Origin of the sequence: Kitasatospora phosalacinea (genome assembly GCF_030268885.1) — a bacterium.
Taxonomy (GTDB): domain Bacteria; phylum Actinomycetota; class Actinomycetes; order Streptomycetales; family Streptomycetaceae; genus Kitasatospora; species Kitasatospora phosalacinea_C.
Genome location: NZ_BSSA01000009.1, coordinates 230,686 through 274,563 on the forward strand (window position 1 = coordinate 230,686; position 43,878 = coordinate 274,563).

45 protein-coding genes and 1 tRNA gene (1 of these 46 only partly in view) are annotated in these 43,878 nt (G+C 75.5%); 17 read left to right on the forward strand and 29 right to left on the reverse strand.

Features of this window, described 5'->3' with window-relative positions; all coding sequences use genetic code 11:
• The 5 genes from QSK52_RS16090 to QSK52_RS16110 all read right to left on the reverse strand — a co-directional run.
• Positions 1-332, reverse strand: partial view of a DUF5685 family protein gene (locus QSK52_RS16090; protein ID WP_285736740.1) — the start only. The gene continues 871 nt to the left of window position 1, outside the view; only the first 332 of its 1,203 coding nucleotides appear in the window; its start codon is at positions 330-332; its stop codon lies beyond the left edge, outside the window.
• A gap of 86 nt (positions 333-418) precedes the next feature.
• A complete protein-coding gene (locus QSK52_RS16095) occupies positions 419-874 on the reverse strand; it encodes a GNAT family N-acetyltransferase (RefSeq protein WP_285736741.1) in 456 nt (151 codons plus the stop codon).
• A gap of 67 nt (positions 875-941) precedes the next feature.
• Positions 942-1,322, reverse strand: coding sequence for a DUF6188 family protein (locus QSK52_RS16100; protein ID WP_285736742.1), 381 nt, complete (start codon positions 1,320-1,322; stop codon positions 942-944).
• 140 nt (positions 1,323-1,462) lie between these two features.
• Positions 1,463-2,536 (reverse strand): NUDIX hydrolase, encoded by a 1,074-nt coding sequence (locus QSK52_RS16105; protein WP_285736743.1) that lies wholly within the window; start codon positions 2,534-2,536, stop codon positions 1,463-1,465.
• A gap of 195 nt (positions 2,537-2,731) precedes the next feature.
• On the reverse strand, positions 2,732-2,920 hold the full coding sequence (locus tag QSK52_RS16110) for a YegP family protein (RefSeq protein WP_033218853.1): 189 nt from the start codon (positions 2,918-2,920) through the stop codon (positions 2,732-2,734).
• Positions 2,921-3,300: 380 nt separating this feature from the next.
• Here QSK52_RS16110 and QSK52_RS16115 point away from each other — a divergent pair, with 380 nt between their 5' ends.
• Both QSK52_RS16115 and QSK52_RS16120 read left to right on the forward strand, forming a co-directional pair.
• Positions 3,301-5,418, forward strand: a complete 2,118-nt coding sequence (locus tag QSK52_RS16115; RefSeq protein WP_435053265.1) for a HelD family protein — start codon at positions 3,301-3,303, stop codon at positions 5,416-5,418.
• 45 nt (positions 5,419-5,463) lie between these two features.
• Positions 5,464-5,811, forward strand: a complete 348-nt coding sequence (locus QSK52_RS16120) for a hypothetical protein (protein WP_285736744.1) — start codon at positions 5,464-5,466, stop codon at positions 5,809-5,811.
• Between the two features lie 10 nt (positions 5,812-5,821).
• On the opposite strand, the gene QSK52_RS16125 is transcribed toward QSK52_RS16120, so the two are convergent.
• On the reverse strand, positions 5,822-6,589 hold the full coding sequence (locus tag QSK52_RS16125) for a transposase (protein ID WP_285736745.1): 768 nt from the start codon (positions 6,587-6,589) through the stop codon (positions 5,822-5,824).
• 88 nt (positions 6,590-6,677) lie between these two features.
• Between QSK52_RS16125 and QSK52_RS16130 the strand changes: the two genes are divergently transcribed.
• Positions 6,678-7,448: a transposase gene (locus QSK52_RS16130; protein ID WP_285736746.1), complete on the forward strand. Its 771-nt coding sequence runs from the start codon at positions 6,678-6,680 to the stop codon at positions 7,446-7,448.
• A 56-nt stretch (positions 7,449-7,504) separates the two neighbouring features.
• On the opposite strand, the gene QSK52_RS16135 is transcribed toward QSK52_RS16130, so the two are convergent.
• A complete protein-coding gene (locus QSK52_RS16135; protein ID WP_435053266.1) occupies positions 7,505-8,953 on the reverse strand; it encodes an alpha/beta hydrolase family protein in 1,449 nt (482 codons plus the stop codon).
• 276 nt (positions 8,954-9,229) lie between these two features.
• On the opposite strand from QSK52_RS16135, the gene QSK52_RS16140 reads away from it, so the two are divergent.
• From QSK52_RS16140 to QSK52_RS16155, 4 genes are all read left to right on the forward strand, one after another.
• On the forward strand, positions 9,230-10,558 hold the full coding sequence (locus QSK52_RS16140) for a sensor histidine kinase (RefSeq protein WP_352230286.1): 1,329 nt from the start codon (positions 9,230-9,232) through the stop codon (positions 10,556-10,558).
• The gene (locus QSK52_RS16145) at positions 10,555-11,220 is read left to right on the forward strand and encodes a response regulator (RefSeq protein WP_285736748.1); all 666 of its coding nucleotides are present in this window, start codon (positions 10,555-10,557) and stop codon (positions 11,218-11,220) included. The genes QSK52_RS16140 and QSK52_RS16145 overlap by 4 nt, the downstream gene beginning before the upstream one ends.
• 76 nt (positions 11,221-11,296) lie before the next feature.
• Complete coding sequence (locus tag QSK52_RS16150; RefSeq protein ID WP_285736749.1) at positions 11,297-12,643, forward strand: M20 metallopeptidase family protein; 1,347 nt, start codon at positions 11,297-11,299, stop codon at positions 12,641-12,643.
• A gap of 73 nt (positions 12,644-12,716) precedes the next feature.
• Positions 12,717-13,205 carry a GNAT family N-acetyltransferase gene (locus QSK52_RS16155; RefSeq protein WP_285736750.1) on the forward strand — a complete coding sequence of 163 codons (489 nt, stop codon included), beginning with the start codon at positions 12,717-12,719 and terminating at the stop codon, positions 13,203-13,205.
• 51 nt (positions 13,206-13,256) lie between these two features.
• Here the strand turns inward: QSK52_RS16155 and QSK52_RS16160 are convergent, their stop codons facing one another.
• The 7 genes from QSK52_RS16160 to QSK52_RS16190 form a co-directional block, all read right to left on the reverse strand.
• Positions 13,257-14,054, reverse strand: a complete 798-nt coding sequence (locus QSK52_RS16160; RefSeq protein ID WP_285736751.1) for a phosphotransferase — start codon at positions 14,052-14,054, stop codon at positions 13,257-13,259.
• A 31-nt stretch (positions 14,055-14,085) separates the two neighbouring features.
• The gene (locus QSK52_RS16165) at positions 14,086-15,408 is read right to left on the reverse strand and encodes an aldehyde dehydrogenase family protein (RefSeq protein ID WP_285736752.1); all 1,323 of its coding nucleotides are present in this window, start codon (positions 15,406-15,408) and stop codon (positions 14,086-14,088) included.
• Between the two features lie 13 nt (positions 15,409-15,421).
• The gene (locus QSK52_RS16170) at positions 15,422-17,230 is read right to left on the reverse strand and encodes an asparagine synthase (RefSeq protein ID WP_285736753.1); all 1,809 of its coding nucleotides are present in this window, start codon (positions 17,228-17,230) and stop codon (positions 15,422-15,424) included.
• Complete coding sequence (locus QSK52_RS16175) at positions 17,223-17,822, reverse strand: hypothetical protein (RefSeq protein ID WP_285736754.1); 600 nt, start codon at positions 17,820-17,822, stop codon at positions 17,223-17,225. Before QSK52_RS16175 ends, QSK52_RS16170 begins: the two co-directional genes overlap by 8 nt.
• Before the next feature lie 19 nt (positions 17,823-17,841).
• Entirely contained in the window at positions 17,842-18,657 is an 816-nt protein-coding gene (locus QSK52_RS16180; protein ID WP_285736755.1) for a hypothetical protein, read from the reverse strand.
• On the reverse strand, positions 18,654-19,826 hold the full coding sequence (locus tag QSK52_RS16185; RefSeq protein ID WP_285736756.1) for a hypothetical protein: 1,173 nt from the start codon (positions 19,824-19,826) through the stop codon (positions 18,654-18,656). The genes QSK52_RS16180 and QSK52_RS16185 overlap by 4 nt, the downstream gene beginning before the upstream one ends.
• 187 nt (positions 19,827-20,013) lie before the next feature.
• Positions 20,014-20,673, reverse strand: a complete 660-nt coding sequence (locus tag QSK52_RS16190) for a cupin domain-containing protein (protein WP_285736757.1) — start codon at positions 20,671-20,673, stop codon at positions 20,014-20,016.
• A gap of 104 nt (positions 20,674-20,777) precedes the next feature.
• On the opposite strand from QSK52_RS16190, the gene QSK52_RS16195 reads away from it, so the two are divergent.
• A complete protein-coding gene (locus QSK52_RS16195; protein WP_285736758.1) occupies positions 20,778-21,044 on the forward strand; it encodes a hypothetical protein in 267 nt (88 codons plus the stop codon).
• 75 nt (positions 21,045-21,119) lie between these two features.
• On the opposite strand, the gene QSK52_RS16200 is transcribed toward QSK52_RS16195, so the two are convergent.
• Both QSK52_RS16200 and QSK52_RS16205 read right to left on the reverse strand, forming a co-directional pair.
• On the reverse strand, positions 21,120-22,517 hold the full coding sequence (locus QSK52_RS16200) for an NADP-dependent succinic semialdehyde dehydrogenase (protein ID WP_285736759.1): 1,398 nt from the start codon (positions 22,515-22,517) through the stop codon (positions 21,120-21,122).
• A 69-nt stretch (positions 22,518-22,586) separates the two neighbouring features.
• Positions 22,587-22,657 (reverse strand) — tRNA-Cys (locus QSK52_RS16205).
• Positions 22,658-22,872: 215 nt separating this feature from the next.
• Here QSK52_RS16205 and QSK52_RS16210 point away from each other — a divergent pair.
• Both QSK52_RS16210 and QSK52_RS16215 read left to right on the forward strand, forming a co-directional pair.
• A complete protein-coding gene (locus QSK52_RS16210; RefSeq protein ID WP_285736792.1) occupies positions 22,873-23,307 on the forward strand; it encodes a helix-turn-helix transcriptional regulator in 435 nt (144 codons plus the stop codon).
• A gap of 10 nt (positions 23,308-23,317) precedes the next feature.
• Entirely contained in the window at positions 23,318-23,731 is a 414-nt protein-coding gene (locus tag QSK52_RS16215) for a VOC family protein (protein WP_285736760.1), read from the forward strand.
• A 102-nt stretch (positions 23,732-23,833) separates the two neighbouring features.
• On the opposite strand, the gene QSK52_RS16220 is transcribed toward QSK52_RS16215, so the two are convergent.
• The 3 genes from QSK52_RS16220 to sph form a co-directional block, all read right to left on the reverse strand.
• Positions 23,834-25,057, reverse strand: a complete 1,224-nt coding sequence (locus QSK52_RS16220; RefSeq protein ID WP_285736761.1) for a glycosyltransferase — start codon at positions 25,055-25,057, stop codon at positions 23,834-23,836.
• Complete coding sequence (locus QSK52_RS16225) at positions 25,054-25,938, reverse strand: MerR family transcriptional regulator (protein ID WP_285736762.1); 885 nt, start codon at positions 25,936-25,938, stop codon at positions 25,054-25,056. The genes QSK52_RS16220 and QSK52_RS16225 overlap by 4 nt, the downstream gene beginning before the upstream one ends.
• 114 nt (positions 25,939-26,052) lie before the next feature.
• Positions 26,053-27,093 (reverse strand): sphingomyelin phosphodiesterase, encoded by a 1,041-nt coding sequence (sph, locus tag QSK52_RS16230; RefSeq protein ID WP_435053268.1) that lies wholly within the window; start codon positions 27,091-27,093, stop codon positions 26,053-26,055.
• 152 nt (positions 27,094-27,245) lie between these two features.
• On the opposite strand from sph, the gene QSK52_RS16235 reads away from it, so the two are divergent.
• The 3 genes from QSK52_RS16235 to QSK52_RS16245 all read left to right on the forward strand — a co-directional run bounded on the left by QSK52_RS16235 (position 27,246) and on the right by QSK52_RS16245 (position 29,335).
• Positions 27,246-27,977, forward strand: coding sequence for a Clp protease N-terminal domain-containing protein (locus QSK52_RS16235; protein ID WP_285736763.1), 732 nt, complete (start codon positions 27,246-27,248; stop codon positions 27,975-27,977).
• A 307-nt stretch (positions 27,978-28,284) separates the two neighbouring features.
• Positions 28,285-28,512 (forward strand): hypothetical protein, encoded by a 228-nt coding sequence (locus tag QSK52_RS16240; protein WP_285736764.1) that lies wholly within the window; start codon positions 28,285-28,287, stop codon positions 28,510-28,512.
• Between the two features lie 199 nt (positions 28,513-28,711).
• Entirely contained in the window at positions 28,712-29,335 is a 624-nt protein-coding gene (locus QSK52_RS16245; protein WP_285736765.1) for a GNAT family N-acetyltransferase, read from the forward strand.
• Positions 29,336-29,666: 331 nt separating this feature from the next.
• Here QSK52_RS16245 and QSK52_RS16250 read toward each other — a convergent pair whose 3' ends face one another.
• A complete protein-coding gene (locus QSK52_RS16250) occupies positions 29,667-30,902 on the reverse strand; it encodes an FAD-dependent monooxygenase (protein ID WP_285736766.1) in 1,236 nt (411 codons plus the stop codon).
• 153 nt (positions 30,903-31,055) lie between these two features.
• Here QSK52_RS16250 and QSK52_RS16255 point away from each other — a divergent pair, with 153 nt between their 5' ends.
• A complete protein-coding gene (locus QSK52_RS16255) occupies positions 31,056-31,622 on the forward strand; it encodes a TetR/AcrR family transcriptional regulator (RefSeq protein ID WP_285736767.1) in 567 nt (188 codons plus the stop codon).
• 7 nt (positions 31,623-31,629) lie between these two features.
• On the opposite strand, the gene QSK52_RS16260 is transcribed toward QSK52_RS16255, so the two are convergent.
• The gene (locus tag QSK52_RS16260; protein ID WP_285736768.1) at positions 31,630-32,823 is read right to left on the reverse strand and encodes a hypothetical protein; all 1,194 of its coding nucleotides are present in this window, start codon (positions 32,821-32,823) and stop codon (positions 31,630-31,632) included.
• A gap of 317 nt (positions 32,824-33,140) precedes the next feature.
• Here QSK52_RS16260 and QSK52_RS16265 point away from each other — a divergent pair, with 317 nt between their 5' ends.
• Complete coding sequence (locus QSK52_RS16265; RefSeq protein ID WP_285736769.1) at positions 33,141-33,794, forward strand: class I SAM-dependent methyltransferase; 654 nt, start codon at positions 33,141-33,143, stop codon at positions 33,792-33,794.
• 91 nt (positions 33,795-33,885) lie between these two features.
• Here the strand turns inward: QSK52_RS16265 and QSK52_RS16270 are convergent, their stop codons facing one another.
• From QSK52_RS16270 to QSK52_RS16285, 4 genes are all read right to left on the reverse strand, one after another.
• Entirely contained in the window at positions 33,886-34,965 is a 1,080-nt protein-coding gene (locus tag QSK52_RS16270) for a hypothetical protein (protein ID WP_285736770.1), read from the reverse strand.
• Positions 34,966-35,004: 39 nt separating this feature from the next.
• A complete protein-coding gene (locus QSK52_RS16275) occupies positions 35,005-35,736 on the reverse strand; it encodes a hypothetical protein (RefSeq protein ID WP_285736771.1) in 732 nt (243 codons plus the stop codon).
• A gap of 189 nt (positions 35,737-35,925) precedes the next feature.
• Positions 35,926-36,528 carry a helix-turn-helix domain-containing protein gene (locus tag QSK52_RS16280; protein ID WP_285736772.1) on the reverse strand — a complete coding sequence of 201 codons (603 nt, stop codon included), beginning with the start codon at positions 36,526-36,528 and terminating at the stop codon, positions 35,926-35,928.
• Between the two features lie 70 nt (positions 36,529-36,598).
• Positions 36,599-37,153: a MarR family winged helix-turn-helix transcriptional regulator gene (locus QSK52_RS16285; protein WP_285736773.1), complete on the reverse strand. Its 555-nt coding sequence runs from the start codon at positions 37,151-37,153 to the stop codon at positions 36,599-36,601.
• 71 nt (positions 37,154-37,224) lie between these two features.
• Between QSK52_RS16285 and QSK52_RS16290 the strand changes: the two genes are divergently transcribed.
• Entirely contained in the window at positions 37,225-37,938 is a 714-nt protein-coding gene (locus QSK52_RS16290; protein ID WP_285736774.1) for an SDR family NAD(P)-dependent oxidoreductase, read from the forward strand.
• Positions 37,939-37,954: 16 nt separating this feature from the next.
• On the opposite strand, the gene QSK52_RS16295 is transcribed toward QSK52_RS16290, so the two are convergent.
• Positions 37,955-38,242, reverse strand: a complete 288-nt coding sequence (locus QSK52_RS16295) for a hypothetical protein (RefSeq protein ID WP_285736775.1) — start codon at positions 38,240-38,242, stop codon at positions 37,955-37,957.
• 146 nt (positions 38,243-38,388) lie between these two features.
• On the opposite strand from QSK52_RS16295, the gene QSK52_RS16300 reads away from it, so the two are divergent.
• On the forward strand, positions 38,389-39,795 hold the full coding sequence (locus QSK52_RS16300; RefSeq protein WP_285736776.1) for a DUF2254 domain-containing protein: 1,407 nt from the start codon (positions 38,389-38,391) through the stop codon (positions 39,793-39,795).
• Between the two features lie 71 nt (positions 39,796-39,866).
• Here QSK52_RS16300 and QSK52_RS16305 read toward each other — a convergent pair whose 3' ends face one another.
• The 3 genes from QSK52_RS16305 to QSK52_RS16315 all read right to left on the reverse strand — a co-directional run bounded on the left by QSK52_RS16305 (position 39,867) and on the right by QSK52_RS16315 (position 42,892).
• The gene (locus QSK52_RS16305; RefSeq protein ID WP_285736777.1) at positions 39,867-40,835 is read right to left on the reverse strand and encodes a cytochrome c oxidase assembly protein; all 969 of its coding nucleotides are present in this window, start codon (positions 40,833-40,835) and stop codon (positions 39,867-39,869) included.
• 241 nt (positions 40,836-41,076) lie between these two features.
• Positions 41,077-42,105 (reverse strand): aspartate-semialdehyde dehydrogenase, encoded by a 1,029-nt coding sequence (locus QSK52_RS16310; protein ID WP_285736778.1) that lies wholly within the window; start codon positions 42,103-42,105, stop codon positions 41,077-41,079.
• A gap of 112 nt (positions 42,106-42,217) precedes the next feature.
• Positions 42,218-42,892 carry an LmbU family transcriptional regulator gene (locus tag QSK52_RS16315; RefSeq protein ID WP_285736779.1) on the reverse strand — a complete coding sequence of 225 codons (675 nt, stop codon included), beginning with the start codon at positions 42,890-42,892 and terminating at the stop codon, positions 42,218-42,220.
• Between the last annotated feature and the right edge of the window lie 986 nt (positions 42,893-43,878).

A 43,878-nucleotide genomic window follows, 5' to 3' on the forward strand; every position in this document is an offset into this window, starting at 1 on the left:
AGGCCGTCGCCGTCCTGGACGTGGTCGCGGACCTTCACGGAGGCGAGCGCCAGTGACACGGCCGCGGCCAGCCGGGCGCCCTCGCCGCGGGCCACCGGGGCGGTGCGCATGCCGCGCAGCGGGCAGGGCCCGGCGGTGCGCCGGTCCGCGGACTCCGACGACTGGGCCTCGACCAGGACGGAGATCACCAGGCCGTCGTAGTTGGTGGCCGTCCGCGCCAACTGCCCGTGGTCGTCCCGCAGGGCGAGGCAGAGACCGCACAGGTGGGCCGTCCAGGAGGCGTGCAGGCGCTCCGAGAGCCGATGCCGACACGGCCTGATGATTCCGAACACGCCCGCCCCTTCCGTCCCCGCCCACCCGCTGTGACCGGCGGCCATCCTAGTGACGCGGTGCCCGCGCCGGAGGTTCCCGGCCGGGTTCAGCGGTGCTGCGGCACGTCCAGGGCGAAGTGGAAGGCCACCACCGACATCCGCCGCGCGTGGTAGAAGCGGTGCGCACCCTGGTTGACCACGCCGGAGTCCAACTCCACCCGGGCGCAGCCGGACCGGGCCGCCCGCTGCTCCAGCTCGGCCATCAGCCAGGCGCCGACGCCGTGCGAGCGGAGCGCGGGATCGGTCACCAGGTCGTCGACGAACAGCACCCGGCCCCGGCTGGTCGCCAGCGTCCGGTGGGTCGCCACGCCCACGCAACGGCCCTTCCCGGCCGCGGAGTTGTCGTAGGCCGCGGTGAACACCAGCCCCTGGCCCGCCGCTTCGGTGGCGAACGCGGTGAAACCGGGCCCGGTCAGGGCGGGGCGCAGGGAGCGGATCAGGGGCTCAACGTCCCGGGCCAGTACCGGACTTGGCACGTCCACGTCCTTCGCGATCAGTTCCATCCGGCCATTGTTCACCGCGCCGGACGGCTTCCGCACCCGGGTACCGCATCCTGGTGGGCGGCCGCCCTCAGGGGGCGAAGGAGCCGTCCGGGCCGCCGGTGCACAGCAGGCCGGCGGGGGAGGAGAGCTGCCAGGGGTGGGCCGGGCCGCCGGGGGCCGGGTCGGGGGCGACGGCGAGGACGTGGCCGGTGTCGAAGGCGAGGTGCAGGCCGCCGGCCGGGGTGACGGCGGTCGCGGTGATGACCGCGTCCGCGAGCCGCCCGAGCGCACCGGAGGGGGAGAGGCCGAGCGCGGGGTAGAAGTGCTCGACCTCCGTGCCGTGCCGCAGCCGGAAGTCGTTCTCGACCGTCAGCAGCAACTCGCCGTCCAGGTGCAGCAGCAGCCGGTTGCCGCCGCCGAGCGACCGCACCGCACGACCGTCCAGTTCGGACCCGATCGACCGAGCCACCCCGTACCTCCCGATCCTCGCGCCGCACCGGCGGACACCGTCCCGACCTGCCCATTCATACCCGGCGCGACCCCCGGTACCCGCCGCGAACCGCCGACCGGACCGGAGCGGGACCGGAGCGCCGCCCGGACGGGAGGGGCTCAGGCCGGGTTCGCCGCGGGCGCGCCGTCCACCAGTTCCGCCGGTCCGGCGGTCGGCGGCAGGGCGCGCACCGCCAGGCAGGCCGCCAGCCGCCGGGCCGCGGGCGGGGTCAGGACCCGGGCGGCGTCCTGCGGGGCGAACAGCCGCCACTCGGCGATCTCCTCCTCCTGGACGCGGACCGCCGCCAGCAGGTCCGGCCCGGCCGTCCCGCCGTCGTACACCAGCGTCAGGTGCGGCTGTTCCCCCGCGCGGCCGGTCACCCAGTCGACGCCGAGCAGCCGCCCCGGCCCGCGCCGCCAGCCCAGCTCCTCCAGGGCCTCGCGCCGGGCGCCCTCCCGGGGCAGCTCCCGGTCCGCCTCGACCGACCCGCCGGGCAGCACCCAGGGCGACTCGCCCCGCCACGGCTGCAACCGCACCAGCAGCACCCGCCCGTCCGGGTCGGTGAACAGCATCCTGGCCTTGGCCCGGAGCCGCGGGCGGCTGGCGTAGTACGTCGGCCTGTCCATCGGCGGTGGCGGCGCGTCCCGCCCGGCGGCGGGCGGCAGCAGCCCGGCCAGCGCGGCCGCGCCGAGGTACGCGGGGGCGAGGCGCGGCGGCAGGTGCAGGGCCGAGTGGCCGACGGGGAGGCCGTCCGCGAGCTCCAGCGGCGCGGCCGAGCGCGGGGCCCGCAGGCAGGCGCCCATCCGGCGCGACAGCAGCGGCGGCACGGCCGACAGCAGCAGGTCGGTCGGCAGGTGGACGATCGCGTCCAGCTCCGCGGTCTCCAGCCGGACGGCGGCCCGCTGCTCGGCGGTCAGCGGTTCGGCCCAGTACAGGAAGGCCGCGATCGGCGGCCGGTGGTGGTCCCGCGACCAGTCCAGGCAGGCGAGTTCGCGCAGGACGGGCGTGACGCCAAGCTCCTCGCGGATCTCCCGGACGGCGGTGTGCCGGGGCGAGGGGTCCGCCGCATCCCAGCCGCCGCCGGGCACCGCGATCGGGTGCTTGCTCCGGTACGAGGTCCGCACCACGAGCACCCGGCCGTCCTCGTCGGGGAACAGCACCCCCGCCGCCGCCATGATCTCCCGCCCGCTCAACCCGACCCCCTCGCCCGTCTCCGCCCGCTCCCGCCCAGCATGCCCCACCCCGCCCCCGCGCCACCGCACCCCGTACGAACCGGTGGCGGAACGGCGACGGGCCCGTGACGGACCGGGAAGGTCGCCACGGGCCCGCGGCCCGGCGCGTCACGGCCCGTCGCGGGCCCGCCGCGGCCGGTGGCGGCCGACGCGCCGTCAGGCGTTCGCCGGAGCCTCCAGTAGCTGCGCGTACGGCGCGAGCTTGCGGATCGACTCGATGTTCTTCAGGCACTGCTCGCGGGACTCCTCCGGCTCGCCGGTCACCACGACCGAACCGTTGCTCGCCTTGAGGCGGAAGCGGTGGTTGCCCGACTCGTCCACGTACAGCTCGAACTTCCCAGCCATCGAAATGCACACCTCTCACTCGGGTAGCCCCCCGACGGCCAACGTAGGGTCAACTCCCGCTCCGCGCCTCCCGGATGTGCCGTTCGAGTGCGCCCGTGGCGCGGCCTGGACCGGGCGGGAGGCGTGGCGGCCCGCGAGGGGACACGCATTCCGCCCGGCCGCAACCCCCCGAAAGGGTCGTTCTTCTCCGGTGAATCCGGCGGAGACACGGAAGTGCCGTTTTCTGCAAATCCGCCGCGGGCACAACTCCCGCCCGCCTGCAACGGTTTCGGCGAAGAAAATCGATTCTTGACAGCCTTGCGGCGCCTTCCTATATTTCGTTCGGCGAATTCCCGGTGCCGAAAAACATTCCCGTAGTGCCGCTGATCTGGAGAAGCCTGGTGTCGAACGTCAACGATCCCGCCGTGCGCGCCGTCGAGACGGAGCGGGATCGCGTGTCCGCCCTGTACGGGCTGCTCGCCGAGCGGATCTCCGCGGCGCGGGCGGAGCGGGCGGCCCTGCTGGGGGCGCCGGCGGGGAGCGCCGGTGAGGCGCGCGAGCGGGAGGACCTCGTCGAGCGGTGGGGGAAGGAGATCGGTCGGCTGGAGGGGGCCGAGCAGGGGCTGGTCTTCGGACGCATCGACCGGGCGGACGGCACGGTCCTGCGCATCGGGCGGATCGGGCTGCACACCGAGGAGGACGACCTGCCGCTGCTGGTGGACTGGCGGGCGAACGCCGCGCGGCCCTTCTACGAGGCGACACCGGTCCACCCGATGGGCCTGCGGCGGCGTCGGCACCTGCGCCTGGAGGGGCGCACCGTCGTCTCGGTGAGCGACGAACTGCTGGACGGGACCGTCCCGACCGACGACGACGTGGTGGGGGACGGCCCGCTGGTCGAGGCGCTGTCGGCCCGGCGCACGGGCCGGATGCACACGGCCGTGGCGACCCTGCAGGCCGAGCAGGACGCGATCGTCCGCTCCCCCCACCGGGGGGTGACCGTGGTGCAGGGCGGGCCCGGCACCGGGAAGACGGTGGTGGCCCTGCACCGGGCGGCCTACGTCCTGTACGCGTTCCCGCGCGCCACCGAGCAGGGCGTCCTGGTGGTGGGCCCGAACGCCCGGTTCCTCGACTACATCTCCCGGGTCCTCCCCTCGCTCGGGGAGAACGACGTCGTGCTGGCGACCTGCCGGGAGCTGGCCGGAGTGCCCGCCGGCGCGGACCCGGACACGGCCGCGGACCCGGACACGGCCGCGGCGGACCCGTTCGACACGGCGCGGCTCAAGGGCGGTGGCGACCTCGCCGACGCCCTGGCCGCCCTGCTGCGCGTCCACCAGGCCCCCGCCGGCGGCTTCGCGGTGCGGGTCGGCCGGGAACCGGTCCGCCTGCCCGCCGCGGAGGTGGCCGCGGCCCGCGACGCCGCCCTGGCCGCCGTACCGGGGCACAACCCCGCGCGCGAGGTGTTCAGGGAACTCCTGGTCGACGCCGTCGTTGACGCGCTGCAACGGGACATGGGCGACCTCCTGGAGCGGATCGACGCCGAGGCCGAACTGCTGACGGGCCTCGACCTCGACCGGTTCACGGGAGCCGCCGGGCACCGCGTCGAGGGCGCGGCCGACCCGGGGCCGGCCCACGAACTGGACCTGGACGCCGTCCGGGCCGAACTCCTCGACGACGCCGCCGTCGACCGGGCGGTCGAGGCGCTGTGGCCGCGGCTGACGCCCGGCGACCTGGTGCGGGCGCTCCTGACGGACGCCGACGCCCTCGCCACCCACCTGCCCGGCCTGACCGCGCCGGAGCGGGCCCTCCTGCTGCGCGGCCCCGACGCCCCGTGGACCGACGCCGACGCGCCGCTGCTGGACGAGGCGGCGAGCCTGGTCGACGGCCCGCCCGAGCGGACGTACGGGCACGTCGTCGTCGACGAGGCGCAGGAACTGACCGCCATGCAGTGGCGGATGATCGTCCGCCGCTGCCCGGCCAGGGCGATGACGCTGGTGGGCGACTTCGCCCAGGCGGGCCCGGTCGCGACGGCACGCGACTGGAAGGAGGCCCTGGGCCCCCACGTCGGACCGCGCTTCAGACTGCACCACCTGACGGTCAGTTACCGCACCACGCAGGAGATCCTGGAGAGCGTCCGGGACCTGCTCGCCCGGATCGCCCCCGACCAGCAGCCCACCCGCTCGCTGCGCAGCGGCGAGCACCCCCGCACCGTGACCGCGCCCCCGGACGGGGCGGCCGACGCCGTCGCCCGCGAACTCCGCGCCCAGCGCACCGCGCACCCGGGCGAACTCCTGGCGGTGGTCTGCGCGGACGCCCGGGTGGGCGAACTGACGGCCCGCGGCCTCGCGCGCCACGCCCGCATCGTGCCGGCCTCCGAGGCCCGGGGCCTGGAGTTCGACGGCGTCGTCGTCCTCGAGCCCGAGGAGATCGTCACCGCCCGCCCCGGCGGGGAGCGGGACCTCTACGTGGCCCTCACCCGGGCCACCAAGCGCCTGTGCACCGTCACCACCGCCCCGGCCTAAAGGCTGTCCCGTACAGGTTCGGTACTTACAAGGAAGGAGGACGATGTGGGATTCACCATCGAGCTTCGACGTGTTGTGTCCAAGGCGCGCACGGGGCGGGTTGCGGGTACCGGGCCGGCTCTTGGAGTCATTGAACGGATCGTGGAGGATGGCGAGCTGCACGCCGCGGTGAAGCGCCTGGGCGTCTACCGGCTTCCTACTCTCGCCGGACTGGATCCGTACAGGAACACGACCCTGCGCGCCACGGCAGTCGATGAGATGGTGGGCGAGATCGAGCGGTCCGGTCTCGAAGGCCTGCAAGGCGTCGAACGCGAAGTGCTCGCGACTCTGTTGGAGTGGGGTCGCCGCTGCCGGGGGGACCGTGCCTTGGTGATCGGCTTCGTTGGTGACTGAAGGCCAACTTTCACCCGATCAGGGCGAGGCTGTGGAGGCGGGCGATGCCGAGCACGGCCTGATGGACACCGGGCCCGCGTAGGCGGCAGTCACGGAGGATCTTCCAGTTCTTCATGCGGGAGAAAACGTGCTCGACTCGGGCTCGTGCCCGTCGGTGGACGGCGTTGTCGGCTTCCTGCTGAGGCATCAGGTGTTCTTGGCCGCGACGTCGGCGGTGTGGCATGAGAACCCCTGTGCCTTGATAGCCGCCGTCGGCCAGTACGGGTGTGTCGCGGCAGGCCCGGTCGATGCCGGATTCGGTGAAGGCCCGGCAGTCGTTGCGGTTGCCAGGCAGCGGGAGACCGACAGCGACGACGAGCCTGCTGTTGGCGTCGATCACGACCTGGTGGTTGGTGGAGTAACGGTAGTTCTTGCTGGAAGCTGCGACCGTCCGGTCGCGGGTGGGCACCAGGGTGCCGTCCACGATGAGCACGGTGTTTTTGCGAGGCCGGCGCGCGGGTGCGATCGCCAGCAAGGGCGCGAGATGGTCCAGCACACGGTCGGCGGCGGACTTCGAGATCCCGAACAGCGGGGCGACCTGGCGCAACGTCAGGTTCGTCCGCCAATACGTCGCCACAAGCAACACACGGTCCTCCAGCGAAAGCCGCCACGGCCGACCTCGCCACACATCGCCACCACGGCGGCGGACCAGCGCAACCAGCTTGCCGAACTGCGACTCGCTCAACCTCGAAAACGGCTCGATCCACTTCGGATCACTCGCCGAGATCACCCCACCCATGCCATGACCAACGCACCAACCCCACAGCAGTTACGGGACAGCCTCTAAAGGTTGTTCCGTAAGGCTGGGATCGGGGCATTTCTCCTGTATGGGTGGGGTGCTGAGGGTTGAGCCGTTGTGGGTGGAGACGTTCACCGGGCTGCGGATGCGGCAGTTCGAAGGCCTGGTGAAGGTGGTGCGGGAGCGGGGCGGCAACGGGCCCGGTGGGGGCAGGCCCTGGTGTCTGCCGTTGGCGGAGCGGGTGCTGCTGGTGGCGGTGTACTACCGGACGAACCTGACGATGCGGCAGTTGGCGCCGCTGTTCGGCGTCTCGACGGCAACGGTGTGCCGCGTCGTGCAGCGCCTGGGCCCGCTGCTGGCGCTGGAGCCTGTGCGGCGGCCGGCTCCGGGCGTCGAGCGGTTGTGGATCGTGGACGGCACCCTCATCCCGGTCCGCGACCGCGGCGTGGGCGCGGCCAGCCGCAACTACCGGTTCTCGGCTAACGTGCAGGTCGTCATCGACGCGGACACCCGCCTCGTGGTCGCCACCGCCCGCCCGGCCCCGGGCAACAAGGCCGACGCCCACGTCTGGCGGGCCTCCGACCTGCCCGCGCGGTGCGCGGAAGCCACGGTCCTGGCGGACGGCGCCTACATCAACACCGGCCTGGTGGTCCCGCACCGCAGACGCGCGGGCCGCCCCCTGCTGCGGGCCCAGGAGGAGGACAACGCCGAACACCGACGCGTGCGCGCCCGCGTCGAGCACACCTTCGCCCGCATGAAGAACTACAAGATCCTCCGCGACTGCCGACAGAAGAACGACGGCCTGCACCACGCGGTGCAGGCCGTCGCCCACATGCACAACCTCGCCCTGACCGGATGAAACACCAGGTCAGAGCGCACTCAAGCCCGCCCTGCCACCACCTTCTGCAACAACCTTTAGGCACCCGGGCGGTGGACGGTCAGTTCGCCGTACGCCGACAGGGCCGCGGACAGGTCGCCGGGCTCGTGCCGCAGGGTGGCGTCCAGGAAGGCGAGGGTGGCCGCGGCCGTCCGGCGCGGGCCGTCGGTGCGGCCGAGGGAACCGACCAGGGAGGGGACGGGCGGCAGGTAGAGCGGGGCGTCGGTGAAGGTGAGGTGGGCGGCGCCGGGGACGGTGAGGCGGTAGCCGGTCGCGGTGCCGAGCGCGAGCACCCCGGTCAGGCGCGGCAGGTAGCGCGGGTCGGTGGCCGGGCCGAGCTCCTGGGTGAGGGCCAGGACCGGCTGCGGGAAGGGGCGCGGGTCGGGGTCGCGCGGGTAGCCGTCCAGGTCGACGACGGCGGCGAAGCGGTGGTCCCGGCGGGCGGCCCACAGGGCGGCGGCCCCGCCGAGGGAGTGGCCGGTCACCGCGGCCCGGCCGGTGTCCAGGCGCCCGGCCAGCGGGTCGCCGCCCTCGCCCCGGTCCAGGGCGCCCAGCCGGGTCAGGACGAAGCCCAGGTCCGCGGCCCGGACGTCCGCCGCCTCGACGGCCCGCGCCTCGTCCGCGGCGTCGTCGCCGGTGGAGGCGACCCGGGTGTCGACGGTGCGGCCGTCGGCGAGGACCACGGCCGCCGAGTCGTACGGGTGGTCCAGGGCCGCGACCAGGTAGCCGTGGCTGGCGAGCTCCTCCGCCCAGGCGGTGTTCTGCGTCCGCACGCCGCCCAGCCCGGGGGAGAACAGCACCACCGGGAAGCGCCCCCCGTCGCGGGCCACCGGCGCGTCCGCCACCGCCCGGCTGCGGGCCGACGGGACGCCGTCGACCAGGAACGCGGGCAGACCGGCGTAGCGGGCCAGCGCCGCGGAGACGGTGCGCGCCTCCTGCTCGGTGCGGCCGAGGTACCGGGCGCGCCGGGCGTCCGCGGGGGCGTCCTGCGCCGGGTACCAGAGCTGCACCACGACGGTGCGCCGGTCCGCGGGGTCGGGCGTGGCGGTCTCGGGGCGTTCCGGGTCGGTCCACTGCACCACCCTCGTCCCGACCGCGAACCGGCCCGTCGGCGCGGGGAAGTCCGGTACGGGGAACGCCCAGGCCGCCAACGGCCCCGCGGCCAGCAGCCCGGCACAGGCCAGTGACCCCGGCAGCGCCACCCACCACCGGGCCCGCCGCACCCGCCGACCCACCCGCCCCCGCACCAGCGGGACGACAGCGAACGGCAGCACCAGCGCGGCCCCCGCCAGCACCGGCCACAGCTGCCAGCGCACCCCCGTCACCCCCAGCGCGCCCGCCGACAGCACGCACAGCGCCCCCGCCGCGACCGTCACCGGCGGCCGGGCGGCGGGCGGGAGCCAGCGCGCCACCACCAGGGCGAGGGCGCTCAGCAGGACGAGGAACTCCAGGGGGGACAGCTGCGGTCCCGTCACGATCTCGGTCACCCGGCCATCGTCGGCGGGCGGCCCGCGCCGCCACATCGCCCCGCGGTCGCCATCCGCCCGCCGTCCGCTCCGCTCCCGGTCGCAGCCCCGCCCGCCGCACCACCCTCCGCCCTGCGACCCGGGGAGGTGACCGCCCTCCTCCTGCGGTCGTACCCCGGTCCGGCCCGCTCCGACGCCGGGCCCATGCGCGGCCCCCGGCCCACCGCCTACCGTGGCAGGACGGCGCCCGTGCAGGGGGCGCGGAGGACGACGGACCGACGACGAGGACGGGGGAACGTGCACGGCACGGCCGGACAGCTCGCGGGAACCGGCGGCACCCGCCCGCCGCGCGAGCACGAGCGCGGTCGGGCCCGGCTGCCGCGCGCGGCGGCGGAGGCGCTGCTGCCGGTGCTGCTCCTGCTGCACGTCGCGACCACCTACCCGCCGGGGGAGCGGCCGGTGGCCGCTGCGCTCACGGTGGCGCTGGTGCTGCCGCTGCCGTGGCGGCGCCGGGCCCCGCGGACGGTGTTCGGGGCGGTGGCGGCCGCGGCCTCCGTCCAGTGGCTGCTGGACGTCCAACTGCCCGCGGACGTCGCCCTGTTGGTGGCGCTGTACGCGGTGGCCGGGTACGCGGGGCGGCGGGCCGCGGCGGTCGCGGGGGCGGTGGTGGTGGGCGGTGCGCTGCTGGCCTGCCTGCGCTGGTCGGCGGGCGGGTCCTTCCCGGTGCTCTTCGTCGCGGTGACCGCGACCGCCCTGGTCGCCGCCCTGCTCGGGGTGAACGCGCGGACCGCACGCGCCCACCTCGCGGTGCTGCGGGAGCGGGCCGAGCGGCTGGAGCAGCAGCAGGAGCAGCAGGCCAGGCTGGCCGTCGCCGAGGAGCGGGCGCGGATCGCCCGCGAGGTGCACGACATCGTCAGCCACAACCTGTCCGTGATGGTCGCGCTGACCGACGCGGCCGTCCTCGCCCAGCCCCGCTCGCCGGAGCGGGCCACCGCCGTGATGCTGCGGGCCGCCGAGACCGGACGGCAGGCGCTGACCGACATGCGGCGCTCGCTGGGCGTGCTGCGGGCCGGGGCGCCGGGCGCGGAGCCGGGTGCCGAGTCGCGTGACGAGCCGGGCGCGGAGCCGGGTGCCGAGTCGCGTGACGAGCCGGGTGCGGAGCCGGGGGCGGAGCGCCATCCGCCGCCCGGCATCGGCCAGTTGGCCGCCCTGGCCGAGCGGATGTCCGCCGCCGGGCTGCCGACCCGCCTCGAACTCCGCGGCGACCCCGGGCGCGTCCCGGCGACCGTGCAGCTGACCGTCCACCGCCTGGTGCAGGAAGCCCTGACCAACACCTTCAAGCACGCGCCCTCCGGCACCCGCGCCGAGGTCCGGGTGCACTGCGCGCCCGGGGCCGTCACGGTCGACGTCACCGACGACGGCCCCGCCACCGTCACGCCCGGTCGCCCCGGCAGCCCCGGCGGCACCGGCCACGGCCTGCCCGGCATGCGCGAACGCGCCGCCGCCCACGGGGGCGAGCTGCGGGTCGGGCCGCTCCCGGGCGGCGGCTGGGGCGTGCACGCCCGCCTCGCCCTCGACGACGGCCTCGACGGCATCCTCGACGACGGCGCGGAGGCTGGCGCATGACGATCCGGATCCTGGTCGCCGACGACGAGGCGCTGCTCCGGCTGGCCTTCGGCACGATCCTGGACGCCCAGCCCGACATGATCCCGGTCGGCGAGGCCGCGGACGGCGCCGAGGCCGTCCGGCTGGCCCGCGAGCTGCGGCCCGACGTCGTGCTGATGGACGTCCGGATGCCCGGCACCGACGGCATCGAGGCGACCCGGCAGCTGCTGCGGGCCGCCCCGGGCAGCCGGGTGCTGGTGCTCACCACCTTCGACCTCGACACGTACGCGTACGCCGCGCTGGCCGCCGGGGCCTCCGGCTTCCTGCTGAAGAACACCCGGCCGGAGGAGCTGCTCGCCGCGGTGCGCAACGTCGCCGCGGGCGACGCGGCGCTCTCCCCGCGGGTCACCCGCCTGCTGCTGGAGAACGCCCGCCCGCACCTGCCCGACCCCGGGGCCCCCGGCCCGGACCCGCGGCTGCGGCGCCTCACCCCGCGCGAGCACGAGGTGCTCGTCCAGGTGGGCCGCGGCCTGTCCAACGGCGAGATCGCGGACGTCCTGCATCTCGCCGAGGCCACCGTGAAGTCCCACCTGGGGCGGGTCCTGCAGAAGCTCGAACTCCGCGACCGGATCCAGGCGGTGGTCCTCGCCCACCACAACCGCCTCGTTCCCCCGGCCCGGTGACGCCCCGCCGGGCGGCGCGCGTCGTACGCTCGACCGGGGCGGGGCCGCATCGGGGGGACCGACCGGGAGGAGACCCGTGGCACAGACCGTCGACCCGTCCGCCGAGGCGACCGCAGCGTCGTCCGCCGACCCGTCCGCCGAGCTGTACGCGGAACTGGACCGCCGCAGCGCGGCCGCCGCCGAGCAGGTGATCGCCTGGCGCCGCCACCTGCACCGCCACCCCGAGCTGTCCAACCGGGAGAGCGCCACGGCCGCGCTGATCGCCGAGCAGCTGGCCGCGCTCGGCCTGGACGAGGTCCGCACCGGCATCGCCGGGCACGGCGTGGTCGGGGTGCTGCGCGGCGGTCGGCGCGGCGAGCGGGTGGTGGCACTGCGGGCCGACACCGACGCACTGCCGGTGGTCGACCTGTGCGGTGCCGACTTCGCCTCCTCGACCGTGGACCGCGACTACCCGGGCGGCCCGTTCCCGGTCTCGCACGCCTGCGGCCACGACGGTCACACCGCGATGCTGCTCGGCGCCGCGACCGTCCTCGCCGGGGTGCGCGAGCGGCTGCCCGGCACCGTGCTGTTCGTGTTCCAACCGGCCGAGGAGGGGCCGCCGGTCGGCGAAACCGGAGGGGCCCGCCGGATGCTCGCCGAACACGCCCTCGCCGACCCCGAACCCACCATGGTGTTCGGCATGCACCTCACCCCGCTCCCCAAGGGCCACGTCGGCTACCGGGCCGGGAACCAGTACGCCGCCTCCTGCCTGGTCAAGATCACCGTGACCGGCCGCCAGGTGCACGGCTCCACCCCCTGGCAGGGCGTCGACCCGATGCCGCCCGCCGCCGCGATCGTGACCGGCATCGGCCAGCTCTACCGCCAGCTCGACGCCTACCACCCCGTCACCGTCAGCATCGGCCACGTCGAGGACGTCGGCCGCTTCAACATCATCGGCGAGCACGTCACCCTCTGGGGCACCGTCCGCTGCGCGATCGAGTCCGACATGGCCGAGGTCCAGCAGCGCCTGACCCGCCTCGCCGAGCGCACCGCCGAGGCGTACGGCTGCACCGCCACCGTCGAACACCTGCAGGACGTCCCCGCCGTCAACAACCGCCGGGAGTGGCTGGACGCCGCCCTGCCCTCCCTGCGCCGGGTGGTCGGCGCGGACCGCGTCCTGGAGACCTCCGCCACCCTCGGCTACGACGACGTCTCCGAGTTCGTCAACGCCCACGGCGGCCTGTACGTCATGCTCGGCGCCCAGGACACCGAGCTCGACGCCGCGGGCACCCCCGTCCCCACCCCCGGCGGCCGCGGCCTCGTCCCCAACCACAACCCGCGCTTCTACCTCGACGACGACACCCTCCCGGTGGGCGTCCGGCTGCACGCCCACCTCGCCGTCGACCACCTGAGCGGTCGCCTGCTCCCGGTTGCCGACTCCTGAAACGCCTTGGACAGCAGGGGAGTTCACCTGCTGCAATGGGAGCCGGCCGCCGCCGCGAACCGGGAGGGCGAGGATGGACGACGTCACGCTGCGCCTGTCGGTGCGCGACCTCGCCGAGGCCGACCTGCCCTCCTGCGGCTGGGCCGGCTCGCCCAGGCACGTGCGCGAACTCGTCCACCAGATCCGCCGCGCCGAGGCCGGCGAGGTCGACTACCTGGCGGTGTGCACCCCGGTCGGCCTCCCCGTCGCGGTCGGCGGCGTCGACTACGTGCCCGCGCCCGGCGCGGGCACGCTCTGGCAGCTCGGCGTCCACCCGGCCCTGCAGTCCTGCGGCATCGGCACCCTCCTGATCCGCGCCGCCGAGCACCGCATCACCGCCCGCGGCCTCACCGTCGCCGAGCTCGCCGTCGAGGACACCAACCCGCGCGCCCGCGCCCTCTACGAACGCCTCGGCTACCGCCCCTTCGGCCACGTCCCCGACGCCTGGGACGTCGAGGACGAGGACGGCACCCTCCGCTGGTACGAGACGGTCTGCACCCTGATGCGCAAGTCCCTGGCGTGACGGCTCCTCACACCCGGAACGCCTTGGCCACCGCCCGCCCGGACGACTCCGTCAAGCCCTCAACTCCCGCTCCAGCAGCGGCCGTTGACCGGCCAGCCAGGACTGCAGCCGGTCCCAGCGGACCCAGCCGCCGTACGCCTCGAAGTAACCGGTGAACGCGGTGTCCCCGGCGGCGACCCGGCGGGCGACGAAGGCGCGGCAGACCGCGGTGGCCTGCTCCAGGACGGACGGCAGGGCGAGGCGGTCGCCCGGCGGCAGGCCGTACGCGTCGGCGAACAGGACCAGCCGGTGCGGCACTTCGAGACGGGCGCGATCGGTCTCGGCGGCCGTCGTCGGGTCCAGCACCGGCACCCAGTAGCGGGCCGCCAGGGCGACGTCCCAGAGCGGGCGGCCGGGGGCGGCGAAGTCGAAGTCGATCAGCGCGGCGGCCCCGCCCGCGCGGAAGACCACGTTCTCCGCGCACACGTCGTTGTGGCACAGCAGCGGCCCGCCCTCCGGGTCCGCGAACTCCGTCGGCCAGTCGGCCGCCGGGTCGAACGGCGTCCGGGCGCTCGCCGCGTGCCAGCGGCGCAGCAGCCGGGCCACCGACACCAGCGCCTCCTCGCCCAGCGCCCACGCCGGGTACGGCGGCACCGCGACCTCCCCGGGCAGGAACTCCAGGCGCTCCCGGCCGTCCGCCACCGGCCCCAGCGGCACCGGCGCCCCCGCGAACCCGCCCGCCCGCAGCCGGGTCAGGAACCCGTGCAACGCCCCGGCGTGCGGGGGCGCGGGCCGCTCCACCGCGTCCCCGCGCCGCACCACGGCGCCCGCGTTCGCCAGCCCGCCGGTCAGCAGCTCCCGGTCGTCCATCCCCGATCCTCCTCCTCCGTGCGGGAGCCGCTCAGAGCAGCCGGGCCGTGACGGTCTTCGCGCGCTGGTACTCGCGCAGGGCCAGCACCGACAGGTCGGTGCCCGCGCCGGAGGAGCGGCGGCCGCTGTGCGGGAGTTCGGCGGACTGGGCGAGGTGGCAGTTGAGCCAGACCTCGCCGGCCGAGAGGCGGTCGGTGAGGGCCAGGCCGGTGGACAGGTCGGTGGTCCAGACGGAGGCGGCCAGCGCCTGCGGGACGGACTCGGCCAGCGCCACGGCCGCGTCCGGGGTCTCGGCGCGCTGGACGGTCAGCAGCGGCCCGAACACCTCCTGCACCACGGCCGGGTCGTCGTCGGGCAGGTCGGCCAGCACGGTCGCGGGCCGCCACAGCCCGTCGTCGCGGCCGGGCGCGGTGTGCACGGCCTTCGCGCCGGAGGCGGCCACGATCCGGTCGTAACGGGCCGCCTGGTCGGGGTTGTTGAGCGGCCCGAAGTCCCGCCCGGCGTGCCGCTCGGCCATCGCCGCGGCCAGCTCGGCCACCGCCCGCTCGTACCCAGGGCCCAGCACGATCACCCGGGCGGGCGCCGCGCAGCTCTGCCCGGCGTTGTACGTGCAGGCGGCGGCGAGCTGCCGCCAGGTGTCGGCCGGGGCGTCGGGCAGCACCAGCACCGGGCTGTTGCCGCCGAGTTCGAGGCTGACGGGGGTGAGCCCGGCGCGGGCGGCCACGTCCGCGCCGCCCGCCGGGCTGCCGGTGAAGGCGATCAGGTCGCAGCCCGCGCCGACCAGCAGGCGGCCGGTCTGCCGGTCGCCCGGCAGGGTGGTCAACACGCCCGGCCCGAGGGCCTGTTCGGCGTGCTCGGCGAGCAGCAGGGCGCTGTCGGGGGTGGTCTCGGCAGGCTTGAGGACCACCGGGTTGCCCGCGGCGAGCGCCGGTGCGCAGCGCCAACCCGCCATCAGCAGCGGGTAGTTCCACGGCACCACGGCCGCCACCACCCCGACCGGCTCCCAGCGCACCCAACTCTGGTGCCCGGCCAGGTAGTCACCGGCGGCGGGCGCGGTCGCGGCCCGCGCCGCACCGCCGTAGAACCGGAACAGGTCGGCCACCTCGGCGACTTCGCCCGCGGCCTCCGTGGGCGGCTTCCCGGTGCCCGCGCACTCGGCGGCCACGTACGCGTCCGCGTGCCGCTCGATCAGCTCCGCCAGCGCGGCCAGCCGCCGCTGCCGCTCGCGCGGCGTCAGCCCGGCCCACCCGGCCCGGGCCGACCGGGCGGCGGACACCGCGGCCGCCACCTCGCCGTCCCGGCCGGGCCGTTGGGTGCCGCGCACCTCGCCGGTGCGGGGGTCGATCAGTTCCATCAGCAGTTCTCCCTCACACGTCGTACGCGCGCAGCCACAGTTCGAGGGTGAGCAGCAGCCACAGCTTGCCGCCCTGGCGGGGCAGCAGCAGCCCGCCGCCGCGCATCCAGGTCTCCACGGTGTCCGCCCGGAACAGGCCGCGGGCCCGGGCGGTCGGGCCCAGCAGCAGGTCGGCGGCCAGTTCGCTGAGCGGACCGCGCAGCCACTGCTGCACCGGCACCCGCATGCCGCTCTTGGGCCGGTAGGTGACGGTGTCGGGCAGCAGGTCGCGCACCGCCTCCTTGAGGATCCACTTCTCCTCCGTGCCGCGGAGCTTGAGGGCGGGCGGGGTGGCGAACGCGTGGTCCACCACCCGCCGGTCGAACAGCGGCGAGCGCCCCTGCACGCCCTGCGAGGCGGTCAGCCGCTCCACCTTGGTCAGGATGTGGTGCGCGCCCTTGGTCCGCAGGTTGCAGTGCAGCAACTGGTCCAGCAGCGACGGCATCCGCCGGTCGTCCAGGTACGGTTCGACGTGCCGCCGCGGGTGCGGGGCCGCCTCCAGCGCGGCCAGCGCCTCCCCGGTGAGCAGCACCGGCAGGTCCTCCCAGCACTTGCGGTAGGTGTGCAGGTAGGCGTCGGCCCGGGCCCGCGCCGCACCGTCCTCCCGCATCAGCTCGAACACCAGCATCGGCAGGTTCTTCGGCCCGCCGAACACCGGGTCGCCGCCCTCCCCGTTCAGCGACACCGCGATCCCGTCGCCCGCCACCGCCTCCGCCAGCATCAGGTTCGGCACCGTCAGCGGGTCCCCGACCGGGCTGTCCAGCAGCGCCACGGTGTCCGCCAGGCGCGCCGCGACCTGCTCCCCGGGCACCGTCAGCACCCGGTGCGCCGTCCCGCAGTGCGCCGCCACCAGCCCCGAGTAGCCCAGCTCGTTGGGCAGTTCGGCACCGAAGCTGATCGAGTAGGTGCGCACCGTCCCCGGGTGCAGGCGGGCGGCCAGCGCCGTCACCAGCGAGCTGTCCACCCCGCCGGACAGCAGCACCGCCACCTCCGACCCGCCCTCCGGCAGCCGCCGGGACACCGCCCGCTCCAGCAACTCCCTCAGCCCGTCGGCATGCTGACGGTCCGTCAGGTCGTGGTCCGCCGACCCGGCCCGCGGCTCCCAGAACGCCTCCACCTCCACCCGCCCGTCCGGCCGCAGCCGGGTGACCCGGCCGGGCAGCAGCTCGTGGACGCCGCGCAGCAGGGTCTCCTCGCCCGGCAGGTAGGCGAAGGTCAGGAAGGAGCGCACCGCCGCCAGGTCCAGCCCGGTGTCCACGTCCGGCCGGTCCCGCAGTGCCCGCAGCGAACTGGACGCCGCCCAGCCGCCGTCGGCCGTCCGGCAGTGGAACGCGGTGCGGGCACCGACGTGGTCGCGCACCAGCACCAGGTCCGGCCCGTCCAGCACCGCCAGGGTGAACATCCCGTCCGCGGCCCGCAGCCCGTCCGCGCCCAGCGCCAGCCAGCAGCGCAGCAGCAACTCCCCGTCCGGGCAGGACGGTCCGGCCGGACGCCCGGCAGCGGCCAGCGCGGCCAGCAGCTCGTCCCGGTTGTGCAGCGTCACCTCGCCGACCGCGGTACGCCCGTCCGCCGTGAACGGCCCGTCGGCGTACCCCGGCACTCCGGCGAGCAGGGACGCCGACACGTGCCGCCCCGCCGCCTCGAACGGCCCGGCCACCAGGCCGGGTTCGGGGGCGCGGGCCGGGGCGGGCAGCGAACTGACCGCGTAGCGGGCCGGACGGTGCGGGGCCGCGCGGCCGGGGGCGGCGGCGCGGGTGGTCGTCTCCAGCCACGGCTCAGCCAAAGTCGTCCCCGTCCCAGCCGTCGTCCACCGGGTCGCCGCCGTCGGCGCCGTCCCCGGCGCTCCCGAACCCGTCCGCGTCGAAGCCGTCGTCGGGCCGGTGGTCGTCCCGGTCGTCCCCGTCGTCGAAGCCGCCGTCGTCGAAGCCGCCGTCCCCGCCGCTGCCGCCGTCGCCCCCGGAGCGGGCGTGCTCGGCCGCCCGGCGGCGCAGTTCCTCCTCGTCGTCAGCGGAGAGGAACTCGGGTGCGTAATGCGCGGCGGCGATGCCCGCGCCCAGACCGAGGGCGCCGAGCACCACGCCGACCCGGCCCGGGAACGAACTGCGGTTGACCAGCACGTACCGGCCCTGCCCCCACACCGTGCGGCCGTAGCCGATGTCGCGGCCGTAGCCGACCCGGCCGTCCGCGTGGACGCGCTTGACCAGGTCGCGGCCCAGCCGCTCGTCGGTGCCGGAGTCGCCCCGGTCGTCGCGCCAGTGGATCCGGCCGTCGCCGCCGCGGCTGCGCCATTCGCTGCGGCCGTCGGAGTACCTGCGGTGCACCGTGCCGTCGGCCAACAGCTCGTCGCTGTAGGTGATTTCGGGTGGCTGCGTCATCGTCCTCGTCCTCGGGGGGTCAGGGCGTCGGCCAGGTCAGGAAACCGGTGTCACGGGCCCGGGTGGGCGCGGCCGGACGGGCGGGCGGGGCGAAGCCGCCGCCGCGGACGGTGCGCAGCACGGTCCGCAGCAGCCGGGCCGGGCGGACGGCGGCCAGCTCGGCGACCCGTCCGCCCGCCAGCCAGAGCCGCTCGGCGACGGGCAGCTCCGCGGGCAGCTCCCCGACCGCGCACCGGGGGTGGCCGGACAGTGCGGCCAGGTGCAGGGCGGCGGCGTGCCGCGGCAGCAGCCCCGCGGTGCGCACCCGCAGCCGGGGCCCGGCGTGCTCGCGCACCCGCAGGAACAGGGCCAGCCCCGCCGGGGAGGCGTCGTGCAGCACGTGCACCACCGCCCCGTCGGCCCGCCGCATCGCGGCCAGCAGCCGCTCGTCCAGCGGCAGCCGCTCCGGGGTCAGGACCGGGCAGGCCCCCTCCAGGTGCAGCCGGTTGGCCCGCAGCATGCCCGCGATCCCCGGGTCCTGGCAGACCAGCAGCCGGGGGAAGGCGTAGTCGTACAGGTCGCCCTCCGGCCCGGGCCGGTGCGGCGGCGCGGCCGGGGCGTCCGGCAGGACGTCCAGCTCGGGGTGCCGGGCCAGCGCGGCCGCGAACCGGGCCTCGGACAGCAGCGGCCGGGTGGTGTACCGCAGCCGGTGCGGGCCGCGGTGCAGCGGGAACAGCACCCGGTCCGTCTCGTAGCACAACTGCCGTGCGGTGAAGGCGAGTCGGCCAGGGCTGGCGCAGCGTTCGGCAGCCCGCCGCAGGGCCCGGTCGAGCAGCCGTTCGGGTACCGGGATCATCGGCCGCCGCCCTTCGGGTGCGGAGCAGGGGTGCTGGAGCCGGTGCGCTGGGCGGGGACGGCCTGCGGCCAGGTGAGGAAGCCGATCCGCTCGGCCCGCCGCCGGGTCTCGGCCGCGCTCTCGGCCGCGCCCTCGCTCCCGCTCCCCGTCTTGGTCAGCGCGACGGGCGGGGCGACGGGCGGCGCGGCGAGGGCCCGCTCGACGGCCCTGTCCACCATGGCCATCAGCTTCACGGGCGGCAGGGTGATCAGCGGCGAGGACCAGCCGTCGCACAGCCAGTCCCGCTCCTCCTCCGGCAGGCGCTGCCACGCCGGGGAGTCGGCCAGGGCGGTCGGCGGCTCCTGCCGCCGCCTGCCCGCGTCGCGCAGCCGGACCATCCGCGCGGGCAGCTGGACGGAGCGCGGCAGCAGCCCGCAGTCCACCACCCGGTGGCCCGTGAACCTCGCGCGCAGCTCCGCCGACCGGGCCAGCGCGTCCAGCGACAGGTCGCGCACCACCACCACCGGCAGCCCGGCCGGGACCTGCCCGGGCTGCTGCTGCAGCAGCACCCGGTGACGCTCGGCGAAGCCGTTGAGCTGCAGGAACGCGGCCACGCCCGGCAGTTCGCACAGCACCACGGCCCGGGGGTCCGACGGCCGGGCGGGGACGGCCGCGGACGGGGCGCCGTCCACCAGCCCGTCCGGCAGCGACCCGTACACCTGGCGCCAGCGGGGCACCACCCGCTGCTCGAAGTCGGCGAGTCGGAGCCAGGACCTGAACGGCTGCGGCGGGTGGTAGCGGCCCGTGTCGCGGAACTGCCGGTAGGAGCGCCAGCCGAGGAAGAGCGCGGGCAGGCCCAGCAGCAGGTGGGCGAGGCCGCCGATGCCGACGGCCAGCGAGGCCGTGACGACGGCGACCACCCCCAGCACCGTCCCGGCGGTCACGCTGCCGCGCGGTCGCGGGCCGGTCGGGAAGCGGTACAGGCGGCGCTCGTTCATCCAGTACAGCTGCTCGACGGTGATCCGCAGCCCGTCGGGGGCGGACTTCGCCACCAGCTCGCGGAACTTCAGGTCGTGCAGGCGCCCCGGCTCGACCTTCGGGTCGAGCGCGAACACCTTCCGGCAGTTCGAGCAGGTGTGGCCGGTGCGCTCCCGCTGTCGGCGGTCGTGGCGGCAGTGCGGGCAGATCATCGGGCGTCCTCCCAGGTCGACGGGCGTCCTCGGTCGGGCAGGGAACGGGGCGGCACAGCGGACGACGGAACGGGCGGGGAGCGGCGGACGGGCGGGGAGCGCCGTGGTCGGACACCTTCTCGGACGCGGGCGACGGCCGGAGCGTTGCACCGGGCGCGGGCGCCGACCGGGCCGTCCCCCGGCAGCCTCACCGGCCGCCGTCCTCCAGCGCGGCCGCCGCCAACCGCAGCCGGTGCGCGACCCGCTCCCGGAGGGTGACCGTACCCGGCCGCTGGGCGGCCGTCACCTCCCGCAGCGCGGCCGCGAGTTCGGGTTCGCCGCGCCGCTCGGCGGCCTCCGCGGTGATCGCGTAGTCCTCGTGGTCGATGCCGTAACCGGTGTTCGCCGCCAGGATCGCCAGCCGGTCGCCGCCCCGGTTGCCGAAGGAGTGCGGCATCAGCTCGGGGATCCGGATCAGCGTGCCCGGCGCGAGCCGGACCTCCACCACCCGGCGCCGCCGCGCGTCGTACAGGCCGCAGGAGGCCGGGCCGAGCGCCAGCACCAGGTGCTCACCGCCGTGCGCGTGCGGGGTGAACGCGCTGTGCGGGGCGACCAGGCCCAGCTTGTAGGTGGCGTTCGACGGGCGCTCCGGGGAGGTCGCGGCGTCCCCGATGAAGTAGTGCGCCCACTGCCGGTCGTCGATGAAGCGCAGCAGCCCGCTGTCCGGGTCCTGCGGGCCGAGCTCCCGCCCGCCGGTGCGGTCCGCGCGCAGCACCCGCCCGTCCGGGCGCAACCGGTACAGCTCGGCGCCGTCCGGCAGCCCGGACGCCAGCCGTTCCAGGGCCCGCAGCCCCCCGTGCCTCGACATCACCGTCCCCCTCGCCGCTGTTCGCCGTGATGCTACCCGGGCTGCCGGGGGCGCTGACCAGCGGGATACTCGAACGGACGCCGAACTCTGTGGAGGTGAGAGCGATGTCCACGATCGCTACCGGAACGCCGCGGCCCGGACCGTTCCACCGGCTGGTCGCCTGGCTGACCGCCAAGCACAACTCCTCACTGGTCTTCCTGCTCGGGCTGTCGCTGGGCCTCGGCCTGGTCGCGGCGCAGATCAACCAGCTCTGGCTGCTGATCGTGTTCTCGGTGGTGTGGGCCGTCACCATCGTCGCGTTCGTCGCCCAGTTCATCGGTCGCCGCGAACACGCCCACCCGCACGCCCACCCACGCACCCACGCCGCCTGACCTGCGGCAACGCGGCGGGGCCGGTCCGGAGGAACGCTCCGGACCGGCCCCGCCGCGGCTGCCCGCGCCCGCGGCTCAGCCCGCGGACCACACCGTGGTGACGTTGCAGAACTCGCGGATGCCGTGACCGGACAGCTCCCGTCCGTAGCCGGAGCGCTTGACGCCGCCGAACGGGAACGCCGGGTGCGAGGCCGTCATGCCGTTGAAGAAGACGCCGCCCGCCCGCAGGTCGCGCACGCACCGCTCGCGGTCCGCGTCGTCCGTGGTCCAGACGTTCGAACTCAGGCCGAACGGCGAGTCGTTGGCGACGGCGATCGCCTCGTCCAGGTCGGCGACCCGGTACACGGTGGCGACCGGGCCGAACGCCTCCTCGCGGTGGATCCGCATCCGGGGGGTCACCCCGGTCAGCACCGTCGGCAGGTAGTACCAGCCGCCCCCCAGCGCCGGATCGTCCGGCCGGCCGCCGCCGCACTCGACGGACGCGCCGTGCCCGACCGCGTCCGCGACCAGCTCCTCCAGGTCGGTGCGGCCCTGCTCGGTGGCCAGCGGCCCGACCTCGGTGCCCTCCGCCATCGGGTCGCCGACCGTCAGCGCCCGCATCCGGGCCGTGAACGCCGACAGGAACTCCTCGTACACGTCCGCGTGCACGACGAAGCGCTTCGCGGCGATGCAGGACTGCCCGTTGTTCTGCACCCGTGCCGTCACGGCCCGCTCCGCCGCGGCCGCCACGTCCGCCGAGGGCAGCACCAGGAACGGGTCGCTGCCGCCCAGCTCCAGCACCGTCTTCTTGATCTCGTCCCCGGCGACCGCCGCCACCGACCGGCCCGCGCCCTCGCTGCCGGTCAGCGTCACCGCGGCCACCCGCTCGTCCCGGATCACCGCCTCCACCGTGGACGAGCCGATCAGCAGCGTCTGGAAGCAGCCCTGCGGGAACCCGGCCCGGGCGAACAGCTCCTCCAGCGCCAGCGCGGTGCGCGGCACGTTCGAGGCGTGCTTCAGCAGGCCCACGTTGCCCGCCATCAGCGCGGGCGCGGCGAACCGCACCACCTGCCAGAACGGGAAGTTCCACGGCATCACCGCCAGCACCGCTCCCAGCGGTCGGTACCGGACGAACGCCGACGCCCCGCCCGAGTCCGCGACGTCCTCCGCCGCCGGGTGCTCGTCGGCGAGCAGCGCCTCGGCCCGGTCGGCGTACCAGCGCATCGCCTTCGCGCACTTCGCCGCCTCGGCCCGGGCCTGCGCCAGCGGCTTGCCCATCTCCAGGGTCATCGTCCGGGCGACCTCGTCGTTCGCCCGGTCGAGCAACTCCGCGGCCCGGTGCATCAGTTCGGCGCGGTGCGCGAACGTGGTCAGCCGCCAGGACTCGAACGCCGACTGCGCCCGGGCCAACCGGCGCTCCACGGCGGCCTCGTCCAGCGGATCGAAGACCTCGACGGTGCGGCCGTCGGCCGGATTGACGGTGGCGATGGCCATCAGGGCCACTCCCTCCTCGACTGCCGCCCGGCCAGCCGGGCGGGGGGCGGACGACCGGGGGGAGCGAGGAGGTGGAGACAGGAATCGAACCTATGTAAGCGGCCCTGCAAGCCGCTGCCTCGCCTCTCGGCCACTCCACCGGGCTCCCTCGCGTGACTCAGAAACTAGCAGCGGGAAAACCGCCGACGGGAATCCGACCCACCCGGAACTCACCCGAATGCCACGCCCCTTCCGAAGTACGACGAACGTCCGGCAGATCATCCTCCCGTCCCCGCCCGGCGCGTCCGACCTCCCGACTACCCTGGGCGCCGTGCAGATCGACGACCTCAAACGCCTCCGCAGGGCCCGCGACACCATGGACCGCGACTACGCCGAACCGCTGGACGTCGCCGCCCTCGCCAAGGTCGCCCTGATGTCCGTCGGCCACTTCCAGCGCAGCTTCCGCGCCGCGTACGGCGAAACCCCGTACAGCTACCTGATGACCCGCCGCATCGAACGCGCCAAGACCCTGCTGCGCCGCGGCGACCTGTCCGTCACCGAGGTCTGCATGGCCGTCGGCTGTACCTCGCTGGGCTCCTTCAGCACCCGCTTCACCGAACTCGTCGGCGAGAGCCCCAGCGCCTACCGGGCCCGCGACCACAGCGCCGCCGAACACATCACCGCCTGCGTCGCGATGTACCTCACCCGCCCGATCCGCGGCACCGACACCGGCCGCCCGCAGCAGGCCCCGGCACAGGCCCCGGCGCAGGAGATCAGGAACGGAGAAGCGGAAGGCGCGGGCGGTCAGTAGCGTCGGGGGCATGGACATCAAGCTCTCGCAGTGCTTCATCGCCGTGGACGACCACGACGCCGCCCTCGGCTTCTACCGCGACGCCCTCGGCCTGGAGGTGCGCAACGACGTCGGCTTCGAGGGTATGCGCTGGGTCACCCTCGGCTCGGCCGCCCAGCCCGAGGTCGAGGTCGTGCTCGAACCCCCGGTCGCCGACCCCGGCGCCACCGACGCCGACCGCCAGGCCGCCGCCGAACTGCTCGCCAAGGGCCTGCTGCGCGCCGTCAACTTCCGCACCCCCGACTGCGACGCCACCTTCGAGAGGATCCGCGCCACCGGGGCCGACGTGCTCCAGGAGCCGATGGACCAGCCCTACGGCGTCCGCGACTGCGCCTTCCGCGACCCGGCCGGCAACATGGTCCGCTTCGCCCAGCCCCGCCAGTAGCAGCCACCGCGCGCCCGCGGACGCCGCCCGCCCGAACCCCCGGACGGGCGGCGTCCGCGCGCACCCGGGACGCGCCCGCCCGGGCCCGGCGGCTGCGCCCGCCTACCGGCCCCTCCCCAGCTCGGCCACCGCCTCCGCGACCCGGGCTGCCCCGTCCTCGTCGGCCATCGCCCGGGCCCCCGCCTCCGCCCGGACGCGCAGCAGCGGGTCCGTCACGGCCGTGCGGACGGCCCGCGCCAACCCGGCGGCCGTCAACTCCGCGAACCGGACCGGCGCGGTGGCGGCGCCGAACCGGGCCAGCCGGTCCGCCCAGAAGGGCTGGTCCGCCAGCACGGGCACCGGAACGCTCGGGACCCCGGCCCGGAGCGCCGCGGCCGCCGTACCGGCACCGGCGTGGTGCACGACGGCCGCCACGCGCGGGAACAGCAGGGCGTGCGGGAGTTCCCCGACGCACAGCACGTCGTCCCCCGCCCCGGCCAGCCCCGCCCAACCCGCCTGCAGCACACCGCGCACCCCCGCCCGCCGCAGCGCCTCCACCACGAGGGCGCCCAACTCCCCGCCCCGGTCCGCCGCCGCGCTGCCGAACCCGACGAACACCGGCGGCGGCCCGGCCCGCAGGAAGTCCTCCACCTCGGCCGGGAGCCGCCGGTCCGGCGTGACGTGCGGCCACCAGTTGCCGACCACGCGCAACCCCTCCCGCCAGTCGCCCGGACGCGGGACGAGGGCCGGACTGAACCCGTGCAGCACCGGCCAGCCCGCCCGCTCCACCGCCCGGCGCCGAGCCCCCTGGGAGAGCGTCGGCAGCCCCAGCCGTGACCGCAACCGGCGCGCGGCCCCGGCGTGCAGCCGGTCGACGACCCGCTGCCCGAACGCGCCCGCCGCCCGGTTGCCCCACCTCCCCAGCGGACGGACCCCGCCGACGACCGGCGGGAACTCCCCGGTCGGCGCGGTGGGTTGCAGGTAGACGCCGAGGCTCGGGACGTCCATCGCCTCGGCGAGGTGCCAGCCCAGCGGCGCGGTGGTGGTGGCGGACAGCAGCAGGTCGGCCCCCGGCTCGGCCGCGTCGGCCAGGGCGTCGCCCAGCCGCTCGACGAAGGCCGCCGCCCGGGCGAGCAGCTCCGAACGGCCGCGCCGACCGCCCGGGGGCGCCGCGCGCGGATCGACCGGCAGCGCGCGGAACTCCAGACCGCTGTCGGACACCAGCCCGCGGAAGAGCTCCGGCGCGGCGAGCGCGACCTCGTGCCCCTCGGCGCGCAGCCGCACCCCGAGCCCGGTGTAGGGGGCGACGTCGCCGTACGAGCCGGCGGCCGTGATCAGGACCCTCATCGCGCCGCCCCCGTACCGTCCGTGCTGCCGGTGCCCGTGCTGCCGGTGTCCGTGCTGCCGCGCTCGGCGCCCTGCTGCCCGCCGTGCTGCTGCTCGGCGCCCTGCTGCCCGCGGCGCTGCCGTTCGGCGTTGCGGCCGATCGCCGTCCGGAGGTAGCCGGCCAGCCCCGGGCGTTGCTCGGCCGCCGGTACGACGAGCGCGAAGGCGCGGGCGTCGGCCTCGTAGTCGTCGGCGATCCGGCAGTGCATCTCGGGCGGGCAGGGCGTGAACCACCGGCCGATGTGCTGCCGGTGCTCCTCGGCCAGGGCCAGCACCGTCCCGTCGTCGGCCGGGAGGCCCGCGTCGAAGGCGGCCAGCAGGCGGCCGCGCCACTCGGCGGCCTCCGCCATCAGCTGCCGCCAGTCCTCCTTCGAGTGGGCGGCCGCGCGGGCCAGCGCCTCCCGGTGGCTCTCCCGCTCGCCCCACTTGAGGTGGGCGTCGGCGGCGTAGCTGAGGTCGAAGACCACGTCCCCGAAGACCTCGAACCGCTCCTCCGGGCTCAGTTCGACGCCCGTGCGCTGGACGGTGATGGCCCGCTCGGCGACCTCGACGAGCTTCTGCAGCCGGTCGATCTGCTCGGTGAGCGCCCGGCGCCGGGCCAGCAGGTGGTCGAGGGCGTTCGCCTGCGGGTCGGCCAGGATGTGGCCGATCTCGTCGAGCGGGAAGCCGAGTTCCCGGTAGAAGAGGACCTGCTGCAGCCGGGCGAGGTCCGCGCCGTTGTAGAGCCGGTAACCGGCCGGGCTGCGTTCGCTGGGCGACAGCAGCCCGGACCGGTCGTAGTGGTGCAGGGTCCGGACGGTGACCCCGGCGAAACCCGAGACCTGTCCCACCGACCAGCTCATGAGCGCTCCTCCGCGTTCGTGCGTTCGCTTCCCCCACCGTGCAGCCTGACGTGGGGGGAGGGTCAACACGCTTCCGCACCGGCGCGCCCGGCCGTCCGGCCCGGCACCGGAGCCTCAGCCCGCCAGCAGCGGGTAGTGGTCCGACAGGTCGGTGTACGTGTACGAGGTGCCCCAACTGCTCACCGTCCAGGGCGCGGAGTGGAACCGGTGCACCGTGTTGGTGTACTGCTGCGGGCGCGCGTGGTCGGCCCGGTACAGCACGTAGTCCAGGTCCTCCTTCGGCTCGCCCGGGTACCGGTAGGCCGCGATCGAGTTGTCGACGGTGTCGAAGGAGTTCGCCCAGCCGGTGCGCGCCGTCGCCGGGGCCAGGTTCCCGTTGGCCAGCAGCGCCGGGTACTCGCCGCCGTGCGAGTCGACGTTCAGGTCGCCCGCCAGCACGATCGGCTCGTTCGCCGGGATCCGCTTCGCGTCCAGGAACGCCCGCATCGCCTGCAGCTGCTTCGCCCGGACGTCCGCGGCCTGCCCGCTCGCGCAGCCGGAGTCGGTGGACTGCAGGTGCGTGCCGACCACGTGGGTGAGCTGCCCGTTCACGTTGATCTGCGCGTAGACGAACCCCTTGTTGGACCACCAGTCCGACCCGCACGCGTCCTTGAACACGTACTGCTCCTTGCGCAGGATCGGCCACCTGCTCAGCAGCAGCACCCCGCCGTCCTCCGGCGTCGTGCTGCTGTAGCTGCCGGACGTCGCGTCCCACCCGGAGGTCGAGCGGCCCACCACCGGGGTGCGGTACGGGTAGGCGCCCGCCGCCTTCGCCGCCAGCGCGTCGGAGGCCGCGTTGTCGAACGCCTCCTGCAGCACCACCACGTCGTGGCCCTGGAAGAAGTCCGCGCCCGCGATGGCCTGCGCACGCTGCGCCTGGCCCCAGTTCGGGTACAGCGAGGTGCTCATCAGGAAGGTGTTGTAGCTGAGCACGTCCAGCGGGGCGACGGCGGCGGGCGCGGTCTCGGCGTGCGCGGCGGTGGCCGCGGTGACGGCCGTGACGGCCTGCGTGGTCGTCAGCAGGGCTGCGGCGGCGGCGAGCACGGCGGTGGTGCGGGTGGCGCGGGGCGCGGTCATCAGGTCTCCGGTGAGTGAGGGCCGGTCGATGTTGTGCATCCAACTCGGGCCTCCGTGACGCGGACAAGACAGCGGGCGGCCGGTGGGTGAACTCGGCCGAAACACCCCCTACCGGCGGGTAGGAACCGGCCTCGCCGAGCACTGTCAACGGAAGGTTGACACCCCTCCGAGTGTCAACCTAAGGTTGCCTCATGGCAGACATCCCTGGAGCGAAGCCCTCCATCCGGCTCGACGACCTGATCGAGGGCATCAAGAAGTCGTACCCCGAAGCGCTCGACCAGCTGTCCAACGCGGTGCTGGTCGCCGACCACCTCGGCGACGTCGCCGACCACCTGATCGGCCACTTCGTCGACCAGGCCCGCCGCTCCGGCGCGTCCTGGACCGACATCGGCCGCAGCATGGGCGTCACCCGCCAGGCCGCCCAGAAGCGCTTCGTCCCCAAGGACCCGGGCGAGGTCACCGGGACCGACACCGCGCAGGGCTTCAACCGCTTCACCCCGCGCGCCCGCAACGTGGTGATGGCCGCGCACCAGGCCGCCAAGGACGCCCGCAACGACGAGGTCCGCCCCGAGCACCTCGTCCTCGGCCTGCTCGCCGAACCCGAGGGCCTCGCCGCCGCGTACATCGTCACCAGCGGCGTCCCCCTGGACGCCGTCCGCGAGGCCGCCCTGGCCGCCCTCCCGCCCGCCGTCGAGGACGCCCCCGAACTCGTCCCCTACGACGCCGGGTCCAAGAAGGCCCTCGAACTCACCATGCGCGAGGCCCTCCGCCTCGGCCACAACTACGTCGGCACCGAGCACCTGCTGCTCGCCCTCCTCGAACACGAGGCGGGCAACGGCATCCTCACCTCCCTCGGCCTCGACAAGACCGCCGCCGAGACCGAGTTCCTCGCCACCCTCGCCCAACTCGGCGCCGAATCCTGAGGATTCCCCCACACCCCGCGAGCGGCGGGACCGCCCTGGGACGGGAGCGGCCCCGCCGCTCCCGGCTGCCCGTGGGCCGAACCGGCCTCCGGCGCGGGATGCGGGAACGCCTTCGAGCAGGAGGAGTCACCCCCTGAGTACCGAGCACCACGTCTTCCTTCGGCCCGCCGACCCCGACGCCGATCTCGTCGCCGACCTCTCCGCCGCCTGCGGGAGCGAACTGCGTCCGGTCGACGGCGAGTTCGTGGACTACGTCACCACGATCGGCGGCAGGACCCGTGCCGAACTGTAGCTCTCGCACGACTTCGTGGCGGACCGGGGCATTCCGTTCGACCGGTTCCAGGCCGTGATGGTGGTGCGCGACATCGACCGGGACGTGGAACGGCAGGCCGCCGTCGCGCGCAGGATCGTGCGCGGCCTCGCCGACACCGGGCGGTACTGGGCGGTCCTGGTGTACGAACTGCAGTCCTTCCTCGAGTCGGCGGCGCCCGGAGCCCGGGGATCGCAGCTCTGGCCTCCGGCGGCGGGTCGGTAGGCCGGGTTCCGGCAGGGGCGGGGGCCGGTCGCTCGGCCGCGACCGGGTCGGGAGCGCACGGGGGAGTCGCGTCACGACGAGGGTGCAAGGGCCCTCGTGCATCGAAGGGTTGCCGTCCACGGGGCGAAACCCCGTTGACGCCGGTCCGCCCCCGCCGGTTCGCTGCTGTCGACGAAGATCCCGGAGGAACGGAGCGGTCATGGGATACCGGCTGGAGGGCCCCGTGCTGGAGGGCGCCCTGGTGCGGCTGGAGCCGCTGGAGCAGCGGCACGCCGCGGAGTTGGCGCAGGCCGCGGAGGAGGGCCGGGACAGCTACGGGTTCACCTGGGTGCCGCGCGCCGACGAGATCGCCGGGTACATCGACGCTCAGCACGGCCGCGTCGCCACCGGCCGGCTCGCCCCGTACGCCCAGGTCTCCCGCTCCACCGGCCGGGCCGTCGGCGCCACCGCCCTCTGGGAGCCGCGCACCCACCCCGAGACCGACGTCCTGTACGCCGTCGAGGTGGGCTTCACCTGGCTGGCCGCCTCCGCCCAGGGCACCGGCATCAACGCCGAAGCGAAACTGCTCCTGTTCCGGCACGCCTTCGAACGGCTGGGCGCCCGCCGGGTCGACCTCAAGACGGACGCCCGCAACGAGCGCTCCCGCGCCGCGATCGCCGCCGTCGGCGCCCGTTTCGAGGGCGTCCTGCGCAACTGGTCGCGCTCCTGGGCCCCCGGCGAGGACGGCCGGCTGCGGGACTCCGCGATCTTCTCGATCACCGACGACGAGTGGCCGCAGGTCGAGGCCGCCCTCCAGGAGCGCGTCGCCCGCTACGGGAAGTGACGGCCGGGTCGTCACTTCCCGTGCGGCGGTGGTGGATTGGCCGGACCGGGCGGCGGCGGGGGCGCGCCGCCCATGCCGGTCGGCTTCCCGGACGGAGCTTTCTGCGGTGCCACGTCGCCCCTCCTCGGTGCGTGCGTCGACGGCGGAGCGGACCGCCGCCGACCGGTGCGGTCTACGGCTGGATTCCCGTCCCGCGCCCGTCTGATGCGACCGCACACCCGTGCGCCGGTCACCGACCGTCGACCCCGCCCGGCCGCCCCTCCGCTCCCGTCCGCCCGCTCCTGTCCGCCCGCTCCTGTCCGCCCGCTCCTGTCCGCCCGCTCCCGTCCGGCTACGGCACCTGCGGGGACAGGGGCAGCCGGGGCGGCACCCACGCGTGGTGGCGCAGGATCGCCCGCACCGCCGCCCGCCCGGGTGTCAGCCGCATCGCGGTGTTGCGCACCGCCACCGCCACCGGGTGCGACAGCCCCTGCCCCAGCCGCCCCGCCTGCCGGGCCGCCCGCGCCACCGCCTGCGCCCGCGGTCGGCGCTCCGCGTCGTACCGGGTCGCGGCGGCCTCCGGGGTGGAGGCGCCCGCGACGGCGGCGGCCAGGGTCACCGCGTCCTCCAGGGCCTGGCAGGCGCCCTGGCCCAGGTTCGGCGTCATCGCGTGCGCGGCGTCCCCCAGCAGCACGAGTCGGCCGAGGGCGAACGAGGGGAGCGGGGTGCGCAGTTCGCGCAGGTCGTGGTGGAGGACGGCCTCCGGACGGGTCGCCCCCAGCAGTTCGGGGACGGGGTGGTGCCAGTGCCCGAAGCGCCGGCCCAGTTCGGCGAGCGGATCGGCGAAGCGGCTGCCCGGCGGCAGGTCGAGCACGGCGTGCCACTCGGCGCGGCCGTCCGGCAGCAGGATGTGGCCGAACTCGGCGCCCCCGCCCCAGCTCAGCTCGAAGTCGCTGACGGGCCCGAGCGGTGCACCCGGCGCACCCGGTGCACCCGGCGCACCCGGTGCGGAGGCGGCGGGGGCGACGGGCTCGGCGGTGATCGCGCGCAGCACCGCGGTGCCGACCGGGACCGCCCCCGGGTGGTCCGGCAGGGCCCGGGCGCGCAGGCGGCTGCCGACGCCGTCCGCCGCCACCACCAGGTCGGCCTCCAGGACGCGGTCCGCGCAGTGCACCCGTACCGGGCCGGGGCCGTCCTGCTCGACCGCCGTGGCCTGCACGCCGAGCAGCAGCGCGTCGGACGGCAGGGCCGCCCGCAGCAGCCGGTGCAGCTCGGCGCGGGTGATCCCGACGATCGGGGAGCCGACCGCCCGCTCCAGCGCGGCCCCGTCCATCCGGGCCAGCCACGTCCCGTCCGGAGCGCGGGTGCCGCCCCGGTACTGCCCGCGCGCGGCGGTCCGCACCGCGGCGCCGACGCCCAACTCGTCCAGGGCCCGCAGCCCGTTGGCCGCCAGCGAGATCGCCGCACCGGCGTCCGCCGGAACCGCCGAGCGCTCCACCACCGTCACCGACCACCCGACCCGCCGCAGCCCGAGCGCCGCCGCCAGCCCGCCGATCCCACCGCCGACCACCACCGCCGTGCCGTTCACCCTCGCACCTCCGGTCTTCTACACCTGTAGAAAACCCACGGTAGCCGACCGCCGGAACCGACCCCCCACGGGCCCCGCCGACCGCCGCCCCGCCCCGCCCGCCGGCCGCCCGCCCCGCCGGGCCCGCGTCCGGATTGGCGTACAAAGGGGTGCATGGCCATCGACCGACGCACGCTCCTCGCCGACACCGCCCTCGGCGTCCTCGCCGACCAGGGCATCCGCGGCCTCACCCACCGCGCCGTCGACCGGGCCGCCGCACTGCCTGAGGGCACCACCTCCGCCTACTTCCGCACCCGTTCGGCCCTGCTCACCGCCGTGGTCCGCCGCCTCGTCGAGCTGGACCAGGGCGAGCTGCACCGGGCGGCCGAACGGTTTCCGCCGCCCCGCACGCCGGCCGAACTGGTCGACGGCCTCGCCGCCCTGGCCCGGCAGCGGCTGGAGGGCGAAGGGCGCCGCCGCTCGCTGGCCCGGGCCGCCTGCGCGGTGGAGAGCGTCCGCGACCCGGAGTTGCGCGAGATCCTGCACCCGCGCGAGAACCCCGGCCGGGACGCGGTGCGCCGCCTGCTCGCCGCGCACCGCGTCCCCGACGTCGAGGCCCGGGTCCTCACCCTGCTCGCCTGCTTCGACGGGCTGGTCCTCGACGCCCTGCTCGTCGGCGGGCGGCCGGAGGTGGCGCGGACGTCCCTGGAGGGACTGGTGGTCGCCGCGCTGCGCCCGTGACCTCCCGTCAGGGGGCGGCCGGGGAGGCCCACTGGTGGACGGTGCCCTGGTGCAGGGCGGCGTAGACGCGGTCGCGCAGCGCGTTGGCGTCCGCGTCGGTGAGGGTGCGGTGCAGGTCGCGCAGGACGACCTTGACCAGCAGGTTGTACTGCTCCGGACGGCCCCCGAGCCGGGCCAGCGCCTGCGGCGGCAGGTCGCGGCAGGGGGTGCTGGAGAGCACCTCGACGGTCTCCACGCAGTCCGCGTCCGCCCCGAGGGCGTCCCGGACGCGGTCGCCGAGGTCCTCGGCGAGGTCGGCGCCGTCCACCGCGACGGACAGGTCGCGGCGGACCGCGGGCAGCGCGGAGACCGGCCGGTACGGGGCGAGGTCGGTGAGCTGGACGGCCACGGCGGGGTCGGCGGAGCGCAGCAGCCGGATGTCCGGGACGCCCTTGCGCAGCATCAGCACCCGGTCCAGGCCCATGCCGAGCGCCAGCCCGCTCCACTCCGGCCCCAACCCGGCCCCGGCCAGCACCTCCGGGTGCGCGAGCCCGCACTCGGCGACCTCCACCCACTCGCCGCCGTCACCCGCCCCGTCCACCGCGCCCGCCGCGACGTCCAGTTGGCGCCCCGCCAGGGTGTACGGGTGGACGCGCTCCTCGGTGCGGTGCGCCGCCCCCGGCAGCAGCGCCCCCACGAGCGCGGCGAGCATCCCGGTGAGGTCGTCCGTCCCGGCCGGGGTCGGACGGCGGGTCAGGTACCACAGGTCCAACTGGTGCGGCGTGCCGCTGTGCAGCCGGTCGATGCTGTCGCGCCGGTACACCAGGCCCGGGCAGGCCAGCAGCACCGCCTCCGGTGCCTCCCCGGCCGCCGCCCGGGCGGCGAGGGCCCGCAGCGCGCCCGGGACCAGCGCGCTGGAGTGGCTGCGCAGCATCCGCCGCTCGTCGACGTACCGGGTGTAGCGGGCGTCCCGGGTGATGTCGTCGCCGCGGTAGTTGAGGTGGTCGTAGTTGTCGGCGACGGTCACCACCCGCTCGCCCCGGTGCACCTGCACCGGGCAGCCCCAGTGCTCGGTCAGCGCCCGCACCGCACGCTCGACGAGCAACTGCAGGGCGTGCGGCCCGGCGGCCGGATCGGTCAGGTCGCGGACGGCGAGGTCACGGGCGAGCTGTTCGGGGGAGAGGGGGCGGACGGCGGTGCCACCGGCGGGGTGGACGGACATGGCGTGCTCCAAGCAGGACGGATCGGAACGGGGACCAACAGGGGGGACACCACACCCCCCGGCCCCTGGGCACGACCCGCCGCCGGGCCGACCCGATCCGCCGGACTCCCTACCGGCGCAACGGAACCAACCCCCTGCGGCACCCATCGGGAGCCGGGGGGCCGGTAAATCGGCGAGAGATCGCTACGACGGCCACGCCCGGAGTCTACGCACCCCACCCCACCCGCCCGCAATGCGTTTTCCACCGGCGACCCGCCCGCCCCGAAGCCCTAGGCTGAGCGCTTCCGGACAGCGGACGACGGACGGGGGCACGACGGATGACGGCGGACGGCGGGGTCGGGCGGGCGTACGACGGGGTGGCGGAGTTGTACGCCACCCTGTTCCGGGGCGAACTCGGCGGCAAGGAAGCGGAGTTGGCCCTCATCCGGCGGCTGGCCGCGGCGCCCCCGGTGGCCGGGCGCGGGCTGCCGGTGGGTGACCTCGGCTGCGGGCCGGGGGAGGCGACGGAGCTGCTCGCCGGGCTCGGCGTCCGCGCGTTCGGCCTGGACCTCTCGGCCGGGATGCTGGCCCAGGCCCGACTCGCCCACCCGGAGCGGCCGTTCGTGCGGGGCACCCTGACGGCGCTCCCGCTCGCCGACGGCAGCCTCGGCGCGGTCCTCGCCCGCTACTCGCTGATCCACCTCCCGCCCGCCGAACTCCCCACCGCACTCGACGAGTTGCACCGCGTCCTGGCCCCGGGCGGCCTGCTGCTGACGGGTTTCTTCGCCGCCGACCCCGAACTCGGCGACACCGACCGCCCGGTCCCGTTCGACCACAAGGTCGCCACCGCCCACCGCTGGCCGGTCGACACCCTCGCCGCCCTCTTCCGGCAGGCCGGCTTCACCGAGACCGCCCGCACCCTGCGCGCCCCGGCCCCCGGCGAACGCTTCCCGCAGGCCACCCTGCTGCTCGGCCGGGACGGCAGCGCGTGACGGCAGCGCGTGACGGCAGCGCGTGCGGGCGGCGCATGAGGGCGGCGGGTGAGGCAGCGCGTGACGGCAGGTGCGGGGCGCACCCCCGCCGTCACCCGGTCGCGCGGAACGCCGGGTAACCGGGCAGCTCGGGCGCGTCCCACCCCGCGGCGAGCTCGGCGAGCAGCAGCCGCACGGTCGCGGCGAAGGCCGGGTGCCCGGTCAGCCCGAGCGCGCTCGTCCAGCGGTGCCGCAGCACCTGGCGACGGGTGGGCACCGGCTGGCGGGTGCGGTGCATCGGCCCGTCCTCCGGCAGCGCGCGGCGCAGGAGGTGCAGCGTCGAGTCGACCGTCCAGACCACCGTCGCCCGGTCCATCCCGGCCTGCCAGAGCGCGTCCTCGGCCAGGTCGGGGTACTGCACGACCACCTCGGCCCGGTAGGCGCCCTCGACCCGCCGGGCCAGGTCGTCCGGCAGCCGGTGGACGCACCAGCAACTGGAGAACGGCATCCGGCAGTAGGCGGCGGTCAGGAAGACCGACTGGTAGCCGGCCGCCTCGAAGTCGAGCAGCCGCAGGCCGTCCGGGGTGATCAGGTTGTTGTCGGGGCAGGTGTCCCCGGGGGTGAAGCCGGGGTACCGCTCGCCGTCGGCGGTGCCGACCGCGGTGAGCTCCTCGGCCAGCCCGGGCGGGGCGGTCAGGCCGCACTCGGCGAGCAGTCCGAGGAAGGCGCCGACGTTCTGCTGCTGCCACGGCTCGTCCTCCCAACTCGGCAGGCCCCGGCCGTGCTGCTGCCAGAGGGCCGCGAACTCGGCCCGCCGCGGCACCGAACGGGCCGCCAACCGGCCCAGGCCGCCGGCCCACTCCAGCAGGCCGCGCTCGGCGGCCTTCGGGTCGGTGCCCAGCAGCAGGTCCGCCAGGGTGGGCGCGTCCCCCAGGTCCGCCATCACCAGCAGCCGCTGCTCGTGGTCCGCGGCGAGCAGCTCCGGCCCGGCCAGGCCGAGCGAGAGCCCGGCCGCCTCCCCGGCGTACGCGCGCCGTGCCTCGGGCTCGTCGACGAACGCCTTGACCACCACGCTGCCCCCGGTGGCCGTCCGGCAGCGCAGCACGGTGCTCCGCGGGCTGCCGCCGAGGTCGACGGGGTCCCGGAGGGGCTGGCCCAGCAGTGCGCCCGCGGCGCGCGTGATCTCGTCCACCCCGGCATCCTGCCAGTGCGCCGGGCCGGACTCACCCGGTCATGCCGAGGTGTGACGTGAACGGTCCGGTGCCCCGGGGCGCGGGCGGTCCGCCTCTTCGTGACACGGGCGGTCCGGTGCCCCGGTCCAGGGGGCGAACTGCTCGGCGACCAGGGCGGCCACCCCCGGTGCGTCGAGCGTGCCGTCGACCTCGACGACGCGGATGCCCAGGCGGCGGGCGCTGCGGGCCGCGTCCGCGGCGACCAGCCGGTCGCGGGCGACCCGGTTGGCCTGCGCACGCTCCGGGTCCCGGAGGGCGACGCCGAGCGCACCGGCCCGCGGCAGGGTGCGGAGCTGGTGCTGCCGGAACTCCTCGGTGGGGACGAGGACGACCATCCGCCGGGGCGAGTCGAGCAGCGGGGCGACCAGTTCCGGCCGCAGCCCCCAGCCCTCCGCGATCACCGGGCGGGCGGTGAACAGGCCGCCCAGGTCGTCCAGCACCCACCCGAACCGGGTCGGGAACCCGGCCAGCGTCTCCTCGGCCATCTCCGCCGGGCTCCGTTCGGACCAGACCAGGTCCGGGGACGGGTCGGCCGTCGGCAGGCCCGCGGCGACCCGCCGGGCGATCCGGCGGTCCCGGTGGCCGCGGGCGTCGTGCCAGTCGTAGTGGTACACCGTCAACCCGTGGGCACGGGCCACGAGTTCGGCGACCGTGCTCTTGCCCGCCCACTGGGCGCCACCGATCCACAGCGCACGGCGCAGGGTGCCGTGCGGGTCCCGGACGTCCGTCATCGCCCGCTCCTCCCCGTCGGGAGCGGCACCGGCGGCCGCCCCGGGGAAGAGTGTCCCGGTTCGCCCGGAAAAATTGCAGTCTTGTTCCGGCGACCGGGGCGGGGCAGAGGGGAGTACGGGGGATCAGCCCGCCTGCCCGTTCCGCCCTTCGTCCGCTCCGGCCGCCGGGCGGGGCCGCCACCGGCCCGTTCAGCCGCGCGGGTGGCGGATCACCAGCACCGCCTCGACGTCCGCCCCCACCGCCTCGTAGCGGTGCGGGACGTCCGCCGCCCAGGTGTGGTGCCCGCCCGCGGCGACCGTCACGGGCGCGTCCTCCGCGCCCACCAGGGCGGTGCCGGACAGGACGACCAGGTGCTCCACCGTCCCCGGCGGGTGCGCCGCCGACCGCTGCGCCCCGCCCGGCCGGATCCGGATCCGGTACGTCTCCGACACCGCCGCCGCGTCCTCGAACCGCTCCAGCAGCACGGCGTCCAGCACCCGTCCCGACACCTCGGGCCCCACCGCGCCCCGGAGGACCGTCCGCAAGGGGCCCGGCAGCACGTCGCTCAGCGGCAGGCCCAGCGCGGTGGTCAGCGCGTACAGCGTCTCCAGCGTCGGGTTGCGGGCGCCGGTCTCCAGTCCCGACAGCGTGGCCTTGCCGACGCCCGAACGCCGCGCCAGCTCCGAGAGCGAGAGGCCGCGGGAGGCGCGCAGCTCGCGCAGCCGCAGCCCGATCCGCGCCGAGAGCTCGGCGCTCGTCGGGCCGACGGGCCCCGCGGTGCCCGCCGCGTCTGGTCCATCCGTTGCTCGCATGCGGCCCATCGTTCCAGAGCCGGACCGCGCGCCCCGCGGGGGCTCCGCCGCACCCGGAGGCGCGCAGCGGTCAGTCGCTCGGGCCGATCCGCCCGTGCAGGTCGGTGAGCAGGCGGTCGAGCAGCCCGGCGAGCTGCCCGCGCTCGGCCGGGGACAGCCCGGTGACCAGGTCCGACTCCCGCCCCAGGACGGCGTCCACCGAGCGCTCGACGAGCGCGTGCCCGTCCGGGGTGAGCGCGACCAGGACGGCCCGCCCGCCCGCCGGGTCGGGGGAGCGCCGCACCAGCCCCTCCCGCTCGGCCCGGGCCACCCGCTGCGAGACGGCACCCGCCGTGACCAGGGTCCGCCGGGTCAGCTCACGGGTCGTCAGCTCGTACGGGGGGCCGGAGCGGCGCAGCACCGCGAGCAGGTCGAGCGTCGCCGCGTCGATCCCGGCGGCCCGCAGCACCCGGTTGCGGTCGTCCGCGAAGAGCTTGGCCAGCCGCCAGATCGGCGTGACGATCTCGATCGAGTCGGTCGGCACCCCGGGCCGCTCCCGCTGCCACGCGGCGGCGATCGCCGCCGCCGAACGCCCCGCCGACTCCTCCGCGGACCGCGCCCCACCCCCCGCCCCGGCTTCGGTCATGGGGTTGCCTCCTGCTGCTCCTGAGCTATGTTTAGAGCTAAACGTACCAGTCGCCACCGCAGGAGGACGCAGTGACCCGCACCGTGCTCGTCACCGGAGGAAGCAGCGGCATCGGCCGCGCCGTCGCCGCCCGGTTCGTCGCCGACGGGGCCGAGGTGCACCTGACCGGACGGCGGGCCGAGGCGGTGGAGCGGACGGCGGCGGAGCTCGGGGCGCACGGGGTGGTCTGCGACGCGACCGACCCGGCGGCCACCGCCGCCCTGGCCGCCCGCTTTCGGACGCTGGACGTGCTGGTCAACGCCGCGGGCGGCCTGCCCGCCGGGCCCGCCACCGGCAGCCCGCTCGAGGACCTGCTCGCCACCTGGCAGGCCAACCTCGCGCAGAACCTGCTCGGCGCCGTCCTCACCACCGAGGCCCTGCGCCCGGTCCTGGCCCCGGGCGGTACGGTGATCAGCCTGGGCTCGATCGGCGCGGAGCGCCGCGGCGGCGCGTACGGGGCCGCGAAGGCCGCCCTCGCCGCCTGGAACGCCGCGCTGTCGGCCGAGCTGGCGCCGCGCGGGGTCAGCTGCAACGTCATCGCGGCGGGCTACGTCGAGGGCACCGGCTTCTTCGGCGGGGCCCTTCCCGAGGAGCGCCGCCGCGCCCTGATCGAGGAGACCCACGACGGCCGCCCGGGCACCGTCGAGGACATCGCCGCCACCGCGCACTTCCTCGCCTCGCCCGGGGCCCACCACCTCACCGGCCAGACCCTGCACGTCAACGGCGGTGCGCACACCACCCGTTGACGTGGCGGGGCGAGCGTCAGACCTTCCGCCCGGCCTGCTCCGCACCGTCGCGCAACAGGCTCCAGGCCGTCTTGAGGTGGGGGCGCGCCCACCGCGCGTACCGGTCGTCGTACTGGCGCTCGGCCACCAGGCCGGCGAGCTCGCGCAACGAATCCACCACGGCGGCCAGCGACCCCAGCAGGAGCTGCGCGTCCGCCTCCCGGAGCCGGCCCCGATCGGCCCGCAGCGGGGCGGCCACCTCGTCCCGGAGCCTGTCCCGCGTCTCCTCCAGCCCGGTGACGGCCTTCTGCAGTTCGGCGTCCACACCCGTCCCTCTCGCCGCGGACGGCCGGACGCCGTCCCCACCCGGGCGACCTACCCCTCTGCGGATCACCGCACCCGCCGCGAAAGACCTCCCGACGCCCCGCGTCCCTCCCGGGCACCGCTCCCGCCCGCCGCTAGCCTGGCCCGATGAGCAGCGGGCGAGGCGGCGGGCGCGGCGGCGGGCAGGCGGGCGGAGCGGACGGCGGGCGGGCCGAGGGGCAGCACGCCGCACCGCACGGCGCACAACCCCCCGCCAAGCGCCGCCGGCCGCGCTACCGCGCCCTGTCGCCGCTGCGCGAGCACCTGCGCGAGGCGTTCTGGTTCGCCCCGCTGCTGACCTGCGTCGGCGCGGTGCTGCTGGCCGGGCTGACCGATCTGCTGGACCGCGAGATCTTCGCCGAGGCGTCCGCCGCGCAGACCGCCGACACCCTGCTCTCGTTCAGCTCGGCGGCCAAGAGCGTGGTCTCCACCGTCAGTTCGGCGATGCTGACCTTCATCGGCGTGGTCTTCTCGATCTCGCTGGTCTCGCTGCAGATGGCCGCCAGCCAGTTCAGCCCCCGGGTGCTGCGGCTGTACGTGCGCAGCCGCCTGATCAAGGCGACCTTCGCGACCTGCCTGGCCACCTTCGTCTACACCCTGCTCGTCCAGCTCGGCTACGACGACACCAGCGACCCGTCCCGCGCGGTGTCCGTCCCGATCGTCTCCACGATCCTCGCGCTCGCCATGGTGATGCTCAGCCTGGCCCTGTTCGTGCTGTACGTGCAGGCCACCATGCGCCTGCTGCGCGTCCCGCACGTGATCGACCGGGTCACCCGGGAGTCCCTGCAGGTGCTGCAGGACTACCGCTGGCTGGCCCCCGAGCTCGGCCCGACGCCCGGCGACGTCCCGCCCGGGCCGACCCTGCTGCACGAGGGGCGCGGCGGCGTCCTGCGCGACGTCAACATCCGCTGGCTGATCCGGGTCGCCCGGCGGCACGACACGGTGCTGTACCAGGTGCCGCGGATCGGCGACTTCATCGCGCCCGGCACCCCGACCGTGGTCGTGGTCGGCGGCAGCACGCCCCGGCCGCGCCGGATCACCACCGCGCTGAACGTCGGCGTCGACCGCACCATGCACCAGGACCTCAGCTTCGGCTTCCGCCAACTCGTCGACATCGCCATCCGCGCCCTGTCCCCGGCCGTCAACGACCCCACCACCGCCGTCCAGGCCGTCGACCGGATCCACCAGCTGCTCGCCGTCCTCGCCCCCGTCCACCTCGGCGAGCTGCGCCACCGCGACAAGGACGGCGCGGTCCGGCTGGTCCAGCCGGTGCCGGGCTGGGAGGCCACCGTCGACCTGGCGTTCACCGAGATCCGGATCTGCGGCGCCGGGCAGCCCCAGGTCACCCGCCGCCTCACCGCCGCCCTCGACGACCTGCTGCGGATCACCCCCGAGCAGCGCCGCGCCCCGCTGCTGCTCCAGCGCCGCCTCCTGGAGCGCGCCGTCGCCGCGGCCGTCCACGACGAGGACAACCGCCGCTTCGCCCTGGCCCCCGACCGCCAGGGCATCGGCTGACCGCACCCGGAGCAACGGGAACCGCCCGGAACGGGCAGGCCGTTCCGGGCGGTTCGCGTCGTCCCCGCGCGCTACGAGGCCCGACCGGCAGCCCGGTCGGCGGCCCCCCGGTCCAGCGAGGCCAGGTAGCGGTTGTACGCCTCCAGCTCGGCGTCGCCGTCCCGGTCGGCGGCCCGGTCGCGGCGGCGGGCCTGCCGCTCCTCGGACCTGGCCCACTGCAGGGTCAGCGCGATCAGCACGATCGCGGTCGGGATCTCGCCGAACGCCCAGGTGATGCCGCCCGCCAGCTGCTGGTCCTCGTGCAGGTTCGTGCCCAGCGGCGCCGTCGCGGCGCCGAAGGTGGAGACCAGCTGCCCGGAGGCCATCATCACCGCGACGCCGAAGAAGGCGTGGAACGGCATCCCCATGAACAGCTCGATGATCCGCATCACGAAGCCGGGCCGGTGCGGGCCCGGGTCGACGCCCATGATCGGCCAGAAGAACAGCATGCCGACGGCGAGGAAGTGCAGCATCATCGCCAGGTGCCCGACCCGGTACTGCATCAGGAAGTCGAACAGCGGCGTGAAGTACAGCACGTACAGGCTGGCGATGAACGCCGGGATGGTGAACGCCGGGTGCGAGACGATCCGCACGTACGTGGAGTGCAGCAGGGCGACCAGCAGTTCGCGCGGGCCCCGGCCGCTGCCCTTGCGGGCCGGGCGCAGGGCGCGCAGCGCGAGGGTGATCGGGGCGCCCAGCAGCAGCAGGATCGGGGAGAGCATGGAGAGCACCATGTGCTGCATCATGTGCGCGCTGAACAGCACCATGCCGTAGTCGTTCAGACCGGTGTTGGTGACCAGCAGCACCGTGCCAACGCCCGCCGTCCAGGCGACCGCCCGGCCGACCGGCCACTTGTCGCCGCGCCGCCACAGCCGGACGGCCCCCGCCAGGTACAGGCCGAGGGCGAGCGCGCAGAACACCAGGTAGGGCCAGTCCGGCGACCACTCCAGGGCGCGGGAGAAGGAGAAGGGGGGGAGTGGCCCGCCTCCGTGGTGGTGCATCCCCGTCATGCCGTCGCCCATCGGGCGGCCCCGCTTTCGTCCATGCCGACCGGGGCCGCACGAGCGGCGGCCCGGGCGGCCCGGTGTGGCCCGGTCCGGTTTGGTCCGGTTTCGTTCGGCCCCAGCCTAAGCGGCGCTTACCGCGCCCCGCCGGGCGCCCCCGTCCCGACCCGCCGCCGGTCCGGGACGCAACGGGCGGCGGGGCGGGACCTCCCGGGGCAGTGCGCTCCGCCCCGCGGTGCTACGCACTCCGCTCGGCGGCGACGAGTTCGGCGATCTGGACGGCGTTGAGGGCAGCGCCCTTGCGGAGGTTGTCGTTGGAGAGGAAGAGCGCCAGGCCGTGCTCGACCGTCTCGTCGGTGCGGATGCGGCCGACGTACGAGGCGTCCTTGCCGGCGGCCTGGAGCGGGGTGGGGATCGCCGAGAGCTCGACGCCGGGGGCGGTGGCGAGCAGCTCGGCCGCTCGCCCGGGGGTGATCGGGCGAGCGAAGCGGGCGTTGATCTGGAGCGAGTGGCCGCTGAAGACCGGGACCCGGACGCAGGTTCCGGAGACCTTGAGGTCCGGGATGCCGAGGATCTTGCGGCTCTCGCGGCGCAGCTTCTGCTCCTCGTCCGTCTCGGCCGACCCGTCGTCGACCAGGGACCCGGCCAGCGGCACCACGTTGAAGGCGATCGGACGCCGGTAGACCTCAGGCTCGGGGAACGCGACGGCGCCGCCGTCGAAGGCGAGTTGGTCGGCGTGCTCGGCGACCTGGCACGCCTGGGCGTGCAACTCGGCGACACCGGCCAGGCCGGAGCCGGACACGGCCTGGTACGTCGTGGCCACCATGGCGACGAGACCGGCCTCCTGGTGGAGGGGGCGGAGCACCGGCATGGCGGCCATCGTGGTGCAGTTCGGGTTGGCGATGATGCCCTTGGGACGGTTCGCGATCGCCTCCGGGTTGACCTCGGAGACGACCAGCGGCACGTCGGGGTCGTGCCGCCAGGCGGAGGAGTTGTCGATCACCACGGCACCCGCGGCGGCGACCGCCGGTGCCAGGGCCCGGGCGGTCGCGCCACCGGCGGAGAAGATCACGACGTCCAGGCCGCGGTAGTCGGCCGTGGCGGCGTCCTCGACGGTGACCTCACCGTCCTGCCAGGGAAGGGTGCGCCCGGCGGAGCGGGCCGACGCGAACAAGCGCAGTTCTGCGACGGGGAACGACCGCTCCGCCAGGATGCGGCGCACCACGCCGCCGACCTGGCCGGTGGCTCCGACGATGCCGACTCTCATCAGGTGCTTCTCCTTCGATGTTCTGTTCGTTCACGGGGGCCGCCCCGGGGCCGGGCAGCGGCGGCCGGTCGCGCTCGCACGCCACGTGGCGCGGGGCGGCGACCGGTCTGCTTCACGCGGACGGTTCAGGGCCGTCCTGTTCCTCGTGTCCCTGGGCGCCGCCGCGCGGGTGCACGCGGTGGCCTCCCCCCCGCTCCGCCGCCCGGTCGAGGTTGACGATGATCCATTCGGCCAGGTCGCGGCCGTCGCGTTCGGCCGCGTCCGCCCACAGGCTCTCCCGCTCCGCGGTCGTGCAGACCTGGAGCCTGACCTGCTTGTTCCGGGCCTCCTCGGGCGGTGCGGCCAGCGTTGCCCGCCGCAGCTGCTGCCGGAGGGTGTTGCGGGACCAGCCTCCCCGGGCGGCGCGCTCCAGCCACGCGGCACGCTCCTCGGGATCCAGCGAGGCGACCTCTGCGTGGTGCTGGAAGCTGACCTCGGGGTGCCGTTCGGCGACGGAGAAGCGCCGCGCGATCCACGCGTAGTTCCTTAAGGTCTTGTAGTCCAGACGGGTTTCTTCCATGGCCTGCCGGTAACGTCCGGGATAGGTGTCCTGGCCGAAGACGAGCCAGTCGCCGAGCCACCAGCTCGAAGAATCCGTTATCAGGTAGAGGTGCTTCCCCAGGCGCTTCCACTCGGTCAGGGGGTAGTCCACCGGCAGGGACAGAGCGGTGCGGCGGGTGAGGGCCGCCGTGCCCGGAGAGGATCTGGGCGTGGTGCGCAGGGCAGTCGTGCTGACGGACGTCTCCATGCTGATCGTTTCTCTGGTCAAGGTCGGTCGATGGGCGGAAAGCCGGTGAAGGCGGTGAGCGAGCTGTCGGTGGTGCCGACCGGCCCGCTTCGTGACGCAACGTCGAGCGCGGTTCAGCGCCGCGGTCCAGGGAACGAAGAGCGGTCGTGGTGCCGGTGGATGAGCCGGTGCCGACCGGTGGGGGAGGTTTCCTCCGAACGTTTCGTGCATTCCACGCCACGAGGCAGGTGCGGTGCGTCGTGGGCGGGCCGTCGGAGGGGCATGAAGTGTCCTAAGAGGTGGTCGGATGCCGCTGGTCCGATCGCCGTGCCCGACCACTGGCCCGGGAGTATTCCGGTGGAACGCGCCCGGCGGGGCGATCCGGCGTGGAACTGCCGTCAGATCGTCGCGCGGCGGATGACTTCCGCACGAATTCGGCGATGCAACCGAAAGATATGTGAATCCCCCCTCGATCTACCGCTTCCCGGGCAGTGGGCAATTGCGCTGGTCAAGGAGAAGTCTGGCACGGCGCTCGGGCTCCGGTCCAGATCGGACGACCGGCTTCCGCTCCGCCCGGCAGCGGGCGGCCGGACTGGAGCCGGATGGTTCTTGCAGCAAGTCCTTTCTCTGACTTGCCTGGTGAAGATGGCATTCTGGTTTTGAATCTTATGTGAAGACGTTAAAATGCAAACGATTTGAAGGTCTGGTGGGGTTGGGGTCTTCCGCGACGCGGGGGCCGGGCGCGCCGGTCGGACCGCGGTCCCGACACGTGGGAGGGGCGTCGCCGACCGCCGGGGCGTCCTCCTGGTCCCCCGCCGCAGGGTCCCGCCGTCGCGGGCCCGGTCCGGCGGCGCCCCGGGCCGGTGGGCGGCGGTGGGGAGGTTCGGGGCGCCGTGATGGCCGAACCGTGCCGACGGTGTGTCCTTCCTGGTCGTGTTCGTGCTCTTCCGGTCGTGGCGGCGGGCGGGTCCGCGTGTCCCGCCGGCGGGAAAGTCGGGGGGGAGCGG

Excerpts from the sequence above, each read along its gene's own strand:
- QSK52_RS16305 (WP_285736777.1), bottom strand. The coding sequence starts at position 40,835 with ATGCACCACCACGGAGGCGGGCCACTCCCCCCCTTCTCCTTCTCCCGC.
- QSK52_RS16145 (WP_285736748.1), top strand. The coding sequence starts at position 10,555 with ATGACGATCCGGATCCTGGTCGCCGACGACGAGGCGCTGCTCCGGCTG.
- QSK52_RS16220 (WP_285736761.1), bottom strand. The coding sequence starts at position 25,057 with ATGAGGGTCCTGATCACGGCCGCCGGCTCGTACGGCGACGTCGCCCCC.
- QSK52_RS16315 (WP_285736779.1), bottom strand. The coding sequence starts at position 42,892 with ATGGAGACGTCCGTCAGCACGACTGCCCTGCGCACCACGCCCAGATCC.
- QSK52_RS16175 (WP_285736754.1), bottom strand. The coding sequence starts at position 17,822 with ATGACGCAGCCACCCGAAATCACCTACAGCGACGAGCTGTTGGCCGAC.
- QSK52_RS16095 (WP_285736741.1), bottom strand. The coding sequence starts at position 874 with ATGGAACTGATCGCGAAGGACGTGGACGTGCCAAGTCCGGTACTGGCC.
- QSK52_RS16225 (WP_285736762.1), bottom strand. The coding sequence starts at position 25,938 with ATGAGCTGGTCGGTGGGACAGGTCTCGGGTTTCGCCGGGGTCACCGTC.
- QSK52_RS16300 (WP_285736776.1), top strand. The coding sequence starts at position 38,389 with ATGAGCAGCGGGCGAGGCGGCGGGCGCGGCGGCGGGCAGGCGGGCGGA.
- QSK52_RS16190 (WP_285736757.1), bottom strand. The coding sequence starts at position 20,673 with ATGTCGAGGCACGGGGGGCTGCGGGCCCTGGAACGGCTGGCGTCCGGG.
- QSK52_RS16255 (WP_285736767.1), top strand. The coding sequence starts at position 31,056 with ATGGCCATCGACCGACGCACGCTCCTCGCCGACACCGCCCTCGGCGTC.
- QSK52_RS16130 (WP_285736746.1), top strand. The coding sequence starts at position 6,678 with ATGGGTGGGGTGCTGAGGGTTGAGCCGTTGTGGGTGGAGACGTTCACC.
- QSK52_RS16195 (WP_285736758.1), top strand. The coding sequence starts at position 20,778 with ATGTCCACGATCGCTACCGGAACGCCGCGGCCCGGACCGTTCCACCGG.
- QSK52_RS16185 (WP_285736756.1), bottom strand. The coding sequence starts at position 19,826 with ATGATCTGCCCGCACTGCCGCCACGACCGCCGACAGCGGGAGCGCACC.
- QSK52_RS16215 (WP_285736760.1), top strand. The coding sequence starts at position 23,318 with ATGGACATCAAGCTCTCGCAGTGCTTCATCGCCGTGGACGACCACGAC.
- QSK52_RS16160 (WP_285736751.1), bottom strand. The coding sequence starts at position 14,054 with ATGGACGACCGGGAGCTGCTGACCGGCGGGCTGGCGAACGCGGGCGCC.
- QSK52_RS16210 (WP_285736792.1), top strand. The coding sequence starts at position 22,873 with ATGGACCGCGACTACGCCGAACCGCTGGACGTCGCCGCCCTCGCCAAG.
- QSK52_RS16265 (WP_285736769.1), top strand. The coding sequence starts at position 33,141 with ATGACGGCGGACGGCGGGGTCGGGCGGGCGTACGACGGGGTGGCGGAG.
- QSK52_RS16155 (WP_285736750.1), top strand. The coding sequence starts at position 12,717 with ATGGACGACGTCACGCTGCGCCTGTCGGTGCGCGACCTCGCCGAGGCC.
- QSK52_RS16285 (WP_285736773.1), bottom strand. The coding sequence starts at position 37,153 with ATGACCGAAGCCGGGGCGGGGGGTGGGGCGCGGTCCGCGGAGGAGTCG.
- QSK52_RS16180 (WP_285736755.1), bottom strand. The coding sequence starts at position 18,657 with ATGATCCCGGTACCCGAACGGCTGCTCGACCGGGCCCTGCGGCGGGCT.
- QSK52_RS16125 (WP_285736745.1), bottom strand. The coding sequence starts at position 6,589 with ATGGGTGGGGTGATCTCGGCGAGTGATCCGAAGTGGATCGAGCCGTTT.
- QSK52_RS16165 (WP_285736752.1), bottom strand. The coding sequence starts at position 15,408 with ATGGAACTGATCGACCCCCGCACCGGCGAGGTGCGCGGCACCCAACGG.
- QSK52_RS16280 (WP_285736772.1), bottom strand. The coding sequence starts at position 36,528 with ATGCGAGCAACGGATGGACCAGACGCGGCGGGCACCGCGGGGCCCGTC.
- QSK52_RS16275 (WP_285736771.1), bottom strand. The coding sequence starts at position 35,736 with ATGACGGACGTCCGGGACCCGCACGGCACCCTGCGCCGTGCGCTGTGG.
- QSK52_RS16245 (WP_285736765.1), top strand. The coding sequence starts at position 28,712 with ATGGGATACCGGCTGGAGGGCCCCGTGCTGGAGGGCGCCCTGGTGCGG.
- QSK52_RS16200 (WP_285736759.1), bottom strand. The coding sequence starts at position 22,517 with ATGGCCATCGCCACCGTCAATCCGGCCGACGGCCGCACCGTCGAGGTC.
- QSK52_RS16310 (WP_285736778.1), bottom strand. The coding sequence starts at position 42,105 with ATGAGAGTCGGCATCGTCGGAGCCACCGGCCAGGTCGGCGGCGTGGTG.
- QSK52_RS16235 (WP_285736763.1), top strand. The coding sequence starts at position 27,246 with ATGGCAGACATCCCTGGAGCGAAGCCCTCCATCCGGCTCGACGACCTG.
- QSK52_RS16260 (WP_285736768.1), bottom strand. The coding sequence starts at position 32,823 with ATGTCCGTCCACCCCGCCGGTGGCACCGCCGTCCGCCCCCTCTCCCCC.
- sph (WP_435053268.1), bottom strand. The coding sequence starts at position 27,093 with ATGCACAACATCGACCGGCCCTCACTCACCGGAGACCTGATGACCGCG.
- QSK52_RS16110 (WP_033218853.1), bottom strand. The coding sequence starts at position 2,920 with ATGGCTGGGAAGTTCGAGCTGTACGTGGACGAGTCGGGCAACCACCGC.